57 protein-coding genes (2 of these 57 cut by a window edge) are annotated in these 55,259 nt (G+C 65.6%); 36 read left to right on the forward strand and 21 right to left on the reverse strand.

What is annotated here, in order from left to right; translation table 11 throughout:
* Positions 1-388 carry the 3' portion of an HD domain-containing protein gene (locus tag SMA01S_RS09730; RefSeq protein WP_066820854.1) on the forward strand. The gene continues 290 nt to the left of window position 1, outside the view, so 388 of the gene's 678 nt are visible here — the last part of the coding sequence; its start codon lies beyond the left edge, outside the window; it ends in the stop codon at positions 386-388.
* A gap of 20 nt (positions 389-408) precedes the next feature.
* On the opposite strand, the gene SMA01S_RS09735 is transcribed toward SMA01S_RS09730, so the two are convergent.
* Positions 409-1,992, reverse strand: a complete 1,584-nt coding sequence (locus SMA01S_RS09735; protein WP_066820858.1) for a Na+/H+ antiporter — start codon at positions 1,990-1,992, stop codon at positions 409-411.
* Between the two features lie 7 nt (positions 1,993-1,999).
* Positions 2,000-2,143, reverse strand: a complete 144-nt coding sequence (locus SMA01S_RS24825; RefSeq protein WP_169804222.1) for a hypothetical protein — start codon at positions 2,141-2,143, stop codon at positions 2,000-2,002.
* Positions 2,144-2,267: 124 nt separating this feature from the next.
* On the opposite strand from SMA01S_RS24825, the gene SMA01S_RS09740 reads away from it, so the two are divergent.
* Positions 2,268-2,672, forward strand: coding sequence for a DUF2147 domain-containing protein (locus SMA01S_RS09740; protein ID WP_066821024.1), 405 nt, complete (start codon positions 2,268-2,270; stop codon positions 2,670-2,672).
* 93 nt (positions 2,673-2,765) lie between these two features.
* On the forward strand, positions 2,766-3,593 hold the full coding sequence (gene map / locus SMA01S_RS09745; protein ID WP_066820860.1) for a type I methionyl aminopeptidase: 828 nt from the start codon (positions 2,766-2,768) through the stop codon (positions 3,591-3,593).
* Between the two features lie 51 nt (positions 3,594-3,644).
* Here map and SMA01S_RS09750 read toward each other — a convergent pair whose 3' ends face one another.
* Positions 3,645-4,919, reverse strand: a complete 1,275-nt coding sequence (locus SMA01S_RS09750) for a glutamate-5-semialdehyde dehydrogenase (protein WP_066820862.1) — start codon at positions 4,917-4,919, stop codon at positions 3,645-3,647.
* 77 nt (positions 4,920-4,996) lie between these two features.
* Between SMA01S_RS09750 and SMA01S_RS09755 the strand changes: the two genes are divergently transcribed.
* On the forward strand, positions 4,997-6,076 hold the full coding sequence (locus SMA01S_RS09755; RefSeq protein WP_066820865.1) for a DUF3667 domain-containing protein: 1,080 nt from the start codon (positions 4,997-4,999) through the stop codon (positions 6,074-6,076).
* A gap of 79 nt (positions 6,077-6,155) precedes the next feature.
* Here the strand turns inward: SMA01S_RS09755 and SMA01S_RS09760 are convergent, their stop codons facing one another.
* Both SMA01S_RS09760 and SMA01S_RS09765 read right to left on the reverse strand, forming a co-directional pair.
* The gene (locus SMA01S_RS09760) at positions 6,156-7,361 is read right to left on the reverse strand and encodes an erythromycin esterase family protein (protein ID WP_084250218.1); all 1,206 of its coding nucleotides are present in this window, start codon (positions 7,359-7,361) and stop codon (positions 6,156-6,158) included.
* 135 nt (positions 7,362-7,496) lie between these two features.
* Positions 7,497-8,171: a hypothetical protein gene (locus SMA01S_RS09765; RefSeq protein ID WP_066820871.1), complete on the reverse strand. Its 675-nt coding sequence runs from the start codon at positions 8,169-8,171 to the stop codon at positions 7,497-7,499.
* Between the two features lie 135 nt (positions 8,172-8,306).
* Here SMA01S_RS09765 and SMA01S_RS09770 point away from each other — a divergent pair, with 135 nt between their 5' ends.
* Both SMA01S_RS09770 and SMA01S_RS09775 read left to right on the forward strand, forming a co-directional pair.
* Positions 8,307-8,909 (forward strand): LmrA/YxaF family transcription factor, encoded by a 603-nt coding sequence (locus tag SMA01S_RS09770; RefSeq protein ID WP_066820874.1) that lies wholly within the window; start codon positions 8,307-8,309, stop codon positions 8,907-8,909.
* 147 nt (positions 8,910-9,056) lie between these two features.
* Positions 9,057-9,437, forward strand: coding sequence for a VOC family protein (locus tag SMA01S_RS09775; protein WP_066820876.1), 381 nt, complete (start codon positions 9,057-9,059; stop codon positions 9,435-9,437).
* A 298-nt stretch (positions 9,438-9,735) separates the two neighbouring features.
* Here SMA01S_RS09775 and SMA01S_RS25275 read toward each other — a convergent pair whose 3' ends face one another.
* Positions 9,736-9,864 carry a hypothetical protein gene (locus SMA01S_RS25275; protein WP_281179178.1) on the reverse strand — a complete coding sequence of 43 codons (129 nt, stop codon included), beginning with the start codon at positions 9,862-9,864 and terminating at the stop codon, positions 9,736-9,738.
* Between the two features lie 125 nt (positions 9,865-9,989).
* On the opposite strand from SMA01S_RS25275, the gene SMA01S_RS09780 reads away from it, so the two are divergent.
* From SMA01S_RS09780 to SMA01S_RS09830, 11 genes are all read left to right on the forward strand, one after another.
* Positions 9,990-10,712, forward strand: coding sequence for a prolipoprotein diacylglyceryl transferase family protein (locus tag SMA01S_RS09780; RefSeq protein WP_066820879.1), 723 nt, complete (start codon positions 9,990-9,992; stop codon positions 10,710-10,712).
* Complete coding sequence (locus tag SMA01S_RS09785; RefSeq protein WP_066820882.1) at positions 10,663-12,108, forward strand: radical SAM protein; 1,446 nt, start codon at positions 10,663-10,665, stop codon at positions 12,106-12,108. Before SMA01S_RS09780 ends, SMA01S_RS09785 begins: the two co-directional genes overlap by 50 nt.
* On the forward strand, positions 12,105-12,347 hold the full coding sequence (locus SMA01S_RS09790; RefSeq protein ID WP_066820885.1) for a hypothetical protein: 243 nt from the start codon (positions 12,105-12,107) through the stop codon (positions 12,345-12,347). Before SMA01S_RS09785 ends, SMA01S_RS09790 begins: the two co-directional genes overlap by 4 nt.
* Positions 12,348-12,423: 76 nt before the next feature.
* Positions 12,424-14,700 carry a bifunctional salicylyl-CoA 5-hydroxylase/oxidoreductase gene (locus tag SMA01S_RS09795; RefSeq protein WP_066820888.1) on the forward strand — a complete coding sequence of 759 codons (2,277 nt, stop codon included), beginning with the start codon at positions 12,424-12,426 and terminating at the stop codon, positions 14,698-14,700.
* Complete coding sequence (locus SMA01S_RS09800) at positions 14,697-15,446, forward strand: SDR family NAD(P)-dependent oxidoreductase (protein ID WP_066820891.1); 750 nt, start codon at positions 14,697-14,699, stop codon at positions 15,444-15,446. The genes SMA01S_RS09795 and SMA01S_RS09800 overlap by 4 nt, the downstream gene beginning before the upstream one ends.
* Positions 15,440-15,907 (forward strand): MarR family winged helix-turn-helix transcriptional regulator, encoded by a 468-nt coding sequence (locus SMA01S_RS09805; protein WP_066820894.1) that lies wholly within the window; start codon positions 15,440-15,442, stop codon positions 15,905-15,907. The genes SMA01S_RS09800 and SMA01S_RS09805 overlap by 7 nt, the downstream gene beginning before the upstream one ends.
* Positions 15,904-16,716 (forward strand): enoyl-CoA hydratase family protein, encoded by an 813-nt coding sequence (locus SMA01S_RS09810; RefSeq protein ID WP_066820897.1) that lies wholly within the window; start codon positions 15,904-15,906, stop codon positions 16,714-16,716. The genes SMA01S_RS09805 and SMA01S_RS09810 overlap by 4 nt, the downstream gene beginning before the upstream one ends.
* 1 nt (position 16,717) lies before the next feature.
* Positions 16,718-18,379 (forward strand): AMP-binding protein, encoded by a 1,662-nt coding sequence (locus SMA01S_RS09815; RefSeq protein ID WP_066820900.1) that lies wholly within the window; start codon positions 16,718-16,720, stop codon positions 18,377-18,379.
* Positions 18,372-18,776 (forward strand): RidA family protein, encoded by a 405-nt coding sequence (locus SMA01S_RS09820; RefSeq protein WP_066820902.1) that lies wholly within the window; start codon positions 18,372-18,374, stop codon positions 18,774-18,776. The genes SMA01S_RS09815 and SMA01S_RS09820 overlap by 8 nt, the downstream gene beginning before the upstream one ends.
* An 87-nt stretch (positions 18,777-18,863) precedes the next feature.
* Entirely contained in the window at positions 18,864-19,544 is a 681-nt protein-coding gene (locus SMA01S_RS09825) for a response regulator transcription factor (RefSeq protein WP_066820905.1), read from the forward strand.
* Positions 19,535-20,938: a sensor histidine kinase gene (locus SMA01S_RS09830; protein WP_066820907.1), complete on the forward strand. Its 1,404-nt coding sequence runs from the start codon at positions 19,535-19,537 to the stop codon at positions 20,936-20,938. The genes SMA01S_RS09825 and SMA01S_RS09830 overlap by 10 nt, the downstream gene beginning before the upstream one ends.
* On the opposite strand, the gene SMA01S_RS09835 is transcribed toward SMA01S_RS09830, so the two are convergent.
* The gene (locus SMA01S_RS09835) at positions 20,901-21,278 is read right to left on the reverse strand and encodes a PepSY domain-containing protein (RefSeq protein WP_245649221.1); all 378 of its coding nucleotides are present in this window, start codon (positions 21,276-21,278) and stop codon (positions 20,901-20,903) included. The two genes, SMA01S_RS09830 and SMA01S_RS09835, sit on opposite strands and share 38 nt — an antisense overlap.
* Before the next feature lie 215 nt (positions 21,279-21,493).
* Here SMA01S_RS09835 and SMA01S_RS09840 point away from each other — a divergent pair, with 215 nt between their 5' ends.
* Positions 21,494-22,228, forward strand: coding sequence for a phosphatase PAP2 family protein (locus tag SMA01S_RS09840; protein ID WP_066820909.1), 735 nt, complete (start codon positions 21,494-21,496; stop codon positions 22,226-22,228).
* Positions 22,229-22,254: 26 nt separating this feature from the next.
* Complete coding sequence (locus SMA01S_RS09845) at positions 22,255-24,741, forward strand: TonB-dependent receptor (RefSeq protein ID WP_066821035.1); 2,487 nt, start codon at positions 22,255-22,257, stop codon at positions 24,739-24,741.
* Between the two features lie 264 nt (positions 24,742-25,005).
* On the opposite strand, the gene SMA01S_RS09850 is transcribed toward SMA01S_RS09845, so the two are convergent.
* The gene (locus SMA01S_RS09850) at positions 25,006-25,761 is read right to left on the reverse strand and encodes an AraC family transcriptional regulator (protein WP_066820912.1); all 756 of its coding nucleotides are present in this window, start codon (positions 25,759-25,761) and stop codon (positions 25,006-25,008) included.
* A 407-nt stretch (positions 25,762-26,168) separates the two neighbouring features.
* Between SMA01S_RS09850 and SMA01S_RS09855 the strand changes: the two genes are divergently transcribed.
* Complete coding sequence (locus tag SMA01S_RS09855; protein WP_084250220.1) at positions 26,169-27,575, forward strand: glycoside hydrolase family 28 protein; 1,407 nt, start codon at positions 26,169-26,171, stop codon at positions 27,573-27,575.
* A gap of 81 nt (positions 27,576-27,656) precedes the next feature.
* Positions 27,657-28,439 carry a helix-turn-helix domain-containing protein gene (locus SMA01S_RS09860; RefSeq protein WP_066820914.1) on the forward strand — a complete coding sequence of 261 codons (783 nt, stop codon included), beginning with the start codon at positions 27,657-27,659 and terminating at the stop codon, positions 28,437-28,439.
* Positions 28,440-28,454: 15 nt separating this feature from the next.
* On the opposite strand, the gene SMA01S_RS09865 is transcribed toward SMA01S_RS09860, so the two are convergent.
* Together SMA01S_RS09865 and SMA01S_RS09870 are read right to left on the reverse strand one after the other, a co-directional pair.
* Positions 28,455-29,669 (reverse strand): DUF1501 domain-containing protein, encoded by a 1,215-nt coding sequence (locus SMA01S_RS09865; protein ID WP_066820915.1) that lies wholly within the window; start codon positions 29,667-29,669, stop codon positions 28,455-28,457.
* An 18-nt stretch (positions 29,670-29,687) separates the two neighbouring features.
* The gene (locus tag SMA01S_RS09870) at positions 29,688-31,307 is read right to left on the reverse strand and encodes a DUF1800 domain-containing protein (RefSeq protein WP_066821044.1); all 1,620 of its coding nucleotides are present in this window, start codon (positions 31,305-31,307) and stop codon (positions 29,688-29,690) included.
* 254 nt (positions 31,308-31,561) lie between these two features.
* Between SMA01S_RS09870 and SMA01S_RS09875 the strand changes: the two genes are divergently transcribed.
* The 4 genes from SMA01S_RS09875 to SMA01S_RS09885 are packed head-to-tail and all read left to right on the forward strand — an operon-like array spanning position 31,562 to position 32,586.
* Positions 31,562-31,780 (forward strand): hypothetical protein, encoded by a 219-nt coding sequence (locus SMA01S_RS09875; RefSeq protein ID WP_066820917.1) that lies wholly within the window; start codon positions 31,562-31,564, stop codon positions 31,778-31,780.
* A gap of 58 nt (positions 31,781-31,838) precedes the next feature.
* Positions 31,839-31,964, forward strand: coding sequence for a hypothetical protein (locus SMA01S_RS25280; RefSeq protein WP_281179179.1), 126 nt, complete (start codon positions 31,839-31,841; stop codon positions 31,962-31,964).
* The gene (locus SMA01S_RS09880) at positions 31,964-32,278 is read left to right on the forward strand and encodes a hypothetical protein (protein WP_066820920.1); all 315 of its coding nucleotides are present in this window, start codon (positions 31,964-31,966) and stop codon (positions 32,276-32,278) included. Before SMA01S_RS25280 ends, SMA01S_RS09880 begins: the two co-directional genes overlap by 1 nt.
* Positions 32,279-32,283: 5 nt before the next feature.
* Positions 32,284-32,586: a Sec34-like family protein gene (locus SMA01S_RS09885; protein ID WP_245649222.1), complete on the forward strand. Its 303-nt coding sequence runs from the start codon at positions 32,284-32,286 to the stop codon at positions 32,584-32,586.
* 87 nt (positions 32,587-32,673) lie between these two features.
* Here the strand turns inward: SMA01S_RS09885 and SMA01S_RS09890 are convergent, their stop codons facing one another.
* A complete protein-coding gene (locus SMA01S_RS09890; protein ID WP_066820925.1) occupies positions 32,674-33,621 on the reverse strand; it encodes a S1/P1 nuclease in 948 nt (315 codons plus the stop codon).
* 152 nt (positions 33,622-33,773) lie between these two features.
* A complete protein-coding gene (locus SMA01S_RS09895; RefSeq protein ID WP_066820929.1) occupies positions 33,774-34,499 on the reverse strand; it encodes a DUF6629 family protein in 726 nt (241 codons plus the stop codon).
* Between the two features lie 179 nt (positions 34,500-34,678).
* On the opposite strand from SMA01S_RS09895, the gene SMA01S_RS09900 reads away from it, so the two are divergent.
* Positions 34,679-36,478, forward strand: a complete 1,800-nt coding sequence (locus SMA01S_RS09900; RefSeq protein WP_084250221.1) for an aspartyl protease family protein — start codon at positions 34,679-34,681, stop codon at positions 36,476-36,478.
* Between the two features lie 104 nt (positions 36,479-36,582).
* Here the strand turns inward: SMA01S_RS09900 and SMA01S_RS09905 are convergent, their stop codons facing one another.
* Together SMA01S_RS09905 and SMA01S_RS09910 are read right to left on the reverse strand one after the other, a co-directional pair.
* Positions 36,583-37,416: a DUF8757 domain-containing protein gene (locus tag SMA01S_RS09905; RefSeq protein WP_066820934.1), complete on the reverse strand. Its 834-nt coding sequence runs from the start codon at positions 37,414-37,416 to the stop codon at positions 36,583-36,585.
* 39 nt (positions 37,417-37,455) lie between these two features.
* Positions 37,456-37,965: a DUF488 domain-containing protein gene (locus tag SMA01S_RS09910; protein ID WP_084250222.1), complete on the reverse strand. Its 510-nt coding sequence runs from the start codon at positions 37,963-37,965 to the stop codon at positions 37,456-37,458.
* 271 nt (positions 37,966-38,236) lie between these two features.
* On the opposite strand from SMA01S_RS09910, the gene SMA01S_RS24155 reads away from it, so the two are divergent.
* The 7 genes from SMA01S_RS24155 to SMA01S_RS09950 all read left to right on the forward strand — a co-directional run bounded on the left by SMA01S_RS24155 (position 38,237) and on the right by SMA01S_RS09950 (position 44,343).
* Positions 38,237-39,118, forward strand: a complete 882-nt coding sequence (locus SMA01S_RS24155; RefSeq protein ID WP_169804223.1) for a pentapeptide repeat-containing protein — start codon at positions 38,237-38,239, stop codon at positions 39,116-39,118.
* Positions 39,118-39,795 (forward strand): nucleotidyltransferase domain-containing protein, encoded by a 678-nt coding sequence (locus SMA01S_RS09920; RefSeq protein ID WP_066820941.1) that lies wholly within the window; start codon positions 39,118-39,120, stop codon positions 39,793-39,795. The genes SMA01S_RS24155 and SMA01S_RS09920 overlap by 1 nt, the downstream gene beginning before the upstream one ends.
* Positions 39,796-40,513: 718 nt before the next feature.
* Positions 40,514-41,509: a sensor histidine kinase gene (locus tag SMA01S_RS09930; protein ID WP_245649224.1), complete on the forward strand. Its 996-nt coding sequence runs from the start codon at positions 40,514-40,516 to the stop codon at positions 41,507-41,509.
* A 47-nt stretch (positions 41,510-41,556) separates the two neighbouring features.
* Positions 41,557-41,943 carry a response regulator gene (locus SMA01S_RS09935; RefSeq protein ID WP_066820948.1) on the forward strand — a complete coding sequence of 129 codons (387 nt, stop codon included), beginning with the start codon at positions 41,557-41,559 and terminating at the stop codon, positions 41,941-41,943.
* A 124-nt stretch (positions 41,944-42,067) separates the two neighbouring features.
* A complete protein-coding gene (locus SMA01S_RS09940) occupies positions 42,068-42,478 on the forward strand; it encodes an acyl-CoA thioesterase (RefSeq protein WP_066820950.1) in 411 nt (136 codons plus the stop codon).
* 137 nt (positions 42,479-42,615) lie between these two features.
* Complete coding sequence (locus tag SMA01S_RS09945; protein ID WP_084250224.1) at positions 42,616-43,482, forward strand: RMD1 family protein; 867 nt, start codon at positions 42,616-42,618, stop codon at positions 43,480-43,482.
* Positions 43,483-43,545: 63 nt separating this feature from the next.
* Positions 43,546-44,343 (forward strand): 2OG-Fe dioxygenase family protein, encoded by a 798-nt coding sequence (locus tag SMA01S_RS09950; protein WP_245649225.1) that lies wholly within the window; start codon positions 43,546-43,548, stop codon positions 44,341-44,343.
* Positions 44,344-44,438: 95 nt separating this feature from the next.
* On the opposite strand, the gene ftsH is transcribed toward SMA01S_RS09950, so the two are convergent.
* The 5 genes from ftsH to ptsP all read right to left on the reverse strand — a co-directional run bounded on the left by ftsH (position 44,439) and on the right by ptsP (position 51,893).
* Positions 44,439-46,400, reverse strand: a complete 1,962-nt coding sequence (gene ftsH / locus SMA01S_RS09955; protein ID WP_066820954.1) for an ATP-dependent zinc metalloprotease FtsH — start codon at positions 46,398-46,400, stop codon at positions 44,439-44,441.
* A gap of 69 nt (positions 46,401-46,469) precedes the next feature.
* Positions 46,470-47,459: a tRNA lysidine(34) synthetase TilS gene (gene tilS, locus SMA01S_RS09960; protein WP_245649226.1), complete on the reverse strand. Its 990-nt coding sequence runs from the start codon at positions 47,457-47,459 to the stop codon at positions 46,470-46,472.
* Positions 47,437-48,396, reverse strand: a complete 960-nt coding sequence (locus SMA01S_RS09965; protein WP_157093888.1) for a tetratricopeptide repeat protein — start codon at positions 48,394-48,396, stop codon at positions 47,437-47,439. The genes tilS and SMA01S_RS09965 overlap by 23 nt, the downstream gene beginning before the upstream one ends.
* A gap of 120 nt (positions 48,397-48,516) precedes the next feature.
* Positions 48,517-49,503 (reverse strand): helix-turn-helix domain-containing protein, encoded by a 987-nt coding sequence (locus SMA01S_RS09970; RefSeq protein ID WP_066820960.1) that lies wholly within the window; start codon positions 49,501-49,503, stop codon positions 48,517-48,519.
* Between the two features lie 113 nt (positions 49,504-49,616).
* The gene (gene ptsP / locus SMA01S_RS09975) at positions 49,617-51,893 is read right to left on the reverse strand and encodes a phosphoenolpyruvate--protein phosphotransferase (RefSeq protein WP_066820963.1); all 2,277 of its coding nucleotides are present in this window, start codon (positions 51,891-51,893) and stop codon (positions 49,617-49,619) included.
* Positions 51,894-52,050: 157 nt separating this feature from the next.
* Here ptsP and SMA01S_RS09980 point away from each other — a divergent pair, with 157 nt between their 5' ends.
* The 3 genes from SMA01S_RS09980 to xth are packed head-to-tail and all read left to right on the forward strand — an operon-like array spanning position 52,051 to position 54,612.
* Positions 52,051-53,304, forward strand: coding sequence for an NRAMP family divalent metal transporter (locus SMA01S_RS09980; RefSeq protein WP_066820966.1), 1,254 nt, complete (start codon positions 52,051-52,053; stop codon positions 53,302-53,304).
* A 28-nt stretch (positions 53,305-53,332) separates the two neighbouring features.
* Positions 53,333-53,836 (forward strand): DUF421 domain-containing protein, encoded by a 504-nt coding sequence (locus SMA01S_RS09985; protein WP_066820968.1) that lies wholly within the window; start codon positions 53,333-53,335, stop codon positions 53,834-53,836.
* Positions 53,836-54,612 carry an exodeoxyribonuclease III gene (gene xth / locus SMA01S_RS09990; protein WP_066820971.1) on the forward strand — a complete coding sequence of 259 codons (777 nt, stop codon included), beginning with the start codon at positions 53,836-53,838 and terminating at the stop codon, positions 54,610-54,612. Before SMA01S_RS09985 ends, xth begins: the two co-directional genes overlap by 1 nt.
* Before the next feature lie 18 nt (positions 54,613-54,630).
* Here the strand turns inward: xth and SMA01S_RS09995 are convergent, their stop codons facing one another.
* Positions 54,631-55,032, reverse strand: coding sequence for a nuclear transport factor 2 family protein (locus SMA01S_RS09995; RefSeq protein WP_174543107.1), 402 nt, complete (start codon positions 55,030-55,032; stop codon positions 54,631-54,633).
* A protein-coding gene (locus tag SMA01S_RS10000; protein WP_066820974.1) for an NADH dehydrogenase ubiquinone Fe-S protein 4 crosses the window boundary here: on the reverse strand, positions 55,029-55,259 show its 3' portion. The gene runs 51 nt beyond the window's last position; 231 of the gene's 282 nt are visible here — the last part of the coding sequence; its start codon lies beyond the right edge, outside the window; the stop codon is at positions 55,029-55,031. Before SMA01S_RS10000 ends, SMA01S_RS09995 begins: the two co-directional genes overlap by 4 nt.

Consider the following 55,259-nt stretch of genomic DNA (forward strand, 5'->3'; position numbering starts at 1 on the left):
CATCGCTCAGCACGATCTGGATCGCGTCTGGGCGGCTATCGCCCTCCACACCACGCCGGGCATCCCGCACCTCATGCATCCGGAGATCGCCTTGCTCCACGCCGCCGCGGGCATGGACGTCGCCGGCCGCGGCTATGCCGATTTCACCGACGAGGAGCGGGCGGCGGTGACCGGCGCCTATCCGCGCGGCGCCGAGTTCGAATCCGGGATGATCGATGAATTCTACCAGGGTTTGAAGCATCGACCCGACAGCACGTTCGGCACGCTCAACGACGATTATCTGGCGTTCCGCGATCCGACGTTCCGGCGCGGCGACATTTGCAGCATCATGCTGGCGTCGCCCTGGGTTTGCGCGCACGATGCCGGAGGGCATCGGCCACACGGATGACCGGCGCCGCGATCCGCGCGCTACTCTCCCCGCTGCAGGATGATCCCCAGTTCCTCGACGTCGAGATCGCGTTCGAGCTCCTGCAGCACCTCGTCCTCGATCAGCCCGGCGCGGTGGACGCGGATCAGCTCGGTGCGGCCGGCAGCGATCGCGGTCAGGATCACGTCGAAATGCGGCCGCACATTCTCCATGAAGGTGTCCGCATCGGCGGCGTAGCGCTGGATCGCCGCCAGGCGCTTGCGCGATTGCTCGAGCATCTGCGGGTGGATCAGCGTTCCGTCCTCGGTATAGGCATTCGCCTCGACCGCATCGTTCCTGGCCTTCGCGATCGCGGCTTCCGTCTCGGCCATCGTCATCTTCGCCGGCGGATCCTTGTCTTCCGGTCCGACCTTCCGGATCAGCCAGCCCAGGCTCGTCCCCTGCACGACCACGGTAGCGAAGATCACGGCGAAGGCAGTGACCAGCATCAGGTCGCGCCCCGGCATCGCCGCGGGCAGGGACAGCGCCACCGCCAGCGTGACCACCCCGCGCATGCCCGTCCAGCTCAGCACCGTCGCCTGCCGCACGCCGAGCGGTCGCGCGCGCTTCAGTCCCGCGGCCCGAAGCGCCACGAGCAGGCCGTCATTGGCGAAGATCCAGACAAAGCGCGCCGCGACGATCGCCAGCACGACGCCCAGGATCGGGATCGTCATCGTCGCGGTGACCGCCTCGATGCCGCCGACGCGATCGAGAACGCCGCGCAACGACGACCCGATCAGGATGAAGACGATCGCTTCGAGGATGAACACCATCGTCTGCCAGAACGCGCTGCCGCGCAGCCGGACGGGGGCGGAAAAGACGATATGCTGGTACCAGCCGAGCATCAGGCCGGCGACCACCGTCGCGATCACCCCGGAGACGTGCACGCGCTCGCCGGCGATATAGGCGACCCAGCACATCAGGGTGTTGGCCATGATGATCAGCGTCTGGTCCTTCAGCCGCTTGACCACGAACAGCCAGCCCGCCGCGACCGCCAGCCCGACCACGACGCCGCCGAGCGCGAGCAGGAAGAAACTGGTGACCGCGGCGCCGGCGCTGAACGTACCGCTCAACGTCGCCGCCACGGCGAAGCGGAACAGCACCAGCCCGGTCGCGTCGTTAAGCAGGCTTTCGCCCTCGACCAGCGCCGACAACCGGCGGGGGAGCTTGACGTTCTGCAGCACCGCGCGCGCCGATACAGCGTCAGGCGGCGACACGATGGCGCCGAGCGCGAAACATGCCGCCCAGGGCAGGCTGGGGACGAGCCAATGCGTGACGAGCCCGACCGCCAGCGTGGTGAAGACGATCGCCCCGATCGCGAGCGAGAGAATCCCCGGCAAATGCCGCCGGAATCGCCCGAACGCGGTGAAATACGCCCCGTCCATCAGCAATGGCGGCAGGAACAGCACCAGCGCCAGCTCGGGATCGAGCGCCACGGGCGGCAGTCCCGGGATGAAGGCGAGCGCACCGCCGCCCACCAGCAAGGCGGTCGACGGCGGCAGCTTCAGCCGCCGCGCCGCCCAATGCAGCGCGACGACACCGACGAGCAAGACGAGGACGAGTTCGAAAGTCTCGACAGGACTCATTGTTGCGTTAGTCGCCCGTGCGGCGCTTGATCTTGTTCGGCAGGTCCTTGCCCTTGGTGCGGCGCGACGGAACCTGGATCGGGTTCTTCTTCTTCCACTCGGCCCAGGTCATCGGGCCGTCGGGAGTCTGGATGATGGTGTCGTCTGCCATCGTGGTTGCTTACACCAAAGCGAGGCGCGGCGCACGGTGTTGCGGCGCCATGTTCGCGGACGGCCTCTGGCGGATGTCGCCGCCGAAATTATATCGCGGCAGCGAACGAGACGCTGGAGGGACGATGTTGCGCGCGATTCTGTTGGTCATGATCGGCCTGTTGACCGTTAGCCCCGCCAGCGCAGGCGAAGGCGATGCGGCGATCGGCACGTGGCGTAACCTTCGCGACACCATGCATATCGACATCCAGCGGTGCGGCGATTCGGTGTGCGGCAAGGTCGTCTGGGCAAGCGATCAGGCGATCGCGGATGCCCGGCGCGGCGGTACGCACGACCTGATCGGCACGCAGGTCTTTCGCGATTTTCGACAGGATTCCGCGGGCAATTGGCGCGGCAAGGTGTTCGTCCCCGACCTCAACAAGACGCTCTCCGGCACCATCGTGCTGGTCGACCGCAACACGTTGAAGGGCACCGGCTGCCTTGTCGGTCGCGTGCTGTGCAAGTCGAAGGTGCTGGTCAGGATCGGTTAGCTGGCGCCTAGCCGTTACCTTGCGTCCGCCAATCCGCGGTCATACTCACAAACGATCGCGCTTCGGCGCCTGTTTGGACAGTAGAGACGTTCGATGACCCACTATGTTGCCGCGGCGTCCAAGGGCGCCGATCGCCGCACCGGCGCGATCAAGCTCCACGGAGCCGAGGACTTCGCCGCCATGCGCAAGGCGGGACAGGTGACCGCTTCGGTGCTCGACTTGCTAGCCGACGCGGTGCGGCCCGGCGTCAGCACCGAGGCGATCGATGCGATCGCCCATGACGCGATCGTGGCGGCCGGGGCGATCCCGGCGAATATTGGCTATCGCGGCTATGCCCATACCAGCTGCATTTCGATCAATCATGTCGTTTGCCACGGCATTCCCGGCGAGCGAACGCTGAAGGATGGCGATATCGTCAATATCGACCTGACCTCGATCGTCGATGGCTGGCACGGCGATTCCAGTCGCATGTACCTCGTCGGCGACGTGTCGGTGAAGGCGCGGCGGCTGGTGGACGTCACCTATGAATGCCTGATGCGCGGGATCGAGCAGGCCAGACCGGGCAACCGGCTCGGCGATATCGGGCATGCCATCCAGCAGCATGCCGAACGCCATCGCTATGGTGTCGTCCGGGATTTCGTCGGCCACGGCGTCGGCCGCGTCTATCATGATGCGCCGGATGTCCTGCATTACGGACGGCCCGGCACCGGCCCTGAACTCAGGCCCGGAATGATCTTCACCATCGAGCCGATGATCAATGCCGGACGGCCCGACGTGAAGATGCTCGACGACGGCTGGACCGCGGTGACGCGCGACCGCTCGCTCTCGGCGCAATTCGAACATTCGATCGGCATCACCGAAACCGGCTGCGAGATCTTCACTAACAGCCCGATGGGGCGTCACCGTCCGCCTTACGTCTGAGGTGGTGGGCTGCCGGGTTCGTCCGGCCGGCGATCGGCGATAGCGCGCCGCTTATGGCCGGATCTGGCCCGTTCCCCGCCCGATCCATTTGTACGTCGTCAGCCCCTCGAGCGCTACCGGTCCGCGTGCGTGCAGCCGCCCCGTGGCGATGCCGATCTCCGCGCCCAGCCCGAACTCGCCGCCATCGGCGAATTGGGTCGAGGCGTTCCACAGCACGATCGCGCTGTCGACCGCGGCCAGGAAGCGCTCGGCGACGGTGGCATCCTCGGCGACGATCGCGTCGGTATGGTGCGAACCGTGCGCGGCGATGAAGCTCAGCGCCTCTTCGATCCCGCCGACCAAGCGTGCGGAAGCGATCGCATCGAGATATTCGGTATCCCAATCCTCACTGCCCGCCGACACCACGCCGGGTACCAATTGCTTGAGCAAGGGATCGCCGCGCACTTCGCACCCCGCCGCCTGCAATTTCTGGATCAGCTGGCCGGCATGCGGATAGTCGCGGTCGATCAGCAACGTCTCCATCGCGCCGCACACGCCGGTGCGGCGCATCTTGGCGTTGACGACGATGTCCTCGGCCATCGCCTGGTCGGCTGACGCGTGGACATAGATGTGGTTGATCCCGTCGAGATGCGCGAGGACCGGTACCCGCGCCTCGGCCTGGACGCGCGCGACCAGTCCCTTGCCGCCGCGCGGCACGATCATGTCGATCACGCCTTCGCCGGCCAGCATCGCGCCCACCGCGGCGCGGTCGGTCACCGGCACCAATTGCACGGCCTCGCCGGGCAGGCCGGCCGCTTCCAGCCCCTGGACCAGCGCCGCATGGATCGCGCGGTTGCTCTCGATCGCCTCGGACCCGCCGCGCAGGATGACCGCATTGCCCGACCCGATGCACAAAGCCGCGGCATCGGCGGTGACGTTGGGCCGGCTTTCGTAGATGATGCCGATCACGCCGATCGGCACGCGCACGCGCGCCAGCTTCAGGCCGTTGGGGCGCTCGATTTCGTCGATGACCTCGCCGACCGGGTCCTTCAGCGTCGCCACGGTGGCGACCCCGTCTGCGGTCGCCGCGACGCGCTCGGGTGTCAGCTTCAACCGGTCGAGCATCGCCGCCGACAGCCCGGCGGCGGTGCCGTTCGCCATGTCGACCTTGTTGGCGGCCAGGATATCCGGTTCGGCATCGCGGATCGCCTGGGCCATGGCCTCCAGCGCGCGTGCCTTGTCCGCGCTCGACAGCCCGGCAAGTACCAGTGCTGCGGAACGTGCGTGCCGGCCCATCGACGCGATCAGCGCGACGGGATCGATTTCGATGTGGACGGTCGTTTCCATGGCGGGCCGATTATCACGCCGAAACCGGTGGCCAAAGCCCTATCGCCTTTCGCGCGGCCAATGCTATCCATCGCGCCATGAGCGGGGAATTTGCGGCAGCAAGCGATATCGCGACCGGGGCGCTGATCGGGCGCGCGGTCGAACCGAAAGCGGGCGAACACGGGAGCGGGGAGGGCGGACACGGCCTCTGTCTCAATTGCGGCACCGGGCTGATTGGCTCGTTCTGCCATGCCTGTGGCCAGAACGGGCACGTTCACAAGACGCTGACGTCGATCGGGCACGATCTGCTCCACGGCGTGTTCCATTTCGAAGGCAAGGTGTGGCGCACCGTGCCGATGCTGGTCACGCATCCGGGCGGGCTGACGCGGCGCTATATCGATGGCGAGCGCGCGCGCTTCGTGTCTCCGCTGGCGTTGTTCCTGTTCTTCGTCTTCCTGATGTTCGCGACGTTCCATTCGTTGGGCAGCGGCCACGAATTCAACCTCGACAACGCGCCCTCCACGCGCGCCGAGAAACTGGCCAAGATCGATGGCGAGATCGCCAGTACCCAGGCCAAGCTCGACCGCGCGCAACAGCGCGTCGCCCAGGGCAAGGCCGATGACGACGATCAGGGCGATATCGTCGGATATCAGGCGACGCTCAACGGACTGCGCGTTGCGCGCACCAGCATCGCAAGCGGGCCGGACGAAGTCGGCAGACAGGCCGTGAGCAACGTCAATACCGGCTGGCCTGCGCTCGACGAGGGTATCCGCAAGGCCAGCAAGAATCCCGAGCTGGCGCTCTACAAGCTGCAATCCTCGGCCTACAAATATAGCTGGGCGCTGATCCCCATCTCGGTGCCGTTCGTGGCATTGCTGTTCCTGTGGCGGCGGCGCTTCAAGCTCTACGACCACGCCATCTTCGTGACCTATTCGCTGGCGTTCATGATGCTGCTGGCAACCACCATATCGCTGCTGATGATGATCGGGGCGCCGGCCTGGCTCTACGGCAATCTGATCGCGTTCGGCCCGCCGGTGCACATCTTCTTCCAGTTGCGCGGCGCCTATCAGCTTCGGTGGTTCTCGGCACTGTGGCGCACCTTCGCGCTGCTGGTCTTCGCCTCGATCACGCTGACCTTGTTCGGCATCCTGCTGCTCGGGCTGGGGCTGATGGAATAATGGCGGTGGCTTGCCGCGCGCCCTGCCGGAGTTGACCTCGCAAAGTCGGATGCTCGCCGCGAGGTAAACACGATGTGCTTCAATATCCGGGCCGGGTGCTGTGCGGGGGATATTCTCTGCCGAATACGACAACCCCGTCCAGCGAGCCTGCCCAATCATTTTCCTCAAAAGCGTGACTGAAAGCGGCGCCCGGTAATCGCCCTAACACCTTGAGGCGGGCCGGGTTGAGATAGGTCGTCGCATCATCTGCCGACGTCACCGCCGATCGTTCGAGGGAGGGCGATGGTGGTGTCGCGAGCGGCCGGTTGTCCTTGCGCGCATAGCGATATTCGCCTGATGCTGCGGAAAAACCGAGCGCAAAGGCGCGGGCGCCGTAATCCCGATGGACGTAGCTCCCGAAATTGCCGGCGCGGGCATAAGCCGGATCTGCAGCCCCGTTCTTCGCAATATGTGCGGTGGCGCTCCAGACGATGACCTTGCTCCCCTTCGGCAGGCGGCGGACGAGCCAGCCGAAATTGTCGTACATCGCTTTGTCTCGGGCAGTGATGAACTCGGCCCTGCCCAAGGCGTCGGCACGCGTGAACGCCTCGATATTGCGGATCATGCTGCGCTGGGCGTCGGCGGTGGCGGCGTCCGCCGCGGCGGCTTTGTCCATCGCACGCGATATGTCGGCCGTGCACCGTAGGATCTGGGCGCGGTCGTCATCCGAATAAGACCCGTTCGGATAATCCCAATAGGTCCGCCGCCGCAGGATTTCGCGACATTCGCGACGCCGGTCGCCCTCAAGATAGTTGGTCAGTTCGACCGGCATCTCGTCGTTGGCATATCTGGCTTCCAGCGCTCCCATCTGACCATCCAGCCCGCCAAGAACGACACGCCGCGCCTTGGCGGCGTCGAACAGGAACGGGATGAGCGGCTGCACTTCGCGGTCGAACTTCCACAGGCCCCCCATGGCGTCGCCGACCATTGCCGCATCCGCCGGCGCGCCATCCCGAAGCTTTCCGGCAAAGCCGAGGAACTCGTAATGGCTGGCCTCGAAAAAGACCGCGTTGAAGTGGCATTGCGTCACTAAGCGTTCGACCAACGCCGCCTTGAAAGCATCGCTGTGGCCATCTCCGTGCGTGGCTTCGCCGAGCAACGCGACGTGTTTCGGACAAAGATCGCGGATAACGGCAGCCATCGCGCGTTCGTCGGTCGTCGGTACCGTGGCGCTGCCACTTGGCTGGTTCGGCGGCCCCGCTCCCATCGTCAGCAGCATGGCAATGAGGAGCAGCGGTCTAACCATGGGTGCAGCTTAGCCGCAGCTTTGCGCCCTGCAACGTTGCCGATGGTTGAACGTTGGCCGCCGAGGAATAGTCTGGGCCGTCATGTCCGACGCCCTGTATCACCGCTACCGCGAGGTGCGGAGCGCTGTCGCCGGTTACGGCTGGCTTTCGATCAACGTCATCAGGTCGCGCAGCGCGTCCGCCGGAAAGTCGATCGCCTCGACATCGGCGTCGCGCAGCGGTGGCGTGCCGTGCGTTTCCTCGGGAAAGCGCGCTATGCCCCAGGAATCGGCCTCGAACAGCGCGTGGTATGACCCGTGCAGTGCCGCACGATCTCCGTCGACGAACACATGGGCCGCGGGCCGCTCGCGGATATAGAAGGTCGTCATCATGATGATGCCGCGAAGGCCGGCACATTCGGCCAGCATGGGCACCGCGAGCAGCGGATTGGATGGCATCGGGTAATCGGCCTCGCGGCCGGGCGGCAGCGCGACGATCTGGTCGAACCGTTCGACGATCCGCAGCGCGTCGATCATCGGGCATTGCCCGCCCGTCTGCCCGTCCGGGCGTGCGACTCGCCCGCGTTGGGTCAGCGTCTCGGTGCCATGGTCCAGCATTTCGCGCCGGAACGAGGCGAAGCCCGGCAATCCGCGCGCCTCCAGAAAGCGCACTTGCCTCGCCGCTTCGGTCAGGAACTCCTCGGGATAGCCACGCGCGCGCGCAGCGGCGATGACGTAGCGATCGACATCGTCAAGCGACAGCCGCACCTCGCTCGGCAGTAGCTGGCGCCGTCTCTGCCCGTCGGAGATCGTGATCTTACGGTCGAACATGCCTGTCATCCGTGATGTCGCGCAATGATGGGCCCGGATGGTTAATCCTTTGCAAAGATCGCATGGCGAGCGATCTTGGAACCGACCGGTTGCCCGGTCTCGATCCCGCCAATATGGTCGGCGGAAAGGAAAGAGATGACCAGGTCGAAAATCCGTACCAACGATCCTGTCGGGCTGCGCAATCGCGTGCTCGACGCCGCGGCACGCTCGTTCCAATCGTCGGGCTTCTCCGCGACCAGCACGCATGACCTCGTCCGCCTGGCGGGAGTGACCGGCGGGGCGCTCCACCACCATTTCCCGACCAAGAAAGCGCTCGCGCTGGCGGTGATCGGCGAGCGTGTCGCGGCCGAATTGGGCGAGACGTGGGTGGCCACCGTCCGCGACGCGCCGAGTGCCGCCATCGGTATCCTGCAGGCGTTCGACACGGTCGCCGCCGCGCTCGACGCGCAGGGCTCGGTCTCGGGCTGTCCGCTCGGCAATCTCGCGCTCGAATTGTCGCTGGCCGATGCCGATCTGCGCGGCGCCCTGGCCAGCGAATATCGCGTCTGGCGCGACGCCATCGCCGACCGCATCCGTCGCGATCGAGAGAAAGGCGAGGCGTCCTATGCTCCCGATCCGGAGGCTTTCGCCAATGTCGTCATTGCCCTGTTCACGGGCGCGATGACCATCGCCAAGGCCGAACAGGATAGCAACGCTCTCAAGGCGGCCGCCGATCAGCTGCGGGCGATCGTGCGATAGCGCCGCTGGCGAGCGGCAACGATCGATAAGGCCCGGTTATCCCGACCGGCTCGACATTGATTGTAAACCACGGAGGATAGGGCCTAAACCGTCCGCTATACGATGGCGGAGGCGCCGCATGCCTCATGCCCGCATTGGAGGGTTGTCGTGCATAGATCGCGCATCAATGGCATTCTGATCGATTGCAACACGGACGATATCGACGCTGCCGCGCATTTCTGGGCGGAAGCGCTCGGCCGGCCGGTCGACCCGGATCATCCCGGCACGCGGGGCAATTACCGGATGCTCGCGACCCCGGAAGGGGAGATCAGCGTGCAGATCCAGCGTGTCGAGCATGACAGCCGAATCCATCTCGACATCGAAACCGACGACATTCCCGCCGAAGTCGAGCGCCTGCAGAAGCTCGGCGCGACGATCGACAAGCAAATGGAGCGCTGGGTGGTGATGCGCGCGCCGAGCGGCCACCGCTTTTGCGTGGTGCGCGTGCAGCGTGACGGGTTCTCGAAGGACGCGATCAGCTGGGCGTAAGCGGCGGTTGGCGGCATTTTCCTCTCCCCTTGGGAGAGGAAGGGGCCCGCTCGGCGCAGCCGAGTGGGAAGGTGAGGGCAGGTATCTAGGACAAAGCTGCCCTCACCCTTCCGCCGCCTTTGGCGGCTCCCTCCCTCTCCCAAGGGGAGAGGGAATAGCTTCCCCCTCTCGCCCTTATGCCGATCATATTACCAACGCGCATGATCCATGTCCCGACCGCATCCGCCGCGGCCGACCAGCTTCGCGCGATCATGCGATAGCGCCGCCGAAGAGAGATGCCAGGCCGTGGAGCTACGCGCTACCGCGACTTCCTGTCGCTCATATCGGCCAGTGCCTGGGCAATCGACTCGTACCCGAGCAGCATCATGAACAGCACCATCGCGGCCACGACGGCGAATTGAAATGCTTCCGCCCCAGAGAATGACATGAACTTGCTCCTCTAAAGAGAAACATGATCGGAGGGTGTCGCGCGCATTTCTTTGACGGCGGTCAAGGAAATCCGCGATCGGTGGCGAATCGCCCCGATGCGCCGAACCATGCTATTTCACATGCGTGATCCACGTCCCGACCGCGCCCTGGTACCATTATGTCGGAGACCTGGCCGCCTGGGCCGTGGCGTTCCTCGGTGCGCGCTGGGTCTATCGTCACCGCCGCGCCAGCGTCGATGGCCTCGCGCGCCAGACCGAGCCCGGTTATTTCATCAGCCTCGCGGTCGGCGGCGCGCTCGGTGCCTGGCTGCTGGGATCGCTCAACACGCTCCGCGATGCGCGCCCGGTGGTATCGCACTCGATCGCCGGCGCGCTGGCGGGCGCGATCGTCGCGGTCGAATTGTGGAAATGGGCGCGCGGGGTGCGCGGGTCGACCGGCGGGCCGTTCGTCATTCCGCTCGCGCTCGGCATCATCGTCGGGCGCTGGGGGTGCCTGTTCGCGGGGCTAGGCGACCAGACTTATGGCGTGCCGAGGGCGCTTCCCTGGGGAGTCGATCTTGGCGATGGCGTCTCGCGCCATCCGGTCGAGATCTACGAATCGCTGGCGATGGCGCTGTTTCTCGCCGTCTACTGGCGCGCGCTGGTCCGCCGCCGCGACTGGGCGGTCGAGCACGGCTTCCATGCCTTCGTCCTGTTCTATGCCGTCCAGCGATTTGCCTGGGAGTTTCTCAAGCCCTATCCACCGCTGATCGGCCCGTTCAACGTGTTCCACTTCGTGATGATCGGACTCAGCGCTTATGCACTCCTCTGGATCGCTGGCGGACGCGCCGCTCCACTCCCCGCCTGACCGCAAGGCGGCGCCCTATATCTTCCACGGCCAGACCACGAGCCTGTGCGAGACTTGCCTCGAGACCGTCCCCGCCAAGGTCATCATCGAGGACGAGTGCGTCTATTACCTCAAGCGCTGCCGCTCGCATGGCGTGCAAAAGACGCTGATCAGCGACGACCTGGCTTATTGGCGTTCGCAAAAGGACTGGCTCAAGCCCGGCGATCGCCCCTTGCACACCCAGACCCGGACCGAGGCCGGCTGCCCGTTCGATTGTGGCCTCTGCCCCGATCACGAACAGCATAGCTGCCTCGCGATCGTCGAGATCAATTCGGCGTGCAACCTCGCTTGCCCGGTCTGCTTCGCCGATGCCGAGGACATGCATGGCGGGCACCTCTCGCTCGCGGTGATCGAGGGAATGCTCGACGCCTTGGTCGAGAGCGAAGGCGAACCCGATCTCGTCCAGCTGTCGGGCGGCGAGCCCACGCTGCATCCGCAATTCTTCGAGATTCTCGATGCGGTGAAGCGGCGCCCGATCCGCCATGTCATGATCAACACCAACGGCCTCAGGATCGCGCAGGAACCGGCATTCGTCGACCGCCTCGCCAGCTACGCGCCGCGGATCGAAGTCTATCTCCAGTTCGACAGCATGGACGACGACGCGCTGATGAACCTGCGCGGCGCGCGGCTGGCGCGCATCCGCCAGGCCGCGCTCGAACAGCTCGAACGCGTCGGGCTGTCGACTACGCTGGTCGCGGTGGTCAAGCGCGGGGTCAACGATCACGAGGTCGCGGCGATCGTCGACCATGCGCTCGATTGGTCGTGCGTCCGCGGCGTGACGTTCCAGCCGGTCCAGGATGCGGGCCGCAACCAGGGGTTCGACGCCAAGGCCAATCGCATCCTGCTCTCGCAAATCCGGCGCGAAGTGGTGAAGGCGGGCGTGTTCGGGGCGGAGGACATGATCCCGCTGCCGTGCAATCCCGATCAGATCTGCATCGGCTATGGCCTGCGCGACGGGCGCAGCGTGACCCCGATCACGTCGCTGCTCCCGCGCGAGCTGATCCTCAACGGGCCCAACACGATCAGCTACGAAGCCTATCCGGCGCTGCGCCAGGGCGTGCTCGACCTGCTCAGCCTCGCCACCACGCAATGCAATACCGAGGAGAAATTGGCCGGCGTGCTGTGCTGCCTGCCCCAGGCGCTGGTCCCCGAGCAACTCGGCTATGCCAACAGCTTCCGCGTCGTCATCCTGCAATTTCTCGACCGCTACAATTTCGACCTGGCGACGGTGAAGCGCAGCTGCGTCCATTTCGTCACGCCCGACGAACAGATCATTCCCTTCGACACCTACAATACTTTCTACCGCCCTGGCGCAGAGGGCGCCGCGGTAGTGGCCAAAGCGAGGGCGGGCATATGAAGCAATTGTTCGGCGGCCTGCTGCTCGGCGTCGGCATCCTGATCATGACGTGCAGCGGGCTGTGCTCGCTGGTGGTCGTGTTCATGGGGTTCAGCGAGGCGATGCGCGATCCCTCGATCATCATGTTGCCGCTGCTGGTCGGTGGCATTCCCTTCGCAATCGGTTTCGGCCTGTTCTGGTGGGGAAGGGCGTTGCTGCGCCCGCCGCCTGAGCTGGACAATCGCGACCAGCCGCTCTGATCGACGCCTGATATTTTATACTTGAAACTTTTCCGCTTCAGGCCGACCCTCGCGCGATAATCAGGCGAGGAGTCGAATGCGGATCGCGATTGTCGGCGGGGGCCCGGCCGGACTCTATTTCGCGATCAGCATGAAGCTGCGCGACGCGCGGCACGACGTCACCGTGTTCGAACGCAACCGCGCCGACGATACGTTCGGCTGGGGCGTCGTCCTGTCGCAGGAGACGCTGGCGAACCTTGTCGCCAACGATCCCGTCAGCGCCGAGGCGATCCGCGCGCATTTCGCTTATTGGGATGACGTTGCCGTGGTGCATCGCGGCACGCGCACGGTGTCGACCGGGCACGGCTTTTGCGGGATCGGACGGCGGCGGTTGCTCTTGCTGCTGCAGCAGCGCGCTCGGGAATTGGGCGTCGCGCTGAAGTTCGAGAGCGAGGTCGGCGATGTCACGGCGCTGGCGGCCGACTACGGTCTGGTGGTCGCCGCCGACGGGCTCAATTCGCGCACGCGGGAAGCGTTCGCCGATACGTTCCGGCCGGACATCCAGCTCTATGCCAACAAGTTCGTCTGGCTCGGCACGCACCAGACGTTCGACGACGCCTTCACTTTCATCTTCGAGCCGACCGAGCATGGCTGGATGTGGGCGCACGCCTATCAATTCGAGCCCGGCACCGCGACCTTCATCGTCGAATGCTCCGCCGAGACCTGGGCGCGCGCCGGGTTCGGCGACATGACCCGCGAGCAATCGATCGCGGCGTGCGAGAAGGTGTTCGCCGCGCATCTCGGCGGACATTCCCTCATGTCCAATGCCGGCCATTTGCGCGGCTCGGCCTGGATCAGCTTTCCGCGCGTGCTGTGCGAGACGTGGCGCCACGGCAATGTCGTGCTGATGGGCGATGCCGCGGCGAGCGCGCATTTCTCGATCGGCTCGGGCACCAAGCTCGCGCTCGAAAGCGCGGTGGCGCTGGCCGACGAACTCCATGCCGACGGCGCGCTCGATGACGCGCTGGTTCGCTATGAGGAGTCGCGGCGGATCGAGGTGCTGCGGCTGCAATCGGCGGCGCGCAATTCGGCCGAATGGTTCGAAGAGGTCGAACGCTATCTCGACCTCGACCCCGTCCAGTTCACCTATTCGCTGCTGACTCGCTCGCAGCGGATCAGCCACGAGAATCTGCGTCTGCGCGACCATGCCTGGCTGGGCGCCGCCGAGGCCTGGTTTCAGCAACAAGCCGGTGCCGGCAATGCGCCGCGCGCGCCGATGTTCGCGCCGTTCACACTGCGCGGCATGACGCTCGCCAACCGCGTCGTCGTGTCGCCAATGGCGCAGTACAAGGCGGTCGAGGGTTGTCCGACCGACTGGCATTTCGCGCATTATGCCGAGCGCGCCAAAGGCGGCGCGGGGCTGGTCTATACCGAGATGACCTGCGTCAGCGCGCAAGGGCGGATCACGCCAGGCTGTCCCGGTTTCTACGCGCCCGAGCATGAGGTCGCGTGGAAACGGCTGGTCGATTTCGTCCACGCCGAGACCGAGGCGAAGATCTGCGCGCAACTTGGCCATTCGGGCGCCAAGGGCTCGACCCAATTGGGCTGGGAGGAAATGGACGCCCCCCTCGCGTCGGGCAATTGGCCGCTGATCGCGGCGTCCGCGGTTCCCTGGTCGCCGGTCAATCAAGTCCCCAAGGCGATGGACCGCGCTGACATGGACGCAGTGCGCGACCAGTTCGTCGCCGCCGCGCGCATGGCCGACCGCTGCGGGTTCGACATGATCGAGCTACACATGGCGCACGGCTATCTGCTGTCGAGCTTTATCACTCCGCTGACCAATCGCCGCGGCGACGCGTTCGGCGGCAGCCTCGACAACCGGATGCGCTATCCATTGGAAGTGTTCGCCGCGGTGCGCGCCGAATGGCCGCAGGACAAACCCATCTCGGTGCGCATCTCGGCGAGCGACTGGGTCGGCGAGGACGGCGTGACGCCGCGGGAAGCGGTGGCGATCGCGCGGATGCTGAAGCACGCGGGAGTCGATATCGTCGACGTCTCGGCCGGCCAGACCTCGCTTCAGGCGCGGCCGGTCTATGGCCGCATGTTCCAGACGCCGTTTTCCGACCGCATCCGGAATGAGGTCGGTATCGCGACGATGGCGGTCGGCAACATCTATTCGCCCGATCACGTCAATTCGATCCTGATGGCGGGGCGGGCCGATCTCGTCTGCCTCGCGCGTCCGCACCTCGCCGATCCCTATTGGACGCTCCACGCCGCCGCGCGGTTGGGCGACCAGGGGACGCGCTGGCCCGACCCGTATCTCGCCGGGCGCGACCAGCTTTATCGCCTTGCCGAGCGCGGAGAAATGCCATGACGATCACCGGCAGCCATGCCCTGGTCACCGGCGGCGGCAGCGGGATCGGCCGCGCGATCGCGCTGGCGCTGGCCGAGGCGGGCGTCGAGGTGACGATCTGCGGGCGGCGCGCGGACGCGCTCGATGCGGTCGACCATCCGCGCATCCATGGCGTGCCCGCCGATGTCACCGATCCGGCGTCGATCGCCGCTTTGTACGAAACGGCGCAAGCCGCGCGCGGCCCGTTCGATATCGTCATCGCCAATGCCGGCGCCGCGATGAGCGCGCCCGCCGCCAAAGTGACGCTCGACGACTGGCAAGCGAGCCTCGCGGTCAACCTCACCGGCGCCTTCCTCTCGGTCCAGCCGGCGATCGCGCCGATGATCAAGGCCGGCCGCGGCCGGATCGTGTTCATCGCTTCGACCGCCGGATTGAAGGGCTATGCCTATGTCGCGCCTTATGTCGCGGCCAAGCACGGCGTGGTGGGGCTGATGCGCGCACTTGCTGCCGAGACGGCCAAGAGCGGTGTCACGGTCAATGCGGTGTGCCCGGGCTTTGCCGAGACCGAGATGCTCGCTCGATCGCTCGACGCGATCGCCGCCAAGACCGGGCGGTCGGAGGAGGAGGCGCGCGCCGCGCTCGCCAATCCGCAAGGGCGGTTCGTGACGCCCGAGGAAGTCGCGGCAGCCGTGCTGTGGTTGGTCAGCGACGGCGCCGGATCGGTCACCGGCCAGGCGATCTCGGTATCGGGCGGGGAAACATGGTGAGCGCAGTCGCCCAGATCGCCGACGACGATCGCGCGCGGCTCCGGCTATGGCTCCGCTTGTTGCGCACGACGCGCGCGATCGAGCGCGAATTGCGCGAGCGCCTCGCCACCGCGTTCGACACCACCTTGCCGCGGTTCGACGTCATGGCGGCGCTCGACCGTGCGCCCGAGGGGATGATGATGGGGGAGCTGTCGCGCTTCCTGCTCGTCTCCAACGGCAACGTCACCGGGATCGTCGAGCGCCTCGTCGCCGACGGGCTGGTCGTGCGTAGCCATCGCGACGGCGATCGCCGCGCCGCGATCGTGCGGCTGAGCGATGCGGGCCGCACCACCTTCGCCGCGATGGCCGCGGCGCACGCGCGCTGGATCGACGAATTGCTCGGCCCGATCGAGCCCGATGCCGCGCGCGACATCAGCGCCACGCTCGCCACGTTCCGCAGCCAATGGGAGAATGACGCATGACCGCGATGGCCGACTTGAAGCCGGCGCATTTCCGCTGGGACGTGGCCGATCGCATCGCGCGCATTCGGCTCGACAATCCGGCGCGCAAGAACCCGCTGACCTTCGACAGTTATGCCGAGTTGCGCGACACCTTCCGCGCGCTGGTCGATGCCGACGATGTCGATGCGGTGGTGATCCTGCCCAATGGCGGCAATTTCTGTTCGGGCGGCGACGTCCACGACATTATCGGCCCGCTGGTCGCGATGGACATGAAAGGCCTGCTCCGCTTCACCCGGATGACCGGCGATCTGGTCAAGGCGATGATCGGTTGCGGCAAGCCGGTGATCGCCGCGGTCGACGGCGTCGCGGTCGGCGCCGGTGCGATCATGGCGATGGCGAGCGACCTGCGGCTCGCCACGCCGGCCGCCAAGACCGCGTTCCTGTTCACCCGCGTCGGGCTCGCCGGTTGCGACATGGGCGCATGCGCGATGCTGCCGCGGATCATCGGCCAGGGTCGCGCCGCCGATCTGCTCTACACCGGCCGCACGATGAGCGCCGAGGAAGGCGAGCGCTGGGGCTTCTACAACCGGCTGGTCGCCGTCGAGACGATCGAGGACGAAGCGCTTGCGCTGGCCGCGCGGATCGTCGCGGGACCGACCTTTGCGCACGGCATCACCAAGACCCAGCTCAACCAGGAATGGTCGATGGGGCTCGATCAGGCGATCGAGGCCGAGGCGCAGGCGCAGGCGATCTGCATGCAGACGCGCGACTTCGAACGCGCCTATCGCGCCTTCGTCGCGAAGGAACAGCCGGTGTTCGAGGGCGACTGATATGCCCAGCCAGGCAACTCTCGGGCCCACCGGTCATATCGACGGCTTCGCGCGCGCCAATTTGCCGCAGCCGGGTGAATGGCCCGATCTGTTGCTCGACGGGTTCGATTATCCCGACTGGCTCAACGCCGGGGTCGAATTGTGCGATGCCCAGGTCGTCGCCGGACATGGCGACCGCGTCGCGTTGATCGGCAACGGCCGCGCGCGCACCTATAAGGAGCTCGCCGACTGGTCGAACCGCATCGCCCATGCTTTGGTCGAGGATTATGGCGTCGCGCCGGGGCATCGCGTGCTGATCCGCGGGCCCAACAATCCGGCGATGGTCGCCTGCTGGCTCGCCGCGACCAAGGCGGGCGCGGTCGTGGTCAATACGATGCCGATGCTGCGCGCGGCGGAGCTCGCCAAGATCGTCGACAAGGCGGAGGTAAGCCTGGCGCTGTGCGATACGCGCGCGCTCGACGAACTCGTCGCTTGCGCCAAGGACAGCAAGTTCCTGAACAAGGTGATCGGGTTCGACGGCACCGCCAATCACGATGCCGAGCTCGACCGCGCCGCTTTGTCCAAGCCGGTGCGGTTCGACGCGGCCCGTACCGGGCGTGACGACGTCGCGTTGCTTGGCTTCACCTCGGGCACCACCGGCGAGCCCAAGGCGACGATGCATTTCCATCGCGACCTGCTGATCATCGCCGATGGCTATGCCCGCGAAGTCCTGAAAGTCGTGCCAGACGACATTTTCGTCGGCTCGCCACCGCTCGCTTTCACTTTCGGGCTCGGCGGCCTCGCGATCTTTCCGCTGCGCTTCGGCGCCGCCGCCGCCCTCCTCGAACAGGCGTCGCCCGCCAATATGGTCGAATTGATCGAGCGCCACCGCGCGACGATCAGCTTCACCGCGCCGACCGCCTATCGCGCGATGATGGCGGCGATGGAGGACGGCGCCGATCTCTCCTCGCTGCGCCTCGCGGTGTCGGCGGGCGAGACCCTCCCCGCGCCGGTCTATGAGGAATGGACGCGGCGCACGGGCAAGCCGATCCTCGACGGCATCGGGTCGACCGAATTGCTCCACATCTTCATCACCAACCGGGTCGGCGATCGCGCGCCGGGCGCGACCGGCCGACCGGTCGGCGGCTACGAAGCGCGGATCGTCGATGACGCCATGAACGACGTAACTCCGGGCGAGGTCGGCCGCCTCGCGGTGCGCGGGCCGACCGGCTGCCGCTATCTCGCCGACCCGCGCCAGCGTGATTACGTGCGCGACGGCTGGAATTTGACCGGCGACAGCTTCCGCCAGGACGATGATGGTCGTTTCCATTTCGCCGCGCGGTCGGACGACATGATCGTCTCGGCCGGCTATAATATCGCCGGGCCGGAGGTGGAGGCGGCGTTGCTCGCGCATCCGATGGTGCGCGAATGCGCGGTGATCGGGGCGCCCGACCGCGACCGCGGCCAGATCGTCGAGGCGCATGTCGTGCTGACCGGGGACGCCGCGCCCGACGCGCTCACCGTCAAACTGCTCCAGGATCATGTGAAGGCGGTGATCGCTCCGTACAAATATCCGCGCGCGATCCGTTTCGTCGACACCCTGCCCAAGACCGCGACGGGCAAGATCCAGCGCTTCCGGCTGCGCCAGGCCGCCGCCGCTTCGCGAAAGGCCGATCATGCATGACATCCTGCAGCCCGCCGGCTGGGCGCCCCCGCTCGGCTATGCCAATGGCGTCGAGGCGGAGGGGCGGCTGATCGCGGTCGGCGGCCAGATCGGCTGGAATGCGCAGCAGCAATTCGACAGTGACGATCTGGTCGATCAGGTGCGCCAGACGCTCGCCAACGTGGTCGCGGTGCTTGCCGCCGGCGGTGCGGCGCCCGAGCATCTCGTCTCGCTGACCTGGTACGTCACCGATATCGAGGACTATACCGCGCGCCAGAAGGACATTGGCCGCGCCTATCGCGACACGATCGGCCGGCATTTCCCGGCCATGGCGCTGGTCCAGGTCGTCCGCCTGGTCGAACGTCGCGCGAAGGTCGAGATCCAGGCGATGGCGGTGGTGCCAAAGGACCCGGCCTAACGTCGAGGCGACCGCAAACGGTCATCGCGCTGACATCAGCGTGTCACATGGCGGACGCAACGAAGGATCCGGACGACGGAGACGGGCGTGCGCTTCCTGATAGTCGAGGACGATCCGGTGATCGCCGAGCACATCGTTGCCGGCCTGGGCCTGCATGGCCACGAGACGACGCTCGCCCAGACCGGGTCGGAAGCGATCCTGGTGCTCGACCGGCGGCCGCATGACGCCGTCGTGCTCGATCGCTTGTTGCCCGACATCAACGGCCTGTCGGTGATCGACCATGTCCGGCGCCAGGGCAATACGGTGCCGGTCCTGATGTTGAGCGCGTTGGGCTCGGTCAAAGATCGCATTGAGGGGCTGGAGGTCGGTGCCGACGATTATCTGGCCAAGCCGTTCGACATGGACGAACTCGCCGCCCGGCTCAGCGCGATCGCCCGGCGCAATGCGCCGCGGCCCGAAGGATCGCAGCTCGAAGTCGGCAGGTTGCAGCTCGATCCGAGCAGTCACCGCGCGCGCTATCGCGACGCCTCGGCGGCGCTCAACCGCAAGCAATATTCGTTGCTCGCGCATCTGATGCGCAATGCCGACCGCCTCGTCACACGGTCGATGCTGCTCGAAAGCGTCTGGGCCTATTCCTTCTCGCCGACCACCAACATCGTCGAAAGCAACATGAGCCGGCTGCGCACGGCGTTGCTGGGTCTGGGCTGCGACCCGATCGAGACCCAGCGCGGTGCCGGCTATACCTTGCGGTCGGATCGGTGCGCCTGATCCCGCGCACGCTGTCGCGGTCTCCGCGGGTTGGCCGGCTCGCGATCCAGTTCGGCATGGCGTTCGCGATCGCGATGCTGGCGGTGGGGATGATCGGCTTCAGCGCGGCGGACGCCTGGGTGTCCAGCCGCATCGACGCCTCGCTGCGCTATCACACCGCCAAATATCTCGCACCGGCCGATGGGCGTGGCGCCGATGACGCCGTGGTGGCGGCCAAGATTCTCGATTGGCAACGCCGCAAGGTGCTCAGCGAGCGCACCTATGTCCTGTTTTCGCGCGACGGCACGCGGATCGCGGGCCGGCTCGATATCGCGCCGCCGCATCCCGGCTTTTCCGACGTCCGTTTCCTCGGCGGCGGCCGCAGCTACCAGCTCGGACGCGCGCTCGCCACGCGGTTGCCGAGCGGCAGTTTGCTGGTCATCGTCCAGCATAGCGAGGCGGCGGCTAGCCTCCACGCGCTCTTGCCCGGCGTGGTACTGGCGATCTCGCTCGTCGCGCTGGTGATGGGGGTGTCGGCGACTTTCCTGTTCGCGCGCCTGACCGCCAGCCGGCTGGCCGAGACGCAAGGCGCCGCCGACGCCATCGCCGCGGGGGACCTCAGCCGGCGTATCCCGACCGAGCGGCTCGACGGCATGTTCGCGGTCCAGGCCGAGAGCCTCAATCGGATGATCGACCGGATGGAGGAACTGGTCCGTGCGCAGCGGTTGTTTTCGAGCAACCTCGCGCACGATCTGCGCACGCCGTTGACGCGTTTGCGCGGCACGCTCGCGCGCGGTGCCGCCGATGGCGACCCGGCCTTGTCGGGCACGTTCGAGCGCGCCGAGCGCGAATGCGCGTCGATCATCGCCATCTTCGACGCGTTGCTCCGCCTCGCCGAGATCGAGACTGGCCGTCATCCCTCGGCGATGGGCACGCTTTCGCTGCGGCCGCTGATCGAGGATGTCGCCGATACGATGGATCCGGTGATCGCCGACCGCGGCGGTACGCTCGAAGTCGGGCGGCTCGACGATGTCGCGATCACCGGCGATTCTGATCTGATCAACCAGTTGCTGATCAACCTGCTCGAAAATGTCGCGACGCACACGCCCGCCGGAACGCGCGCCCGGCTGTCGCTCGAACGCGACGCCGGTGGGGCCGTGATCACGATCCGCGACGATGGCCCGGGATTGGCCGCCGCCGATTTGGCCCGCGTGACTCGTCCGTTCGAGCGCGGCACGACCGCATCTGCCACGCGCGGCAGTGGCCTGGGGCTGGCGATCGCCCAGGCGATCGTCCGGTTTCATCACGGACGGATCGACTTGGCCGACGCCGCCCCGGGGCTCGAAGTCCGCGTGCGGATTCCGGCGAACGATTCCCCTAGGCCGCGCGCAGCCGCCGACCCCGTCGCCGCTTGAGCCACATCGTCAGGTACATCCAGACGCCCGACCCGGCGAAGAACAGCAAGGCCAGTCCGCCCGCCAGGTTGAGCGCGATCCCGACCGGCCCGAGCGATTCACCGGAATGCAGTTTCTTGAACCAGTGGTTCCAGGCGCCCAGCGCAGTACGCTTTTCTTCCTTGGGCATCCCGGCCCGACCCGCTTTTCCGCCGACCGACGCCACCGATTTTGCCGGCGGTGCGTCCAATATGGCGGTGGCCTGGGTCACCGCTCCGGTGAAGGCGATGACGAACAGGATGAGCGCGAACCAGGGGGCAAGCAGCTTGTGCCAGCGACGCATCTTCAGGATTCCCGACATGGAGGTAACCGCCCCGAGCGGGCGGCAGGCGGGTTTGACACCGGGGATGTGACAACCGGGTGATGATAAAATTCTAAGTTTGCAATGTTGGCGCTTTGAACCCGTTCGGGGTGCCGTGAGTCACGGAACCGTCATCACGCGCACCTAGCGGCCCCTCATGACCTGGGCGCTTTCGGGCACCTTTGGTCCTCAGGGTGACAAAAGAGGAAGCATTGATGATCGCCAGATATCTGGTGCCGTCCGCACTCGCGGCGGGACTTGCCATGTCGTGCGTCCAGGCGAGCCCGCTGCCGCCGCAAATGGCTGCGGCGCCCGCCGCCGCCGCGAAGGACGCCACGCCGCCGCTGCTTGATCCCGCCGAATTCGCGCCCGACCGCACCTTCGCGCCGCCGCCGCCACACAACTCGCCGCTCGAAGCGATCGAACTCCAGCAGGTGAAGGCAGTGCGCGCCGCCGCTTCGCCTGAGCGCCTCGCCCAGGCCGAGCGCGACGGCGAGACCGAAAATCCCACCGCCTTCGACCAGGCGGCAGGTCGCGATCTGGAGCAGCTCCCTGCTACCTATGCGCTGCTCACGCGGATTCAGCGCGAAACCAATCGCGTCGTCAGCGCGGGCAAGGATCATTTCCGGCGGCTGCGGCCCTATGGCGTCGATCCCCAGATGGCGCATTGCGGCAAGGGCAAGGTCGCTGATCGCGGCTATCCGAGCGGCCATGGCGGCATGGCCTGGTCGGTGGGCTGGGCGCTTGCCCGGCTGATGCCCGACCGCGCGCCCGCGATCATCGCCCGGGCGCAGGATTATTCGCTCAGCCGCGAAATCTGCGGCGTCCATTTCCAGTCCGATCTGGAAGCCAGCCACGGCGTCGCGGTGATGATCGCCGACCGCCTGCTCGCCGATCCGCGCCTCGCCGATCAAGTCGCCGCCGCGCGCCGCGAACTCGCCCGACCGTAACCGATCTATTTGCCGAACTGGGGATGATGATGAACCGAACCGCTTTCCGTGCCACGCTGCTCGCCGCTGCCGCGACCAGCGCCTTCCTGCTTCCTGCCGCCGCGATCGCCGGACCGGATGCGACCGCTCCGGCGGCCGCCAAGGATGCTTCGCCTCCCGCCACCGACGACCAATCGACCAGCGCCAACCAGAAGGGGCAGGCCAACGACAAACAGTCGCTGACCTCTTCCGACATCATCGTTACGGGATCGCGCACCGCCGAAAGCGCGCCGATCACCGCATCGCTCACCACCACCCAGCCGCAATCGGCGGTCAGCCGGGACTATATCGACAACGCGACCGCGACGTCGGATTTCAACGAACTGATCGCGTTGACCCCCGGCGTGTCGATCTCCGGCGCGGGCAACGGCTACGGCCTGGGCGAGACCAAGGCGACGATCCGCGGGTTCCAGGACGGCGAATATAACGTCACCTACGATTCGATCCCGTTCGCCGACACCAACAACCCGACGCACCATTCGACCTCGTTCTTCCCGTCGAACACGATCGAGACCGTCGTCGTCGACCGCGGCCCTGGCAATGCCAGCCAGCTCGGCCAGGCCAGCTTCGGCGGCAACATCAACATGTATTCGCGCGGCGTGAAGGATGAGATGGGCGGCCAGGTCGAGGCGATCCTGGGCAATTGGAACACCTTCGTCGCTCGCGCCGAACTCCAGTCGGGCACGATCGACAGCCTTGGCGGCACGCGTATCGTAGTGACCGGCCAGTATCTGCGGTCCGACGGCGCGCTGACCTATTCGCCGGTCGGCTCGAAGAACCTCTACGCCAAGGCGGTGGTGCCGATCGGCAGCGCCAACACGCTGACCGTGATGAGCACGTGGAACCGCAATTATTACTATCAGTCGGACGTCTTGAAAGGCGCGACTTGCGGCAGCGCGACAAAGGGGATTGCGGGCTTTGCCAACGCTGCGGTGGGGCCGGACGGAAGCGCCTTGACCCAATTGTCGGGGGAGAATTGCGCTGCCAGCTCCAACGTCGGCGTCTATGGCCGCAATTACGGCCTGAGCAACGATCCGACGCAGCAGGATTATTGGAAGTACAACCGCACCGACAAGACCACCGATTTCTCCTACCTGCGGTTGCAGAGCGATCTCGGATCGGGCTTTTCGATGGACAACCGTGCGTACATGTACGGCTACACCAACAATACCTGGTCCGGAAATACCGGCAATGTCGTCACGGGCTTCTCCGGCGCGGGAACGCCCGCCTCGCCGTACAAGGCGGTGGCCGGGCCGGCGACCGACATCCTCGGCTACAGCAAGATGAACAAGTACCGCGTGCTCGGCTATATCGGCCAGCTCAACTACGATTTCTCGATGGGCAAGATCCGCGTCGGCGGATGGTATGAACAGGCCGCAACCGACCGACATCTGATCGATTTCGACCTGACTACCGGCACCCCGAGCTACAACGAGAAATTCAACAACGGCAACGGCACGTCGGCGCAGAACGCGCTGCCGCCGATCTCCCAAGCGAACCTCAGCTACGTCCAGCATTCGACATGGAACCAATATCAGCTGTTCGGCGAATTCGAATTCCGCCCGATCGCCAGCCTGTCGATCACCCCCGGCGTCAAATACGTCCATTTCAACCGCTCGATCGACGCCGCGGTCAACCAGAAGACACGCCTGCCGCTCGACACCTCGGCGACCTGGACCAAGACGCTGCCGTTCCTGACGATCAACTGGCAGGCGATGACCAACTGGTCGTTCTACGGCCAATATGCCCAGGGCATGTACGTCCCCGATTTGTCGAGCTTCTATTCGTCCTCCGGCCAGCTTTCGACCGCGCTCGACAGCCTAAAGCCGCAGACCACGACCAACTACCAAATCGGCACCGTGTGGCACGGCAACAAGATCTCGATCGACGCCGACGGCTATATCATCAACGTCAATAACAAGATCGGCACCTGCACCACGGTCGGCTGCGACACGACGTTGCTCGTGAACATCGGCCAGGTCCGCTACAAGGGGGTGGAAGGACAGGTCAGCTATATGCCGGTCACCGGCCTGACCCTGTTCGCCAACGGATCGTACAATGAAGCGCGTAGCGTCACGACCGGCGCGCAGATCGCCAAAGCGCCGTTCTCCACCGCGGCGGCTGGGTTCATCTATCGCAACGGCGGCTTCCGCCTGTCGTTCAACCAGAAATATACTGGCCCGCAATACGCCACTGAATTCAACGGCAACCCGAACCTGCGCCTGTATCGTATCAAGCCTTACAGCATCGGCGATTTCGCGATCAGCCAGGAGATCGGCAAGAACCTGCGCCTGGGCGTGACCGTCAACAACGTGTTCAACAGCCGTGCGGTCACGTCGATCGCCAACAGCTCGTCGGGCGCGCCGACCGTCACGATCAACGGTACCAGCTATCAGAATGGCTATGGTCAGGCCGATCAGTTCAGCTATCTGCCGCCGCGCTCGTTCCAGGTCTCGGCGCGGTTGAAATTCTGATCGGCGACGGGGGCGTCGCTCCGCCCCCCACGCCGGCGCACGAACGCCGGGCACGCGCGGCCATCGCGGCCGCCACGTGTCCGGTCGTCGGCGCGGATCACGCCTTTTCGGCGCAACGGCAATCCTTGCCGCAAGTGCAATCGGTGCAGGGGCAAGTGTCCGAGCAACGCTTGCTGGTGTCGGTCTGGTCGGTCATCGTCATTCTCCTCCTTGGTGAGGAGCGCCGGATAGGCCGCGACTGGCCGCGGCGATTGAACGTAGGGGCTAAAGTCGCTCCAGCGTCGTCGCCGGCAGGCCGAAGGTGCGTTTGAACGTGCGGCTGAAATGCGCCGAATCCGAAAATCCCGCCGCATGCGCCGCCTCGGTCAGCGATTTTCCCTGGGCATAGACGTCGATCGCGCGGACCAGCCGCAGCCACAATTGGTACGTCTTGAATGCCAGCCCGGTCTGTTCGACGAACAGGTGCCGCAGCCGGCTGGACGACAAATGGACGCCGGCGGCCGCCGCGGCGGCGTCCAGCGATCCGTCCATCCTCACCGCCGCCTGCTCGATCACCCGCCGCACGCGCGGATCGGGCATCGGCGCCGGGCCGGCGGGGGCCAGAAGCTCCACCGCAGCCCGTCCCGCCGCCAACAGGTCCTCGGCCGTCAGCCCGGCCCCGAACGTGGCAGCGAGCGGGGCAACCACCGGCGCCAGTGCCTCGGCGTCGATCGTGGTCAGCGGCCCGTCGGCGAACAGCATCCGGCCGAGCGCACGCCCGGCGCGGCTTTCGGGCTCGACGAAGATGAAGGCCAGCAGGCCGTCCGCCTCGAACCGGTGCGGCGCGTCCGCCGCCACCGCGATCGCCGGCGCGCGCAAGATCGTCGTCGCGTCCGCCAGCATCAACGCGCCCGACAGCGACACGGTGATCTGGATGGCGTGATGCGCGTGGACGTGGCTGTCGCCGAACCCCGCCGGCGCCTCCAGCACCCACACGCTGACGCCCTGCGCCATCCCCAGCTTTGCCCGCCCCGCGACCATGCGAGCCACCCTAAAGCCAACTGTGTTTCGATGGAAACACAGCCGGCTCTAGAATCATTGTGGCCGCGCGCTCATTTGCGAATAGCCGGCTTCCACCTATTCGCAGCACGCTCTAGCGCCGCGGCGGCCAAACGAAAGCGGCCTGCCGCACCGCACCTCCGGTCTTTTCCGGACTGCGCCCGGCTGGTAAGACCGCGTATATATCGACGGTCCGGTCAGTTGCCCGGGTACTCGCGGCTGTGGGGGCACGCGAGAGGGGCGGGCCGGATACGATAGGTCGGCGCGGGGTCGCATCCGCTGCTCATTGAGCATCGCCAATTCGGGCGCGCCGACCCGAATGCATAGGGTCCGGGTGCGGCGCGACGGTCGAGGTCGTCGTGGTATGCCCGGCAGAGGGTGGGGTTTCGATGGTCAACCGCCGCGCGGTCGTCGCGGGCTCGTTCGTACTTTCCGCCGCCGGACGCGCTGCGATCGGTCCTGTTGCCGCTCGCGCCGCCGCCGCGCCCGCCGACCTTCGCCCCGTCGATCCTCGCGATGTCGCCCGCGATGACTGGGCCCCCGTCGATGCGATTGTCGCGCGGATGCGGCCGCCGGTTTTCCCCGCGGCGACCTTCTCGATCCTCGATTACGGCGCGAAGCATGGCGCCCCGGCGCACCTCGCCGTCCAGGCGGCGATCGATGCCTGCGCCGCAGCGGGCGGCGGCCGCGTCATCGCCCCCGCCGGGCTGTGGCGGATGAACGGCGCGATCCATCTCCGCTCGAACGTCGATCTCCATCTCGAGCGCGATGCCGTGCTTCGCTTTGGCAAACCGGGGGAAATCGCGCTGCCGATCGTCCTCACCCGCTGGGAAGGGATCGAGGTCTATAATTACTCCCCGCTGATCTACGCGCGCGATTGCACCAACGTCGCGATCACCGGCCAGGGCGTGTGCGACGGCCAGGGGGGGCAGGGCTTCTTTCAGTGGCGCGTGCATCAGGATCACGACAAGGGAGTGCTGCGCGACATGGGGGAGGCCGGCACGCCCGTCGCCGATCGTCGCTTTGGCCCCGGCCATTTCCTGCGCCCGCCGTTCGTCCAGTTCTTCCGCTGCACCAACGTGCTGATCGACGGACCCAAGTTCGTCGACTCGCCGTTCTGGACGATCCACCCGGTCTATTCGACCAACGTCATCGTGCGAAACGTCACGGTGATCAGCCATCACCTCAATTCGGATGGCTGCGACCCCGATTCGTGCCAGGATGTGCTGATCGAACATTGCCGCTTCGACGTCTCCGACGATTGCATCGCGATCAAATCGGGCCGCGATCAGGACGGCTGGCGCGTCGGCTTGCCCACTCGCAACGTCGTCATCCGCGATTGCCAGATGTCGACCCATATCGCCGGCGCGATCGCCATCGGCAGCGAGATGTCGGGCGGCGCTTCCAACATCTTCGTCGAACGGCTGGAGGTCCACCACGCCAAGCAGGCGATCTATTTCAAGGCCAATCTCGATCGCGGCGGCACGATCGCCCAGGTCCGCGTGCGGGACGTGAAGGTGCGCGACAGCGACACGTTGATCGACTTCACCACTGCCTATCACCGCTCGCGCGGCGGCAACGCGCCCCCGACCTACAAGCAGTTCACCGTCGAGCGGGTCGATTGCCGCAACACCGGCCGCGCGCTGCGCATCGTCGGGGTGGAGGCGGCGCCGGTCGAGGACGTGCTGATCCGCGACGTGACGGTGGGGAAAGCGCGCGAGCACAACCTGATCGCGCATACGCGCGATCTGCGGCTGGATGGCGTGCGGGTGAATGGGCAGGTGTTGGTGGCGTAGGCGATTGCCCGACGTGCGTCGCTGAAGGTACGAATTTTTCGGGGTAGCTGCGACCCTATGCCCGGCTTAGGCCGGTGAGATATGAACATGGCGGTGAAACACGGCTTTGGCTCCCTGACCGAGAAGGAAAAGCAGACCCTTCGCCTGATCGTCCGCGGTCACGACGCCAAATCGATCGCGCGCAGCCTTGGCCTCTCGGTCCACACGATCAACGAACGACTGCGCGACGCGCGCCGCAAGATGGCGGTGTCCAGCAGCCGCGAAGCCGCGCGCTTGTTGTTCGAATCCGAGGGTGGTGAGCCGGGGTCGCCGACCCCCGAATTGTTCGGGGACAGAGGAATCGGGGAAGCCGCGAGCCGCGTTGGCGTGGATCAGGGAAGGGCGCCGGTCAGCGGCGCAGGGCGGGTCACCCGCCATCCCTGGATCGTCATCGGAGTGTTGCTCATGACCCTTGCTCTCGGACTATTGGCATTCGTCGCCTTGCCTCAGGCCGCGTCCGCGCCGTCATCGACACCCGTCGCCGCCGACGCGAAGCCCAATGCGGAAGTCGTGGACGCGGCGCGGCAATGGCTGGCCTTGGTCGATCAGGACCGTTGGGACGACAGTTATCGGGCGACCGGCGCCTCCTTCCGTAAGATGAACACGACGCAGGTCTGGGCCGATGTGTCCGAAAAGATGCGCGCGCAGTTCGGCGCGGCGAAGTCACGGACGTTCCTCAGCGAGCAGTATCTCCCCGCGCCGCCTTACGGCTATGAGGTCGTGAAGTTCCGAGCGAGCTACGCCAACAAAGCCGATGCGGTGGAGACCGTCACGCTCGATCGCGAGGACGGCGTCTGGCACGTAGTGGGCGCGACGATCGAGTGAGGTGGGGCGGGCGAGTCAGATGAGCTGCAAGTCGACCGGTTTGGCCGCGGGAAACACCGTGCCAAGCCGGTCGCCGGCCAGGCCATATTGCCGTGCCGCGAGGCCGCCGATCATCGCGCGGTAATCGGTCAAGACGGGAAGGTCGCGGCCCTGGTTGAGCGTTGCTTGCGACAGCGCGACCTGGGGCCCCGCGATGCGTCCGCCATTCACGCCGCCGCCCATCACCCAATAGATGCTGCCATGACCGTGATCGGTGCCCTTATCGCCATTCTCGTGAAAGGTGCGGCCGAATTCGGAGACGACGACGACGGTCGTGTTCCGCCAGGCATCGGGGCCGATCTCATCGGCGAAGCCGGCAAGGCCGCGCCCCAATTCGCCGATATGCGTCGCCAGATAGCCTTGCGCGCCGCCCTGATTGACGTGCGTATCCCATCCGCCGACATCGACGAAAGCGAGGTTGAACTGGTCGCGCATCAGCCGCCCGATCCGCCGCGCCGACAATTCGAAGCCCTTGGGACTGACCGCGCCGCGGCTCGCCTGTTTCATTTCCTCGTCGACGGTCTTGAACACGGTGTCGCGCACCTGAAACCCTTCGGCGACCGAACTGCCCAGGTCGTTCGCCCCGCTATGCTGTCCCTTGTACATCGCGGTGATCAGGGCGGCGTCCTTGGGCGGCACGGCGGGCTTCGATCCGACCGCCGCCAGGGCGATATTCGGTATCACCGGCCCGCCACGAAAGCATAATGGCAGCTGATCGGTGAACGAGATCGGCTTGTCCTGCCCAAGCGCCGCGGCGAGCCGCGCCATGAAGCCGGAATTGTAATTGCGATGGCCGCCGATCGGCTGGCCGAGCTCGATCGTGTCCTGGGTCTCGAAATGGCTGCGGCTCATGTCGTCGGTGCCGACAAAGGGCACGAAGGCGATCTGCTTCTTCTGCCACAGCGGATAGATCGACTCCTTGAGCGCGGGATGCAGGCTCCAGTCGGCGTCGAGCGCGATCGGCGCATTGGGGTCGGCCGGATCGGGTTTGCCGAGCGCTATCGTCGGGCGCGACGCGTGATAGAAATCGCTCCCGGTCGGCGCGATGATATTCGCGGCGTCATAGGCGCCGCGCAGGAACACGACGAGCATCCGGCTGCCCGCTTGCGGCGCGGCGAAGGCGCGCCCGGCGACGATCAGGGGAGCCAGTGCGGCGGCACCGGCGATGAGGTCACGGCGATCGAGCAACATAAACCTTCTCCGTTCGCGTCAGCGATGCATGAATTCGGGCGATGACAGGAACAGCGCGTTCCATTCCTGCGGCGAGCTTGCCTGGGTCAGCGCCGTCTTGGTCTGCCCGCCGAGCACCGGCGCGACGGCGCCGTAATAAGCGGCGTTCTGCAGCTTGGGGAGCGCCGGCACCGGAACGGCCGGCGGCGCTGGTGCAGCCGCGGCGACCGGCGGCGCTCCGGATGCCGTCATAGCCGACGCCATCGAGCCGGCCATTGCCGGCGCCGACGCCCCGGCCATTCCCACCGCCGCCACGGCGGCCGGAGGAGCGGGGGGCTTGAACAACCCCGCCGCGCCGCCGCCGATCTGCCGGGCGATCTCGAACCGCACCGACATCTGGCCGGGTCCGGTCCACGCGGCCGACTCCATCGGATAGCCATCAGGCGTTTCGCGCGCGTATAGGCCCTGGCCCATGCGGTTGAGCCAGCCGATGATCGGCTGCGCGTTCAGGATCACCTTGTCGCCGTACATCAGGCGCACGGACGAAACCGCATAATGCATCGGGTCCTTGAACACGGTGCCGAGCGATTGCCTGAATTCGGGCGCGCGGATCATCGTGCGCAGCACTTGCGCGATATCGCCGTCGCTCTTTTGCCAGGACGCGGTCATGCGATCGACCACGGAAGCGGGCGGCGTGTCGCCCATGAAATAGGTCGCGAGCTGCTCGGAGACATGGTGCGCGGTTGCCGGCGACCGCGCGATCAGGTCGAGCGCTTCCTCGACTTCGCCAAAGCCGCTGCCCTTGATCGTGTGGCCAAGGAATTGCTTGTCGCCGAAATCGTGGCGATTGGGATTGAACTCGAACAGCCCCGCGCGGACGTAGAGCCCCTGGCGCTGCGGGCTGAGCTTGGGCGCGTTGGGGCTGAGATCGACGCCCACTCCGGTCAGGATCCGCGCCAGTTCCTGCACGTCCTTTTGCGTGTAGCCCGACCCGACTCCCATCGAGTGAAGCTCCATGATCTCGCGCGCGTAATTCTCGTTGATGTGGTTCGCGGCGTTCTGATCGTTGTCGAGATAGCGCAGCATCGCCGGATGCCTGAGCGTCGCTTCCAGCAGGTCGCGGAACTTGCCCAGCGAATGGTCGCGGATCGTGTCCTCGTAATCGCCCACCAGGGCGCGGATGTCGCGCTTCTGCGCCTGGACGTTGAAATGGTTGAACCAGAACCAGGTCAGTTGTTCGCGCAACTGGTCCGGCGCGTAGAGATCGCGCAGCAACGACCGCGTCGCCGCTTCGTTGGCGAGGGCGTTCATGTCCTGCTGATACGCCTTGCGCGCGGCGTCGCGCTGCGCAGGGTCGGTGAACTTGTTGGCATAGCGGATCGCCGCATCTTCATCGACCACCAGCGCCGCCAGCGGCGTGCGGCTGATCCGCATCGCCGCGATCCGGGCGGCGGCCTCGGGCGGCAGCGTATCGTCGGGATGCTTGAGCTGGGCGTCGAGCCAGTGAGAGCTGGCGGCCTTGTCGCTGTCGGCGGTCGCCGCCGAAGCGCCCCAGGTCAGGCGGTTTGCCCAGGCCGTCGTCTCTTGCGCCGCAGGGGCGGCCAGTGCGGGCGTGGCGATTGTTCCGAACAGCAGAATTGATACGAAGCGTGCGCGCATATCGGCCATCCTTTGAGCGGTCCTCTACGCTTCAGATCCTGAACCGCTCCTGTCGAACACGAATAATCCTCGGTTTCTGATCGGCTTACCGTGACGGGCGGAGGGAGGGCTCGGCCACCTTGCGGCGTCCGCCTCGGCCGCGTCATTGCGCCTGCCGCCCATCGTCCCCATATAAAAGCCATCGCATCGACGCTCAGGGCATGGTGTCGACTGAGAGACGCGACGCTCCCGCTCAACCGCCGAGGAGTTCTCGCATGTCCCGCGCCATCAATCTCAACGTTCCCTTGGCTGAGGTGACTGCCCTGTGCGGCCGCCGCAAGGTGCCGATCAGCGCGATCGAGAGCCTGTTGGACGGCGGCACCCGCGTGGTGTTGATGAACATGGACGACACGGCGATCGTCGCCCGCGCCTTCAAATCGAAGATCATCAGCAAAACGGCACGGCGCGTGCGGGTCTTCTCACGCCACCGCTGATCGATAGCTACCCGCGCCCGCGCCGCGGGCCGGCATCACCATCACGAAGGAAGAGCTCATGGCCAAGGCCCAGAAACGCAGCAATCGCGAAATCCGCAAACCCAAAAAGGTCGAGCCCAAGCCCGCGACGCCGCTCGCGGTCGACAAGAACGCGGTCAAGGTAACCCTGGGCAAGAGCTCGTAATGGCCAAGGCCGCCGCGCCCCGGCAGCCCGTGGTCGCGGCGGACGACGCCTCGCCGCCGGCCGAGCAACGCCAGGAAAAACGCTTCTTTCGCAGCCGCCGCGATCAACCGCGCCTGACGCCCGAACAAGTCGCGCGTCAGGGGCGCGTCGTCTCGTTCGCGCTGCAATCCTTCGCCGGCCCCGCTGCCGCGATGGACTATCTCAACAGCGATCAGGCCGGGCTCGGCCGACCGCTCGATCTGGCGATCGAAAGCGCCGATGGTCTGGCCGCCGTCGAACAGGCGCTGGCGCTTCGCACGCGGGCGCCGGACTGATCATGATGGATCGCCTCGTCCCAGCAGGAATCGTCGAAGAGTGGATGACGCATCTGCGCCGTCAGCGGTCGCGCGCCAACGACATGATCTGGCTGATCGAACAGGGCGCCACCCTGCATGACGGTCAGGACGGCAAGCCGCTCCACGACGCGACCGAACGCTGGCTGACCGAACAGCGCGAAGTGGTGGCCGACGTCAATCGGCTCGAGGAATTGTACAAGGGCATCAACGAGCGCCGGGCGCATTTCGGTCGGGTCGATCCGTCCGACGAGCCGGTTGGAACGGTGAAGAAGCCGGCGCGGCATTGAGCGGACCGGGTTCCGGCAGCGCAAATCGTCTGCCGCCCGCTTTTCCGGCATGAACGACGCGCGCCCGATTATTGCGACGACCGCATCCTATCTCGACAGCGCCGCCCGCACCGCATCGGCGATGCGATGGCCGCCCAGCGCGACGCGGCGCTCGCCAGTGGTGCGCAGCGACGCCTGATAGGCCGGCGGGACCGGCATGGCCGCGGCCGCCGTCGTGGCGCCCTCATACGTCCCGCCCTTATAGACCACCGATCGCGCCAGCTCGAAACTCTCGTCCGCCCATGACCGGAACGCGTCGGGATCGGCCTTCCCGGTCAATTCCTTGAGCGCCGATCGCGGCCAGGCCTGGTCGAGCCGGACGCGCACCGCCTCGACATTGGCGTCATCGTCCTCATCCCCGCCGACCGCATTGTCCCAATAAGCATGCAGGTCGATCGCCGCCCCGCCCTCCGCCGGGCGGACGAAGGCGCTTTCGCCCGCGCGATCGCTCAGCGGAAAGCGGCCGGAGATCAGATGGCCGCCATGGAGCGGCTGCTGGATGTCGCCCGCCAGGTGGAACAGCCAACATAGCGACACCGCGCGATCCGCCGCCGGCGCATAGGCATCGCGCACGGTCGCCAGGTTCAGCCGATAGGCTTCGGCCGCTTCTCCGGTGCTCATCGCCAGCATCGCCGGCGGGACCTTGGCCGGGTCGGCCTGGGACGGGACCAGCCGCAGCCAATAATGCCAGCCGGGATGATCATAGGGCCCCTTGCGCGCATCGTCCGGCCAGCGCGCCATCAGCTCGAACAGCCGGCGAGTCCGCGCTTCCCCCGAAAACCCCGCCAGCGCGCGGTCGAACCGCGCCTTGTCGGGATGGTTCGCCATGATCGCCTCTATCGTGGCGATCAGCTTGGGATCGGTCCTGGCCAGATCGTCATAGGCGATGGCGCCGGTCACCATATGCCCCTGGTTCGACCAGGCGAGCGCGCCGCCGGACTGCACCGCCACGGCGGCGATGCACAAGGCGCAGGCCAGCCGCTGTTTGATCTTCATGCCGGGCGATCCTCTCTGGCGTGTTTTTCATGTCGCGATTGGCGTCGCGAGGATTGGCTTACGTTAACGTAAGTTTGCGGACGAGAGTCAAGTTGGTCTTCGTCAGTGATTGGGAACCGCTGGCGCGGGCAGGGCTGCGCCAGAGCGTGCCGTCAGTCGGTGCTCGTCCTGCCCGCCTTCGTCAGCCGCAGCCTGGAGAAGAGCAGGGCCCTGCGAATCGGCGACATGCCATTGGGCGTCTCGATATCGATCTTCAGGCGCCTGAATTGCCAATAGATGATCACGCTCATGATCGCGGCGTAGAAACACCAGACCGAGGCAAAGGCGTATTGCTTGACGATCTCCGTGATCGTCAGCGCGACGACATTGATCGCGCCATACCACCTGACGACGCGATGGGTCGACAAGAGCAACGCGCCGCACGTGGCGAGAACATACAGGCACGATATCCAGAAATTGCCCGTCATGTGGTTGCGATAGGCGATCGAATCCTGCTGGATGAAGCACCGGCTGGGCAAGAAGATCAGCCCGGTAATATCCCACACGCATACCAACGCGCCGACGCCCGTCAGCGCTAGAATGGCGCCGCGCCGCCAGCCGGGCGGTTCCATCAGCGCGACCGCGGCCGGCATCAGCAACGGCAGGATACCCTGGGCATAGAGCATGAACAGGAAGGCGACATGGTCGAGCGCAAGCTTGCCGATCCGCCCGTCGAGGCCGAGCCAGACCCATCCTTCCGTAAACTGGTGGACCGCGAACAGCATCGGCACTGACGCGAACAGAAGCGCCCGCGGCTCGCGCACCTGGCGAAGCGTCGCAACGCCGATCGCCCCGATCACGCCAGAGGCGATGAAGCTGGACGTGGCCGAAAAGCACATGCGATTTTCTCCGGCCAGTGCGTGAGAAAGTGTGTGGAGTGATTCCCGGCACATAGCCAGCATGTTGGCGAGCAGCGGTCCGTGGCGCGGGCAGCCTCTCCCGTCGGCCCCGTCATGTTAATCCCGTTCAAGACCGGACAGCTGGGGCTGCGCTATCGCCCCTGCCCAAGGAGACGAACATGGTGCGGATGAACTGGACGATCGCCGGAGCGGCGCTGTTGCTGATCGGGAGCGCGCCGGCGGGCAAGTGGCAACCCCATGACACGCTGATCGCGACCGGCACGATCGCCGCGGAAGGGCTGCAGGGCAGCTGGCGATCGGTCAACGACCTGGGCGACGGCCGCTTCGCCACCAGCACCGACCTGAAAGCGTTCAAGACTGGCGACATTTACGACGGCCGCACGCATTGGCGGATCGAACGGTCGGGTGGCAGCCACAAGCTCGACAGCCCCTTCGCGCAGCGCCAGACCCAGACGAGCGCCTGGCTCGCCCGGTTCGGCTGGATGCAGGCCGGGTTCGGCGGCGCACAGCGCGGGGCGGCGGTCACGCGCACCGACAAAGGGCGGCGCTATTCGGTGCTAACCGCGACCCCGCGCGGCGGCGAGCCGGTCGAATTGTGGTTCGACGCGGCGACCGGCGAGCTGGCGCGCGCGGTGGAGCAGGACTGGTTCTACAAGGTCGAGACGCGCTACGCCGATTATCGCGCGGTCGCGGGGCGGCGGCTGCCTTTCTCGATCGTGCAATCCGACGGCGACAACGAAGAGCGGATCACGATCGATTCCTATCGCCTGCTCCCCCGGGCGCCGGCGGACAGTTATGCTGCGCCGCGTCAGCCCGACGATCACACGATACCGGCCGCGGGCACGACGGTGGCCGCGACACCCTTTCCCCAGCTAGAGATCGCGGCCAGCGTCAATGGCCGGCCGATGCACTTCCTGTTCGACACCGGCGGCCACAGCATCCTGTCGCCCGATGCGGCGCGCGCGCTCGGGCTCACGCCCGTCGGCGGGACGCGCAGCGGCGGCAGCGGCGCGGGGACGATCGCGGAGCAATTCACGCGCGTGAAGGAACTTAGGATCGGCGACGCGGTGATGCGCGACCAATTCTTCTCGATCCTCGATCTCGGCTATTCGTCGTTCGAGCGCGGCGCGCAGCCGCCGCTCGACGGCCTGCTCGGGCTGGAAGTGGTCGAGCGCTTCATCACCCGGATCGACTATCGCGCCGGCAAGATGACCCTGTTGCCGCGCGACAGCGCCGTGACGTGCAAGAGCGGATGGGTGGCGGCGCGGTTCACCAGCGACATGCCGACGATCGAGGCACAGCTCGACGGCATCCGCGCGCCGTTCACGATCGATACCGGCAACAACGGATCGCTGCAGCTCTATGCCCATTGGCTGAAGCAACAGGGCGTCACCGCGCGCTACAATCGCGGGGTAGAGGCGGTCTCCTATGGCGCCGGCGGTCCGTCGCGTAACTGGGTGATGTACGCGCAGACCTTCGCCGTCGGCGGCGGCACCGTGCGCCATCCGATGGTCCGCACGACCGACGACAAGGGCGGCGTCGCCTTGTCGGTCAGCGAGGCCGGCAACCTCGGCACGGATATATTGGCGAACTACACGATCACGCTCGATTACGGCCGCTCGCGCGTGTGCATGGACTATGTGCCGGGCTATGCGCCGGTGCCGTTCGGCCGCGCCGGCCTGCGCGCGATCAAGACCGACCCGCAGACGATCCTGGTGAGCTTCGTCAACGACGGCGGACCGGCGGCGCAGGCGGGACTGCGCAAGAACGACAAGCTGCTCAGCGTCGATGGCCGGAGCGCGCGGGAGTTGGGTGGCGGCGAGCTGACCCGCGCGTTCACGCAGGCGCCGGGGACGCGGGTGCGGGTGCGCTACGCCAGGGATGGGCAGGAGCGGGATGCGGAGATTGTGTTGCGGGAGATGTTGGCGGTGCCGGGTGGGGGAGCCTCTGGTATATGATGGTCTCCTGGATAGTCGAAACTTGGTTTATCCAGTCCGCCAGCGCTCGATCGACCTGATCCCTCAGCGAATTTAGTAAGCTGCCGCCATAACCCAAATCTGCTCTAGATCGCGAGTTCGATCTGCTGACGCTCGCCGGTGTATTTGCGCGGCGGATAAATTAGGCTGACGATCAGCCATTGGTCGGGAAACCGATGGATGGTTCCCATCAGGAACATTAGGTCGGCACTAGGCAACTTTTGCTCGATTTTTTCGCGCAAAGGCTGTTCCCAGCCGTCCCCGTGCCGTTGAAGGCAGTTCCAGTAGAGTGCCCCTATCTCCCAGTCGGCGATCTTGTGGCGGTAAGCTCTCGTTTCGCCGCTTATCTCGCATTCATATCTATAGTGAAATGCAAATGGTAATTTGCGCAGGGTCCGGATAGCCCTCGCGTCGTCATCGTCAAATAAGCCAGCCTGCTGCTGATGTCGGAGGAGTTTTTTGAGCTCTTCCTCGCTCCATTCTGCTTGATCAACTGCTGTAATATCGAGGCCAAGTATCTTGCTGGGCCGCACTAGCCCCAACGTTAGGCTTTCAGCCTCTCGAGCGCGATCGAGTTCGGCGAAATCCGTGAATAGCCGGAGCTTCTCGATTTCGCGCCGACGCGCATTCCAATCGCGCGCGGTTGGGAGAGGCGCGCCATCCAAAGTTATGGTGTCGACGTAAATCTTGTGGCTCTCTGGCCGCCGATCATCGTTAGCCTTGTAAATTTGGGCGGAGATCCATTGCCATTTCTTGAACTGCTGAGCGTCACGAATGAGTCGAAAAGGTACGGGAAACAGCCTGATCAGCGAGCCGTCAGCAGTCATGCCGGCAACACAGGATGTCTCGGCGTGCTTCTCGCTAGGCGAAGGATAGGTCTTACACAGTATAAGAATGCGTTCGCGCCGCGCTCCCGCCACTCTTCCTCTCCCCGCTACATGCTTGCAACAGGGTTAGCATCACACTGAGGCAGAAGCTACACCAATGAAGTCATTGGCCTTATGCTTCCTAGCGTCGAGATCTTTATTTACGCCCAAATTGCGTATGTCGAAGCCCGTGTGTTTGCGCATTTCATTGGCAACGATCGTACGATGGCATTCTTTTGGGTTGCGCTCAAAACATAGCAAAACCGAGCTTTCCTCCCGCGCTATCTCGATTGCCTGCTGCAGAGCGCGCTGACCGGCGTCCAAGGCAAGGTGCGCAACGTAGATTTCGACGAACGTCGGATAGTCGCCGCGTCGCATCGCATCTCTTCCCTCTTTCGGATCGCCCAGCGACTTGAGATGAGTGTAACCCATTCCCTGGCTTTCGAGGGCTGCGCTGAGCGATCCCTTGGAGAAGCCGGGCTTGCGAGAGACCGGTACATCGCGGATATCGATTACCCGTTGGACGTTGCATTCTCGTAAAACACTCAAAAATAACGATATTTCTGCGCCTTCATAGCCGATAGTGTAGAGCGTGCTGCGCATTGCGTTTCCTTTGTTTGGAGACCGATAGAAGGAAATCGAGTCTACAGCGAGGCAGTTTCATTCGAGCCGAGAAGTTGGGAAACCGTAGGCGGGCGCCCCAATGAAGACGGGCTTGTCATGGATGAGAAGCGCGACAGAATCTGCTCATCAAGCTCGACGGGAAGTTGGCGCTCGGCGCGGCAATACGAACGAGCTCAAGGAGCGCCTAGCGGAGCGGCCATTGGCGCGATACAATATCGCTATGTTCAGCCGGCTCTTTGGGAAGCGAGCGATGGCCGCGACGCCGGCCCAAAGCGCAGCCCTAGCAAACATGCCAACCCAGCATGTACGAGCCAATCTTGGCGAACCGATTAACCGCGTCCCACTTTCGCGCGAAACGCATGTACGTTTAGACCTTAAGAACCGACGTTTCGACGATCTAAATGCTAATCAAGCCACCTTCGTAGACTGTGACTTTTCTTATTCCATTTTCGAGCGCGCTTACTTTCGTGGAGCGACGTTCGAAGGATGTCGATTCGTCGGCTGTCGCTTCTATGACTCTAGTCTTCGGGGTGCCTCTTTCCACGTCTGCGATTTCAAATACGCCACATTCCATCGCACATTATTGGAGCCCAAGGAGATATTGGCCGTCCTGCCTCTTGAGCCTAACCTGAAGCGGGATTCGTTGCAGAATCTTCGTGCCAACGCAGCCGAGATAGGCGATTACGGCAGTCAGCGATTGTTCGTGCTGGCTGAAGTCGACGCCGCCACGGACCACCTGTCTCGTGCTTTAAAGGGGTCCGAGGACTATTATCGCCGTAAGTATCCGGGCGTGATCGATAAGACCGTGGCTGCGGTCGGTCTGGCTCGTCTGAAACTCGGCGGCTGGGTTTGGGGACACGGGGAGCGGCCATTCAGAATGATCCGTAGCGCTGCCATCCTGGTGCTAGTTATGACTTTCGTGAACATGTGGTCGATAGTGCCCAGGGTCGGTTGGGACACGACGCGCTCCGGCTTGGAGGTGCTCCGCTACAGCGTCGATCTGCTTCTCGACGCGAGTCCCGATGGACGATTTAAAGGCTTTCTATTTATAGACTATGCCTTGATAGCAATGCGATACGTTTACATCGGCCTGTTTATTTCGGTGCTCTCAAAATCCGTTTCGCATCGCTGATGGGTATCCTGTTAGGCGTTTACCTCTTTGGTTCTGTCGCGCGTGGCGATCGGGATCAGCGGAGCGACGTCGATTTGCTTGCTGTTGTCGCTGACGGTGAGGGCAAGGTCGATGAACAGGAAGTGGTATTGCACATCCCTTTAGATTTGCGCGACCTCGAACCCTCTGTGTCTTGGTACGGGCGTCAACGTCTGGGCCAAATGTTTGCGAACGGTGAGTTGTTCGCATGGCACTTATATCGAGAAACTGTTCCGCTATTCGAAGCCGTGCCGGTTATCGCCGAGCTAGGCGAGCCCACTCCGTATTGTGACGCGGCGTTGGATGTAGCGTCATTTGAGAAGATCCTTTCTGGCATCCCTGCGCAACTCCGCGCGTCGCCCGAGAATGCGGTCTACGAGCTCGGTCTCGTCTACGTTTGCCTCCGCAACATCTGCATGGCGGCCTCCGCGATGCTGTGCGATCGCCCCGATTTTTCCCGCTACTCGCCCTTTCACCTGAAGGAGGTGGTCGATGTGCCAATCACGATGGCCGAATATGATCTTGCGATGACCTGCCGCATGGCCGGTCAGCGCGGCCTGCAACCGCCTCAAAAAGTCACCCAGTCGCAGGTCCTGAGCATTCATGATAGGTTGGTATCTTGGGTCGCTGGATTGCGGCGACGGCTGGAGAGCGTTTAATGGATGCGTCCACAAGGAGGACTAGGTTCGAGGAAAGGGTTAGGATCGAGCGGGACTTTCTTGTGCCCATCAATCGCCGCTTTGGAGTGGACGCACCGCTGGCTGGGATGACGGCAGCAGCGATTGACTCATGGCAACGTCGAGCCACCGAAGGAGGTGGCAACATCGACATAGACCGAGCAGCGGACCTTCTTCGGGAAGCCGCGGCACGTGCGGAATTATTGGCGGACAACTCACGCGACGTGTTTGATGCCGGCCGTCGGGAAGGACCGGACGGTCTCGCCGCTATTCAGCTCATGCTTGAGGAAGTACTTCGAGCGTAGAAGCGGAAAAGCCCTCCCACCCACAAGGGAAGTGCCTTTCGCATCACAACAATCGATGAAGCTTAAGCCTCACCCAACGCGAGCTACCCAAACGACCCCGACGGCCGTCGTGCCTTCTGGATCGACCTCCCGCCGCCCGGCAGTGCCGACGCCGTCGTGCCGCATCCTGTCATTTCCATCCCCCCCCGCATCCGCGCCCTAAAACCCCGATAAAATTAGGACTCCCACCCCCGCCGTGGTATGCTGCGTCCTGCCTCCAGACTCCCACCGGGTCGGAGCGCTTCTAGAAATTGTTACCGGGTATGGCTCGCGTTTCGCGGGACCTCTGGCTTCCGAAGGCTTCGGCCATGGAATTTTTTACGCCCGTATCTCATGACGCTTCCAGCAGCCTTGGCATGGCGCTGGTCTTTTCCTCGGCAACGCCGCTCCTTCTGCTTGACGCCAACCTCGTCATCAAGGCCGCCAGCGGCTCGTTCTGCAGCGCCTTCGCGCTCGATCCGGACAAGGTTGTCGGCGCGGGGCTGGCGAGCCTTGGATCGGGCGAATGGGGGATGCCCCAGCTTCGCTCGCTCCTGGCGGCGACCGTCGCGGGCGATGCCGCGATCGATGCCTATGAACTGGATCTGGTGCGCCTCGGCAAGCCGACGCGCCGGTTGATCGTCAATGCCCATCGGCTCGACTATCTCGGGTCGGACGATGCCCGGATCGCGCTTGCCGTGCTGGACGTGACGGACGCGCGGCTGACCGAAAAGCTGAAGGACGACGCCGTCCGCGAAAAGCATATCCTGTTGCAGGAGCTGCAGCACCGGGTGGCGAACAGCCTTCAGATCATTGCCAGCGTCCTCATGCAAAGCGCGCGAAAGGTGCAGTCGGATGAGGCGCGCAATCACCTGCAGGACGCGCATCATCGGGTGATGTCGATCGCGACGCTCCAGCGCCAGCTCGCGACGGCCAAAGCGGGCGACGTGGTGCTGCGGTCCTATTTCACCGACCTTTGCGACAGCATCGGGGCGTCGATGATCTACGATCATCAGCTGCTGGAGCTCAGCGTGGTGGTCGATGACAGCATCACGAGCTCGGACGTGCCGGTCAGCCTTGGCCTGATCGTGACCGAGCTGGTGATCAATGCCCTGAAACACGCCTTTCCGGAACGCACGCGCCCGGGGAAGATCGTCGTCGAATATTGGTCGCGGCCGAGCGGGTGGCGGCTGAGCGTCGAGGATGACGGCGTCGGCATGCCCCGCGATCACGCGAGCTGGAAACCGGGACTGGGCACCGGCATCGTCGATGCCCTGGCCAAACAGCTCGACGCCTCCGTGACCATCAGCGACACCAATCCGGGGACGAGGGTGGCGATCATCCACCTTAACGTGCCGGCGGCGGCACTTTAGGCGCGGCGGCTCGTTCAGCCGACAACCATTCCAGGAAATTCGTGCCGATGACCGATCCCGTGTCTCCGTTGTTGCTCTATGTCGAAGACGATGCCCTGATCCGGGAAACGATGGTCGAGAGCCTGGAAGAAGCGGGCTTCAAGCTGCTGGTGGCCGATGGCGGCGACCAGGCCGTAGAGTTGCTCGTTGCGCACGCCGCCGACTTGCGCGGGCTGATTACCGACGTGAACCTCGGCGACGGGCCGGATGGCTGGGCGATCGCGCGGGAAGCGCGTCAATTGATGGCCGGTTTGCCCGTGGTCTATGTCAGCGGCGCCAGCGACCATGAATGGACGTCCGAGGGCGTGCCGGGAAGCACCATCATCGCCAAACCCTTCGCCTCTACCCAGCTGGTCGTTGCCATCTCCGCGCTGTTGGTCGTCTCGGACCATTGATGTGGCCCGGCCGGATCAGGCCCTGAAGCAGGCCGACACGCCCGACGGATACGTACATTCGCGAATAGCACCACCGGCGCCGCAACGGCGATCAAGCGTTATCGATGACAATCGTGACGTCGCCATGGCCAGCGCCCCATATCTCTACCCGATCACTGTCGGACCCGCCGATATCGACTTCATGGGGCACGCCAACAACGCCACCTATCTGACCTGGGTACAGGAAGCGGTGATCGACCATTGGCGTTCGATCGCGCCGCCCGACGCCGTGGCGCAACACCTGTGGGTCGCGCTGAGTCATGAGATCGAATATTTGCGGCCGGCCTTCCTGGGCGATCACCTCGTGGCGGCCGTCGTGCTCGAGAAAGTCCAGGGCGCCCGGGCCTTTTACGACACGATCATCCGGCGCGGCGACGAGATAGTGGTGAGGGCGCGCTCGTGCTGGTGTTGCGTCGACGCCAAAACCCATCGCGCGGTCCGGCTGGCGCGCGACATTGTCGATCTATTTTTCCCGAAGGCGGAGGCGGTCGCCTAGAGTCATTTGCAGCGTCGCTGAGGCGGTGCCGGCGCGCGTGCGGGGTCGGGTGGAATGCGTATTGGGCCGGACGATCGCACCGCTCTATCGTCCCTCAGGCGAGGGCATCGCAGCACGAACGCGGATCGGAAGGCGCTTTGACGGATCAGGCAGCGAAAGGCGGCGCGCTCACATCGCCCGGCACAGCCCGTCCCGGCAGCGTCGGCGTGCGCGAGGTGCTGGGCTATCCGATCGCGGGGAGCCCGACCGATGTCGACGTCCGGGCGCTGTTCCTGGGAACCCGTATCGACACCCGCAACCTGCCCAGGTTCGTCGAGCCGGAGGCGCTCAAGCTGACCGGGATCGGGGCGGCCTTCGTCTTTCGCTATGGCGTGCTCGTGCTGTTCGGCGCGTCGGCCGAGCTGGAGCAGACGCTGATCGCCGAGTTGATGGATCATGTGATCGAACCGGCGCCGTCGCCCGAGCTGGAAACCGCCTGGATCGAAATCCGCGCCGATGGCGAGGAGAATGTGAGCGCGGACGGCCGCATCCGGTTGCGCGAGGCGACTCCCGAACGGTTGCTGCTGACGGCAACGGTGCTGGCGCGCAGCGTGGTGCTGGCCCGCGACGAAACCCGGATCACGGAGACGTTCGATCGCATCGAACCCCTGGTCAACGACCTGCGAACCCAGGGTCGCGCGCGCATGCCGATCAAGCGGGTGATGCAGCATATCGGCGATGTCCTGGCGACGCGGCATCGCGTGGTCGGGCGTGCGCAGATCGGCGAGAAGCCCGATCTGCTGTGGGATCACCCCGAGCTCGACCGCCTCTACACCCGCCTCGAAGCCGAATTCGAACTGGGCGACCGCGCCCGCTCGATCGAGCGCAAGCTGGAAGTGATCGGCGACGCCGCCGACGTCCTGCTCAACCTGGTCCTGGACAAGCGCTCCTATCGGCTCGAAATCGCCGTCGTCCTGCTGATCGCGTTCGAGATTGTCGTGAGCCTCGTCGCGTTTCGCTACTGAACGCCGGCGCCGGCTCAGCGCTCGCCATGATCTGGCCGCATCAGACCTTATATGGCGACTATCATGCCTCGATACCGCGGCATCGACATGGGGGACCGCATCGTGCCTCGACCATTGGAGACTGCCGGGAACGAGGCCGATCTGCGCCTGGCCACCGAGCTTGCCGCGCAGGGCTTCGTTCGCCCGGTGCCGGGCGCGATCGACTGGCTGCCGGCCGCGGCGTCGGATCCGGACTGGCAGGGCTTCGCCGAATCGTGGAACCGGCTCGGCCTCGATCGCTACATGGCCGATGGTGGCCGCTATCGCCGGCGGCGCCATGCTGCCCTGGCGATCACCCCGGACGCGATCGCGCGAAAGCCGCACCAGCCGCATTATCAGAGCCGCGACTATAATCGGCTGAACGGCGATGTTCAGCGCTGGTTCGAGCCGATCGAGGACGGCATCGTCGACAGCCCGATGATGCGGCACCTGCTCCGCGGCGCGACCGATTGCTTCGAGCGCGCCGGCGGAGGCGAGGGCGATGCCGCCCGCCCCTGGCATGTCGAGCTCCACCAGTTCCGGATCGAGGCCAATGCGCATGAGCCGGGCCGCCCGACTCCGGAGGGAATGCATCGCGACGGCGTCGACTGGGTATTGGTGATGCTGATCGATCGGGTGAATGCCGACCAAGGCGTCACCGAAATCCGCATCGCCGGCCGGCCGCAGATAGACCGCTTCACCCTGGCGGTACCGGGCGACGCCGTGCTGCTGGACGATCACCGCGTGCTGCACGGCGTGACGCCGATCCGGCCGATCGATCCGGACAGGGCGGCGTATCGCGATGTGTTGGTCGCGACATGGAAGGCGGAAGACGCAGGTTGAGGGCGCGCCCGTTCGCCCGCACTACCGTAACGAAAAAGGCCCTCCCCGCTCGCACGGGAAGGGCCCCTTCAATCTCACATAGCTAAGCTGAGCCGTTAAGCCCCAGCCGGCGCCGGATTCCCGAACGGCCCCGACGGGCGCCGCGTCTTCGGGATCGACGTGCCGCTGCTCGGCAGGGTCGACGCCGTCGCCCCCGCGTCGGGCCGGTTGATGTCCTCGCCCGCGGCGATCGCCTTGATCTCGTCGCCGGTCAGCGTTTCGTATTCGAGCAGCGCGCCCGCCACGCGGTGGAGCTGGTCGATATTCTCGCTCAGCACCTGGGTCGCGCGCTTGTGGCCGCCGTCGATCAGCGACTTGATCTCGCTGTCGATCATCAAAGCGGTCTCGTTCGACATGTTGTGCCGCTGGGTCTGCGAATAGCCCAGGAACGTCTCGCCCTGCTCTTCCTCATATTCCAGCGGGCCGAGCTTGTCGGACATGCCCCAGCGCATCACCATCGCGCGGGCGAGCTTGGTCGCCTGCTTGATGTCGCCCGACGCGCCCGACGAGACCTTGTCATAGCCGAAGATGATCTCCTCGGCCGCGCGCCCGCCCATCACGGTGGCGAGGTCGGCGTACATCTTGTCGCGATGATAGGAGTAATTGTCGCGCTCGGGCATCGACACGACCATGCCCAGGGCACCGCCACGCGGGATGATCGTCGCCTTGTGGATCGGATCGGACGCCGGCTCATGGATGCGGACCAGCGCATGCCCCGCCTCATGATAGGCGGTCATCTTCTTTTCCTCGGGCGTCATGACGAGCGATTTCCACTCGGTGCCCATGATCACGCGGTCCTTGGCGAGCTCGAACTGCGCCATCGCGACCAGGCGCTTGCCCAGCCGGGCGGCCATCAAAGCAGCTTCGTTGACCAGGTTGGCCAGGTCGGCGCCCGACATGCCCGGTGTGCCGCGCGCGAGCGTGCGCGCGTCGACGTCGGGAGCCAGCGGCACCTTCTTCATATGGACCTGGAGGATCTGCACGCGGCCCTCGATATCGGGCAGCGGCACCGTCACGCGGCGGTCGAACCGGCCCGGGCGCAGCAGCGCAGGGTCGAGCACGTCCGGCCGGTTGGTCGCGGCGATGATGATGATGCCTTCGTTCGCCTCGAACCCGTCCATCTCGACCAGCAACTGATTGAGCGTCTGTTCGCGTTCGTCATTGCCGTTGCCCAGCCCGGCGCCGCGATGGCGGCCGACCGCGTCGATCTCGTCGATGAAGACGATGCACGGCGCCGATTTCTTGGCTTGTTCGAACATGTCGCGCACGCGGCTGGCGCCAACGCCGACGAACATCTCGACAAAGTCCGAGCCGGAAATGGTGAAGAACGGCACGCCCGCTTCGCCCGCGATCGCGCGCGCCAGCAGGGTCTTGCCGGTACCGGGGGAGCCGACCAGCAGCGCGCCCTTGGGAATCTTGCCGCCCAAACGGGCGAACTTGGTCGGGTCCTTCAGGAACTCGACAATCTCCTGCAATTCCTCGCGCGCCTCATCGATGCCGGCGACGTCGTCGAACGTCACCTTGCCCTGTTTCTCGGTCAGCATGCGGGCGCGGCTCTTGCCGAAGCCCATCGCGCCGGAACCGGACGATTTCTGCATCTGGCGGATCACGAAGAAGGCGATCGCCAGCATCAGCACGAACGGTAGCGACTGGACGAGCAGATATTGCCAGATCGACGGCGTCTCCTCGGGCTTGGCGACGACCTCGACATTGTTGTCGATCAGGCGCTGGACCAGTTGCGGATCGGGCACGCCGGCATTGGTGCGGAAGGTGGTATTGTCCTTCAGCGTGCCGTTGATCGCGGTGCCGGCGATCTCGACCTTCTTGACCGATCCGTCCTTCACCTTGGCGACGAAGCCCGAATAGGACAATTGCTGGCCCGCGGGCGTTGTCGCGCGGTCGCCGAGCATTGCCACCAGTACCGCCAGGGCAACTGCGATACCCACCCAGAGCAACAGGTTCCGGGCCCAGTTGTTGCCGCCGCCGTCCTGGCCGGGCTGCTTGTCGTTGTCGTTCATCGTCGCAAGATACCTTTCGTGCCCTTAAAGATAAGGCACCAAGCCTTAATGGCAATGGAACAACGTCGATCAGAGCGATCGACGCGGCGGGGCTTCGCGAAAGCGCCACGCCGTGGGCGACAACGCCACCGCTACCACGTCGCCCAGCATCGCAGTGTCGCCCGATTCCAGCGCCTTGACCATCCGTACCAATGCGGAGCCGCGGATCTCGGCCGCGGGGTCGATTTGGCGGATGCATTGCTCGACCAGCCGGCGGACCAGCTCGAAGGGCAGATTGCGCGGATCCAGCACCAGCGAATCACCCTCGGACGCGACTCGATCCGTCCCAAGCTGACGCACCATCCAGCCGATCGCCTCCTCGGCATCGGCTAGAGCCGCGGCGCTCGCCGCGACTCGCGCGGGGTCGATCCAGTCGATCCCGGCCAGCGCCTTGCGCAGCCGCGCGCGGTCGAAGCGGTCGCTGACATTGCTCGGATCGTCGACCGCGACGATCCCCGCCGCCGCGACGATCGCGCCCAGCTCGGCGCGGCGCCAGCCGAGCACGGGCCGGATCACCCGTCCGCTTCGCGCGCGTACCCCGGCCAGGCCGCCGACCCCGGCGCCGCGGTTCAGCCGCATGATCAGCGTTTCGACCTGGTCGTCGGCGTGGTGCGCGGTGGCGATGTGTGTCGCGCCGACGGCGTCGGCATGGGCTTGGAGCAGGTCGTAGCGAAGGGCGCGCGCCCGCGCCGACAGATTGGCGGTGTGACCTGCGCGCTCGGGCAAGGTGCCGCGCAGGATAGCGTGATCGATCCCGCGCGCCGCGCACAGGCTGGCCACCCACGCCGCCTCGTCCGCTGCTTCCGGGCGCAATCCGTGGTCGACCGTCGCCGCGATGCAGCGCTCGCCAAGCAGTGCGTGGGTTAACAGCAGCAGCGCCACGCTGTCCGGCCCGCCCGATACCCCGACCAGCACGCGGGCATCGGCTGGATCGCACAGCTCGGCGAGGTCGGCGGCGAACCGCTCCAGCGCCGCCGGGTCGACCGCGCGCGTCAGCTCAGGTGCATTTGTTGGCGGCACGGCCCTTGTCCGCGTCGGCCTTCTGCGCAGCGGTCAGCTTGGCGCCATAGACGTCGCCCAGCTCGGTATAGACGCGGCAGATGTCGGTGCGCGGCTTCTTGAGCACGGTCAGCGCCTTGGCCAGGTTGAGCAGGCTGTCGGCGGCGCGCTCGCCATCGGGCAGCTTGGAATAATTCTCGTAATAGATCTGCGCGGCCAGATTGGGCTTGCCGTCATCCATATAGATCGTGCCGAGCAAATTCTGCGCGCGGCTGACCAGCCGGTGGCCGGCATATTTCGCGCCATAACCCTGCAATTGCGCCTCGGCCTCGGGATAGAATTGGGCCTGCCACAGGCGATAGGCGTAATTATAGGCGTACATCGCCTTGTCGACCGCGTCCTTGCCGGCGGGCTTGGGGATCGCGGCGACTGCCTTGGCACGATCGGGGTCGTTGGCAGCAGTCGCGGGCTTGGGCGCGGGGCCGGCCGCTGGCTTGGTGCCGGACTTGCCCGGGCCCGGCGCGGGGCCATCGGTCACGGCGGCGGGATCGGCATCGCCCGGCGGCGGCGCGGCGCGATCTTCCAGCGCCTTCAGCCGCGCGTCGGTGGCGCGCTTATAGGCGGCGAAATCGGCCTCGAGCTGCTGCATCTTGTGCTCGCTGGTCTCCAGCCGTCCGGTGAAGCCGGTCAGCTCGGTCTCGATCGACGTGACCCGCTGTTCCAGGTCGGCAAGCGGCGCGCTCGCCGGCGTGCCGGCCGGGGTGACCGGCTGGTTGTCGGGGCCGATCTCGGGCTGGACGAGCGGTCCAGAGGTGCGGGAGACCACGCGCTCGACCGTGTTCATCCGCTTTTCCAGCTGGCCCAGCCGCGCATCGACCGACCGGTCCTGCGCGTGCGCCGGCGCTACGATCGCCAGGCTCGCCGCCGCGATCATGACCGTCGTCAACAAACTACGCATACTCATCCCCAGATTGTCCCGCTGTGGTTAACCTAGCCCGGAACGCCTGCCCGCGCCACTATATGTGGCTGGCGTCATTGCCCGATTTGACTCCCCGCAAGCGGGGGGCATTCGTCCGACCTAAGGCGCCGATGTCGGCGCCGCAGCGGGCAGCGAGACCGGATCGGGCGTCGCCACCGCACGCGGCGTCGGGGAGGCGGTCGGCTTGTCGCTCGGCTTGCGGAAGAAATCGGGCACCTCGTTCGATCCCGATTTCCGGCTGGGCGTCGCGCTCGTCGTCGGGGCAGCGGCGGCGGGAGTCGGTGCGGCCGCGGGGGCAGTAGCGGTGCCGCGCGCCTGCAGCGCGGCGGCGCTGATCGGCACGTCCTTGATCGCGCGCTTGCCGTCGCCCAGCGCCGGCACCGCCGATCCGTTGATCGTCACCTGCAATTTGTCGGGCCGCCCGATATTGATCATCGGATTGGCGGCGTCGGTCGGCACCGAATATTGCTCGCCGGGCTGCATCGTCTTCTGGATCAGCGTCTTTCCGGTCGCGTCATAGACGCGCAGCCACACTGCATCGGTCGCGGTCAGCACGACCTGGCCGCCGGCAACCGGGGCAGGAGGGGCGGCAGGCGCGGCGGCGATGGTGGGCGAAGCATCAGGCGTGGCGAGCGCCGCAGGCTCCTCGCCAGTGCCGCGCAGCCAGGTCGTCCCGTACCAGATGCCGACGCCGACCAGCAGCACCAACGCGATGATCGCGGCGATGCCGGCGATGCCGCTCGACGGCACGCGGCGCGGATCGGTCGGCTCATATTCCTCGAACCGCGCCGCCGGCGACAGCGGCATTTGCGGGCTCTGGCGCAATTCGGCGGCGATCGCCTTGTCGTCGAGTCCGACCGCGCGCGCATAGGTCTTGGTGAAGCCGATCGCATAGGCCGGCGACGCCATCCCCTCCATCCGGTTATTCTCGATCGCTTCCAGGTGGCGCATCGGCACGCGCGTCTTGTTCGCGATGTCGGCCAGGGTCAGCCCCAGCCCCTCACGCGCCTCGCGCAGCTTGTCGCCCACGGTCTTGGGGAATAGCGACGCCTGATCGGGTGCGCCCGTCGCTTCGTCCTCGTCCATTACCTTCTCCGGCGGATAGGGGGTTGCGACCTTGAATCGCCATCCGCCGGTGACGGCTGTCGGCCAAAGCGGGTAAGACTGTCAACGGCTCGTTGGCCCGTTTTCGCCCCGGCTCAGGCCAGCTCGACATGGTTTTTGGCTGCCCAATCGGTCAGCGCCCCGCGAATGTCGCGCGGCGGCTTGGCCAACAGCCCGTCCATGAAGCGCATCGCCTTGCCGCGATCGAGGCTCCGCACCATCGCTTTGATCGGTCCAACCGCCGCCGGGGTGATCGACAGCCGGTCGATTCCCAGCGCGATCAGCGCCATCGCCTCCAGCGGGCGGCCGCCCATCTCGCCGCATACCGTCAGCGCGACGCCGGCCTGGTCGCACGGCGCCACCACGCGCTTCAGGAACCGCAGGATCGACGGCGACAGCCAGTCATAGCGCTCGGCCAGCTTGGGATTGGCGCGGTCGGCTGCGAACAGGAACTGGGTCAGGTCGTTGGTGCCGACCGACAGGAACTGGATGTTGGGCAGCAGCAAGTCGAGCTGCTCGGCCAATGCCGGCACTTCGAGCATCGCGCCATAGCGGATCTCGGTCGGCAGCCTCTTGCCGCGCTTGCCCAGCCATTCGCGCTGCGCCTCGAACAGCGCCTTGGCCTCGTCGAGCTCCCACGCTTCGCTGACCATCGGGAACATGACGTTGAGCGTCCGGCCCCCGGCGGCCTCGATCAGCGCGCGCGCCTGCGCCTTCATCAACCCGCCGCGTTCGAGCGCGAGCCTGAGCGCGCGCCAGCCCATTGCCGGGTTTTCCTCATCCTCGTCATGATGGTTGAGATAGGGGAGCGCCTTGTCGCCGCCGATATCGACCGTGCGGAATACCACCGGCTTGTCGCCCGCCGCTTCCAGCACATCCTTGTACAGCCGCAATTGGCGTTCGCGCCGCGGCAGGGTCGCCGAGACCAGGAACTGGAATTCGGTGCGGAACAGCCCGATCCCGTCGGCGCCGGTGACGTCCAATGCGGCGACATCGTCGCGCAGGCCGGCATTGACCATTACCGTCAGCCGCTCGCCGTCGAGCGTGACCGGTGCCTCCGACTTCAGCGCCGCGAACGCCGCGCGGCGTTTCTGGCGGACCAGCAATTTGGCGTCGAACGCCTCTTCCATCGCCGCGGACGGGCGGACCAGCACCGTGCCGGCCTCAGTCACGTCGAGCAGCAACAGGTCGCCGTCGGCGATCGTCTGGCGGACGCCGCGCACGCGGCCCAGCACCGGCACGCCCATCGCGCGCGCGACGATCGTCACGTGCGCGGTCAGCGATCCTTCCTCGAGCACGACGCCCTTCAGCCGGCGCCGGTCATATTCGAGCAATTCGGCCGGCCCCAGATTGCGCGCGATCAGGATCGTGTCCTGCCTCAGGCCCAATTGCGCCGCCGTGCCCATCTGTCCCGACACGATGCGGAGCAGGCGGTTGGCCAGATCCTCGAGATCGTGCATCCGGTCCTGGAGCAAGGGATCGCCGATCTGGCGCATCCGCATCCGCGTGCGCTGCTGGACGCGCTCGATCGCCGCTTCGGCGGTCAGGCCGGAATCGATCGCCTCGTTGATCCGCCGCGACCAGCCTTCGTCGTACGCGAACATCTTGTAGGTCGCGAGAACCTCTTCATGCTCGCCGTCGACGCCGAATTCGGCCTGTTGCGCCATGCGGTCGATCTGCTCGCGCATCTTGTCGAACGCGGCATAGACGCGGTGCCGCTCGGCCTCGATATCCTCGGCGACAGTATGCTCGATCGTGATGCGCGGCTGGTGATAGACGGCGTGGCCGATCGCCATCCCCTCGACCAGCTTCAGCCCCTCCAGCCGCGTCGCCGCGGTCGATTGCGGCCGCGTCGCGGCGTCGCCGCGCTGGTCGATCAATCCGGCATTGGCGATCAGCTCGCTCAGCACCATCGCGACGGTCTGCAGCGCCTCGATCTCGACATCGTCGTACTTGCGCGGCTCGGCATGCTGCACCGCGAGCACGCCCACCGCCTGTTCGCGCCGGATGATCGGCACACCGGCGAAACTGTGGAACTCGTCCTCGCCGGTTTCGGGGCGATAGGCGAAGTCGGGATGCGACGCCGCCTCGTCCAGGTTCAGCGTCTCGACATTCTTGGCGATCGTGCCGACCAGGCCCTCGCCCAGCGCCAGCTTGGTGACGTGGACCGCGGCCTGGTCGAGCCCGCGCGTGGAATAGAGTTCGAGCAGCCCTTCGCGCAGCAGATAGATCGAGCAGACTTCGCTATCCAGCGCCTCGCCGATAATCCGCGCGACCGCATCCAGCTTCGCCTGCGCGGACGATCGCGCCGCCATCACGTCGTGCAGGCGGACCAGGATTTCTCGCGCGGAAGCAGCGGCGGTTAGCGGCATGCTGAAGCGCTAGCAGGTTGCCGGGGACGGCGCCATGACCAGACATTCGAAGAATTGAAGTAACCCTCCATGCGCCCCACTCGGCAGTGATCGATCGTCGCGGCGGAACCGGATGCGCCGTCAACTGCTGTGCTGCTGATATACGTCAGGAGATTGCATGGCCTCGAAGAGCTTCCTCAAAAAGCTGGGTCCCGGTTTGGTCACCGGAGCGGCCGACGACGATCCGAGCGGTATCGCCACTTATTCTCAGGCCGGCGCGGCCTTCGGCCCCGTGCTGCTGTGGACGATGGTGCTGACCTACCCGCTGATGAGCGCGGTGCAATTGATCAGCGCGCGCGTCGGCCGGGTGACGGGGCGCGGGCTCGCGGGGAATCTGCGCCGGGTCATGCCGCGATGGGTTGTCATGATCCTGGTCGGACTCCTGTTCGTCGCCAATACGATCAATATCGGCGCCGACCTTGCGGCGATGGGAGACGCTGCTCAATTGGTTGTCGGGGGCGGCGGCCATTTCTTCACGATCGGCTTCGCGGTCGTCTCGCTGCTGCTCCAGCTCTTCATTCCCTACCGAAAATATTCGTCCTTCCTGAAATGGCTGACGATGGTCCTGCTCGCCTATGTGGCGCTTATCTTCATCGTGAAGGTCGATTGGGCCGCGGCGCTGCGCGGGATGGTCGTCCCGACGATCCCGGGCGTCGCGGCAGTGACTGTCATCGTCGCGATCTTCGGCACCACGATCAGCCCCTATCTGTTCTTCTGGCAGGCGTCGCAGGAAGTCGAGGAAATCGACGTCGTCGACGAGCGCAAGCCGCTCAAGAGATCTCCTGGCCAAGCCCCCGACGCCGTCGTCCGGATGCGCTACGATACCTTCGTCGGCATGGCGATTTCGAACCTCGTCGCCATCGCCATCATATTGGGTACCGCCGCTACGCTCCACGCTTCGGGCAAGACCGACATCCAGACCGCCGCCGACGCGGCGAAAGCGCTGGAGCCGATTGCCGGTCAATTCGCCTTTGCGCTGTTCAGTCTCGGCATCATCGGCACGGGCATGCTCGCGGTGCCGGTGCTCGCCGGATCGGCCGCTTATGCGATCGGTGAGACCGCCGGCTCGGAAACGGGTCTCGAGCTCGAGCCGCACCAGGCCAAGCTGTTCTATGCCGTGATCGGCGTTGCGATGGCGCTCGGCGTCGCCATCGACTGGTCGCCGATCAGCCCGATCAAGGCATTGTTCTGGAGCGCGGTGATCAACGGCGTCGTCGCCGTGCCGATCCTGATCGGAACGATGCTGGTGGTCTCGAAACGATCGACCATGGGCGACTTCACGGCGTCGACAACGTTGAAGATATTCGGCTGGACAACAACCGCCGTGATGGCGGCTGCGGTCATCGGCATGGCCGTTCTGCCGGCCAGTTAGCGAGCGTGGGAGAGAAACGGAGGAGGTGATGGATTGGCTGACCGCTCTGATCGGACCCGACGACGGCACCGCCACGACCTGGCAGTTCTGCGTCCGTGCATTGTTGCTGTTGCCCTACGGCATACTCTGTATTCGCATTGCCGGGCGCCGGACCTTCTCGAACCTCACGCCGCTCGACATTTTCGTGGCGATCGTGGTGGGGTCGAATATCAGCCGGGCGATGACCGGCAAGGCGCCGTTCGTGCCGACTTTGGCCGCGACGCTCCTGCTCGTCGCGCTGCATCGCTTGCTGGCCATGGCGACGGTGCATTCGAACCTGCTGGCGCGGTTCATCAAGGGACGTCCGGTCGAATTGGTCCGCGACGGCAAGGTCGATCGCGCGGCGCTGCGATCCAACCATCTCAGCGACGATGATTTGATCGAGGCGCTGCGGATGGAGCAGGCGACGCGGGTCGACGATGTCGCACTCGCGACCTTCGAACGGGGCGGCAAGATCAGCGTCGTGCCGAAGTCGAAGGCGCAGGAAGCCTGATGCGGATCGCCACCTACAATGTGAATGGCGTGAATGGGCGCTTGCCCGTGCTCTTGCGCTGGCTGTCCGAGGATCTTCCCGACGTGGTTTGCCTCCAGGAATTGAAGGCGCCGGACGAGCGCTTCCCGGAAAAAGCGCTGAACGACCTGGGATATTCCGCGATCTGGCACGGCCAGAAGAGCTGGAACGGCGTCGCGATCCTCAGCCGAGTGGGCGCGATCCACGAAACCCGCCGCGGATTGCCCGGCGACCGCGCGGACGACCAGAGCCGCTATCTCGAAGCCGCGATCAACGGCATCATCATCGCGTGCCTCTATCTGCCCAACGGCAACCCGCGGCCCGGACCCAAATTCGAGTTCAAGCTCCGCTGGTTCGAGCGGCTCACCCGGCATGCCCAGTCGCTGCGTGACGCAGGCGTGCCGGTGGTCATCGCCGGCGACTTCAACGTCATGCCGACCGAGCTCGACGTCTACAAACCCGAACGATGGCTCGACGACGCGCTGTTCGCGCCCGAGGTCAGGCAAGCCTATGCCGACTTGCTGGAACAGGGCTGGACCGACGCGCTTCGATCGCGCCACCCCGGCGAGCGCGTCTATACCTTCTGGAAATATTTCCGCGGCGCCTTCGAACGCGACGCCGGCCTGCGGATCGATCACATCCTGCTCAGTCCCGATCTGGCGCCGCGGCTGGTCGAGGCGCGGGTCGAGAAGCGGGTGCGGGGTTGGGAGAAGACGAGCGATCATGCCCCCGTCTGGATCGAGCTCGCCAACCCATGAACGGCTAACGCCGCCGGGTCAGACTTTCGGCTTGGCCTTGGCGGCGGCCTTCTTCACCGGCGCACGGCGCTTGGACGCGGCGAACGTCGCGCTGTCCCAATAACCGCGCTGGAGCGCGATCCGTCCGTCGATCACGTGGAAAAAGCCGCAGCCGAGCCGATCCTGCGGATCCTTCCATTCGAGGATCGCCCATTCGCCATCCTCGAACAGATTGACCGGCAGGCATTCCATCGACGCGGCGGCGAATTCTTCCGCGAAGCGCTCGCGGATCGCCGATCGGCCCTGGACCGGGCCGATCGCGACCTGATGGTTGGTGGCATCGTCATGATAGAGCGCGGCGAGCGCATCGGGATCGGCGGCATTGAACGCCGCGATCCAGCGCCGCACCACGCCCTTGGGCGTAGCAATGGGAAGGCTCATCGGAAGTTGTCGGCGTAGCTCTGCAGCTTGAGCGTGCGCGCGGGCGCCGGCACGACGTGGAAGGCGAGCCCGACCTTTTCGGCATAGGCCTGCGCCGCCTCTGCGGTGGCGAAGGTCAGCCGGACCTGTTCGCGCGTGTCGCCCGATCCGGCCCAGCCGGTGAGCGGATCGGGGCGCTTGGCCTCGGCGGGTTCGAATTCGAGAATCCAGCGATCGGTCCGGTAACG

The organism is Sphingomonas mali NBRC 15500 (genome assembly GCF_001598415.1).
Taxonomy (GTDB): domain Bacteria; phylum Pseudomonadota; class Alphaproteobacteria; order Sphingomonadales; family Sphingomonadaceae; genus Sphingomonas; species Sphingomonas mali.

Bases quoted from the DNA above. Each gene is read 5' to 3' on its own strand.
- SMA01S_RS09735 (WP_066820858.1), bottom strand. From the start codon at position 1,992: ATGAGTCCTGTCGAGACTTTCGAACTCGTCCTCGTCTTGCTCGTCGGT.
- SMA01S_RS24825 (WP_169804222.1), bottom strand. From the start codon at position 2,143: ATGGCAGACGACACCATCATCCAGACTCCCGACGGCCCGATGACCTGG.
- SMA01S_RS09740 (WP_066821024.1), top strand. From the start codon at position 2,268: ATGTTGCGCGCGATTCTGTTGGTCATGATCGGCCTGTTGACCGTTAGC.
- map (WP_066820860.1), top strand. From the start codon at position 2,766: ATGACCCACTATGTTGCCGCGGCGTCCAAGGGCGCCGATCGCCGCACC.
- SMA01S_RS09750 (WP_066820862.1), bottom strand. From the start codon at position 4,919: ATGGAAACGACCGTCCACATCGAAATCGATCCCGTCGCGCTGATCGCG.
- SMA01S_RS09755 (WP_066820865.1), top strand. From the start codon at position 4,997: ATGAGCGGGGAATTTGCGGCAGCAAGCGATATCGCGACCGGGGCGCTG.
- SMA01S_RS09760 (WP_084250218.1), bottom strand. From the start codon at position 7,361: ATGGTTAGACCGCTGCTCCTCATTGCCATGCTGCTGACGATGGGAGCG.
- SMA01S_RS09765 (WP_066820871.1), bottom strand. From the start codon at position 8,171: ATGTTCGACCGTAAGATCACGATCTCCGACGGGCAGAGACGGCGCCAG.
- SMA01S_RS09770 (WP_066820874.1), top strand. From the start codon at position 8,307: ATGACCAGGTCGAAAATCCGTACCAACGATCCTGTCGGGCTGCGCAAT.
- SMA01S_RS25275 (WP_281179178.1), bottom strand. From the start codon at position 9,864: ATGTCATTCTCTGGGGCGGAAGCATTTCAATTCGCCGTCGTGGCCGCG.
- SMA01S_RS09785 (WP_066820882.1), top strand. From the start codon at position 10,663: ATGCACTCCTCTGGATCGCTGGCGGACGCGCCGCTCCACTCCCCGCCT.
- SMA01S_RS09790 (WP_066820885.1), top strand. From the start codon at position 12,105: ATGAAGCAATTGTTCGGCGGCCTGCTGCTCGGCGTCGGCATCCTGATC.
- SMA01S_RS09795 (WP_066820888.1), top strand. From the start codon at position 12,424: ATGCGGATCGCGATTGTCGGCGGGGGCCCGGCCGGACTCTATTTCGCG.
- SMA01S_RS09800 (WP_066820891.1), top strand. From the start codon at position 14,697: ATGACGATCACCGGCAGCCATGCCCTGGTCACCGGCGGCGGCAGCGGG.
- SMA01S_RS09805 (WP_066820894.1), top strand. From the start codon at position 15,440: ATGGTGAGCGCAGTCGCCCAGATCGCCGACGACGATCGCGCGCGGCTC.
- SMA01S_RS09810 (WP_066820897.1), top strand. From the start codon at position 15,904: ATGACCGCGATGGCCGACTTGAAGCCGGCGCATTTCCGCTGGGACGTG.
- SMA01S_RS09815 (WP_066820900.1), top strand. From the start codon at position 16,718: ATGCCCAGCCAGGCAACTCTCGGGCCCACCGGTCATATCGACGGCTTC.
- SMA01S_RS09820 (WP_066820902.1), top strand. From the start codon at position 18,372: ATGCATGACATCCTGCAGCCCGCCGGCTGGGCGCCCCCGCTCGGCTAT.
- SMA01S_RS09835 (WP_245649221.1), bottom strand. From the start codon at position 21,278: ATGTCGGGAATCCTGAAGATGCGTCGCTGGCACAAGCTGCTTGCCCCC.
- SMA01S_RS09840 (WP_066820909.1), top strand. From the start codon at position 21,494: ATGATCGCCAGATATCTGGTGCCGTCCGCACTCGCGGCGGGACTTGCC.
- SMA01S_RS09845 (WP_066821035.1), top strand. From the start codon at position 22,255: ATGATGAACCGAACCGCTTTCCGTGCCACGCTGCTCGCCGCTGCCGCG.
- SMA01S_RS09850 (WP_066820912.1), bottom strand. From the start codon at position 25,761: ATGGTCGCGGGGCGGGCAAAGCTGGGGATGGCGCAGGGCGTCAGCGTG.
- SMA01S_RS09855 (WP_084250220.1), top strand. From the start codon at position 26,169: ATGGTCAACCGCCGCGCGGTCGTCGCGGGCTCGTTCGTACTTTCCGCC.
- SMA01S_RS09860 (WP_066820914.1), top strand. From the start codon at position 27,657: ATGAACATGGCGGTGAAACACGGCTTTGGCTCCCTGACCGAGAAGGAA.
- SMA01S_RS09865 (WP_066820915.1), bottom strand. From the start codon at position 29,669: ATGTTGCTCGATCGCCGTGACCTCATCGCCGGTGCCGCCGCACTGGCT.
- SMA01S_RS09870 (WP_066821044.1), bottom strand. From the start codon at position 31,307: ATGCGCGCACGCTTCGTATCAATTCTGCTGTTCGGAACAATCGCCACG.
- SMA01S_RS09875 (WP_066820917.1), top strand. From the start codon at position 31,562: ATGTCCCGCGCCATCAATCTCAACGTTCCCTTGGCTGAGGTGACTGCC.
- SMA01S_RS25280 (WP_281179179.1), top strand. From the start codon at position 31,839: ATGGCCAAGGCCCAGAAACGCAGCAATCGCGAAATCCGCAAACCCAAA.
- SMA01S_RS09880 (WP_066820920.1), top strand. From the start codon at position 31,964: ATGGCCAAGGCCGCCGCGCCCCGGCAGCCCGTGGTCGCGGCGGACGAC.
- SMA01S_RS09885 (WP_245649222.1), top strand. From the start codon at position 32,284: ATGGATCGCCTCGTCCCAGCAGGAATCGTCGAAGAGTGGATGACGCAT.
- SMA01S_RS09890 (WP_066820925.1), bottom strand. From the start codon at position 33,621: ATGAAGATCAAACAGCGGCTGGCCTGCGCCTTGTGCATCGCCGCCGTG.
- SMA01S_RS09895 (WP_066820929.1), bottom strand. From the start codon at position 34,499: ATGTGCTTTTCGGCCACGTCCAGCTTCATCGCCTCTGGCGTGATCGGG.
- SMA01S_RS09900 (WP_084250221.1), top strand. From the start codon at position 34,679: ATGGTGCGGATGAACTGGACGATCGCCGGAGCGGCGCTGTTGCTGATC.
- SMA01S_RS09910 (WP_084250222.1), bottom strand. From the start codon at position 37,965: ATGCGCAGCACGCTCTACACTATCGGCTATGAAGGCGCAGAAATATCG.
- SMA01S_RS24155 (WP_169804223.1), top strand. From the start codon at position 38,237: ATGGCCGCGACGCCGGCCCAAAGCGCAGCCCTAGCAAACATGCCAACC.
- SMA01S_RS09920 (WP_066820941.1), top strand. From the start codon at position 39,118: ATGGGTATCCTGTTAGGCGTTTACCTCTTTGGTTCTGTCGCGCGTGGC.
- SMA01S_RS09930 (WP_245649224.1), top strand. From the start codon at position 40,514: ATGGCGCTGGTCTTTTCCTCGGCAACGCCGCTCCTTCTGCTTGACGCC.
- SMA01S_RS09935 (WP_066820948.1), top strand. From the start codon at position 41,557: ATGACCGATCCCGTGTCTCCGTTGTTGCTCTATGTCGAAGACGATGCC.
- SMA01S_RS09940 (WP_066820950.1), top strand. From the start codon at position 42,068: ATGGCCAGCGCCCCATATCTCTACCCGATCACTGTCGGACCCGCCGAT.
- SMA01S_RS09950 (WP_245649225.1), top strand. From the start codon at position 43,546: ATGCCTCGATACCGCGGCATCGACATGGGGGACCGCATCGTGCCTCGA.
- ftsH (WP_066820954.1), bottom strand. From the start codon at position 46,400: ATGAACGACAACGACAAGCAGCCCGGCCAGGACGGCGGCGGCAACAAC.
- SMA01S_RS09965 (WP_157093888.1), bottom strand. From the start codon at position 48,396: ATGCGTAGTTTGTTGACGACGGTCATGATCGCGGCGGCGAGCCTGGCG.
- SMA01S_RS09970 (WP_066820960.1), bottom strand. From the start codon at position 49,503: ATGGACGAGGACGAAGCGACGGGCGCACCCGATCAGGCGTCGCTATTC.
- ptsP (WP_066820963.1), bottom strand. From the start codon at position 51,893: ATGCCGCTAACCGCCGCTGCTTCCGCGCGAGAAATCCTGGTCCGCCTG.
- SMA01S_RS09980 (WP_066820966.1), top strand. From the start codon at position 52,051: ATGGCCTCGAAGAGCTTCCTCAAAAAGCTGGGTCCCGGTTTGGTCACC.
- SMA01S_RS09985 (WP_066820968.1), top strand. From the start codon at position 53,333: ATGGATTGGCTGACCGCTCTGATCGGACCCGACGACGGCACCGCCACG.
- xth (WP_066820971.1), top strand. From the start codon at position 53,836: ATGCGGATCGCCACCTACAATGTGAATGGCGTGAATGGGCGCTTGCCC.
- SMA01S_RS09995 (WP_174543107.1), bottom strand. From the start codon at position 55,032: ATGAGCCTTCCCATTGCTACGCCCAAGGGCGTGGTGCGGCGCTGGATC.